The 57,671-nt window shown below is 57.0% G+C and carries 49 protein-coding genes (1 of these 49 running past the window's edge); 26 read left to right on the top strand and 23 right to left on the bottom strand.

The features are described from left to right. The 4 genes in view from ribH to trmB are tightly spaced (at most 18 nt apart) and all read right to left on the bottom strand, a layout consistent with a single transcriptional unit that may run on beyond the window. Positions 1–11, bottom strand: the 5' end (the start) of a protein-coding gene (gene ribH / locus ACZ46I_RS11200; RefSeq protein WP_226508946.1) for a 6,7-dimethyl-8-ribityllumazine synthase. It extends 457 nt beyond the left edge of the window; only the first 11 of its 468 coding nucleotides appear in the window; the start codon lies at positions 9–11; its stop codon lies beyond the left edge, outside the window. Positions 12–29: 18 nt separating this feature from the next. Continuing rightward, positions 30–1,805 (bottom strand): M3 family oligoendopeptidase, encoded by a 1,776-nt coding sequence (locus ACZ46I_RS11205; protein ID WP_464280834.1) that lies wholly within the window; start codon positions 1,803–1,805, stop codon positions 30–32. Beyond that, on the bottom strand, positions 1,789–1,989 hold the full coding sequence (locus ACZ46I_RS11210) for a hypothetical protein (protein ID WP_013505765.1): 201 nt from the start codon (positions 1,987–1,989) through the stop codon (positions 1,789–1,791). The genes ACZ46I_RS11205 and ACZ46I_RS11210 overlap by 17 nt, the downstream gene beginning before the upstream one ends. 3 nt (positions 1,990–1,992) lie before the next feature. Continuing rightward, a complete protein-coding gene (gene trmB / locus ACZ46I_RS11215) occupies positions 1,993–2,643 on the bottom strand; it encodes a tRNA (guanine(46)-N(7))-methyltransferase TrmB (RefSeq protein ID WP_464280835.1) in 651 nt (216 codons plus the stop codon). Between the two features lie 359 nt (positions 2,644–3,002). Between trmB and ACZ46I_RS11220 the strand changes: the two genes are divergently transcribed. Further along, positions 3,003–4,022, top strand: coding sequence for a gluconokinase (locus ACZ46I_RS11220; RefSeq protein ID WP_464280836.1), 1,020 nt, complete (start codon positions 3,003–3,005; stop codon positions 4,020–4,022). Beyond that, positions 4,019–4,564 (top strand): P-loop nucleotide/nucleoside kinase family protein, encoded by a 546-nt coding sequence (locus ACZ46I_RS11225; RefSeq protein ID WP_013505762.1) that lies wholly within the window; start codon positions 4,019–4,021, stop codon positions 4,562–4,564. The genes ACZ46I_RS11220 and ACZ46I_RS11225 overlap by 4 nt, the downstream gene beginning before the upstream one ends. On the opposite strand, the gene ACZ46I_RS11230 is transcribed toward ACZ46I_RS11225, so the two are convergent. From ACZ46I_RS11230 to ACZ46I_RS11250, 5 genes are all read right to left on the bottom strand, one after another. Next, complete coding sequence (locus tag ACZ46I_RS11230; protein ID WP_464280837.1) at positions 4,532–5,332, bottom strand: undecaprenyl-diphosphate phosphatase; 801 nt, start codon at positions 5,330–5,332, stop codon at positions 4,532–4,534. The genes ACZ46I_RS11225 and ACZ46I_RS11230 overlap by 33 nt on opposite strands. A 98-nt stretch (positions 5,333–5,430) precedes the next feature. Beyond that, positions 5,431–7,839 carry a PAS domain S-box protein gene (locus tag ACZ46I_RS11235; RefSeq protein ID WP_464280838.1) on the bottom strand — a complete coding sequence of 803 codons (2,409 nt, stop codon included), beginning with the start codon at positions 7,837–7,839 and terminating at the stop codon, positions 5,431–5,433. After that, the gene (locus tag ACZ46I_RS11240) at positions 7,836–8,591 is read right to left on the bottom strand and encodes a sensor histidine kinase (RefSeq protein ID WP_464280839.1); all 756 of its coding nucleotides are present in this window, start codon (positions 8,589–8,591) and stop codon (positions 7,836–7,838) included. Before ACZ46I_RS11240 ends, ACZ46I_RS11235 begins: the two co-directional genes overlap by 4 nt. Further along, positions 8,579–10,168 carry a PAS domain-containing protein gene (locus ACZ46I_RS11245; RefSeq protein WP_464280840.1) on the bottom strand — a complete coding sequence of 530 codons (1,590 nt, stop codon included), beginning with the start codon at positions 10,166–10,168 and terminating at the stop codon, positions 8,579–8,581. Before ACZ46I_RS11245 ends, ACZ46I_RS11240 begins: the two co-directional genes overlap by 13 nt. A gap of 106 nt (positions 10,169–10,274) precedes the next feature. After that, positions 10,275–13,601 carry a PAS domain S-box protein gene (locus ACZ46I_RS11250; RefSeq protein ID WP_464280841.1) on the bottom strand — a complete coding sequence of 1,109 codons (3,327 nt, stop codon included), beginning with the start codon at positions 13,599–13,601 and terminating at the stop codon, positions 10,275–10,277. A gap of 167 nt (positions 13,602–13,768) precedes the next feature. Between ACZ46I_RS11250 and ACZ46I_RS11255 the strand changes: the two genes are divergently transcribed. Continuing rightward, on the top strand, positions 13,769–14,185 hold the full coding sequence (locus tag ACZ46I_RS11255; protein WP_013505757.1) for a pentapeptide repeat-containing protein: 417 nt from the start codon (positions 13,769–13,771) through the stop codon (positions 14,183–14,185). Positions 14,186–14,192: 7 nt separating this feature from the next. Here ACZ46I_RS11255 and ACZ46I_RS11260 read toward each other — a convergent pair whose 3' ends face one another. Next, positions 14,193–14,753 carry a Pycsar system effector family protein gene (locus ACZ46I_RS11260; protein WP_013505756.1) on the bottom strand — a complete coding sequence of 187 codons (561 nt, stop codon included), beginning with the start codon at positions 14,751–14,753 and terminating at the stop codon, positions 14,193–14,195. 252 nt (positions 14,754–15,005) lie between these two features. Here ACZ46I_RS11260 and argJ point away from each other — a divergent pair, with 252 nt between their 5' ends. Genes argJ through ruvB form a run of 7 tightly spaced genes read left to right on the top strand, consistent with a single transcriptional unit; the run spans position 15,006 to position 20,468 of the window. Continuing rightward, positions 15,006–16,229, top strand: a complete 1,224-nt coding sequence (argJ, locus tag ACZ46I_RS11265; RefSeq protein ID WP_464280842.1) for a bifunctional glutamate N-acetyltransferase/amino-acid acetyltransferase ArgJ — start codon at positions 15,006–15,008, stop codon at positions 16,227–16,229. A gap of 8 nt (positions 16,230–16,237) precedes the next feature. Further along, entirely contained in the window at positions 16,238–17,179 is a 942-nt protein-coding gene (locus tag ACZ46I_RS11270) for a uroporphyrinogen-III synthase (RefSeq protein WP_464280843.1), read from the top strand. Positions 17,180–17,186: 7 nt separating this feature from the next. Further along, positions 17,187–17,549, top strand: coding sequence for a hypothetical protein (locus ACZ46I_RS11275; RefSeq protein ID WP_464280844.1), 363 nt, complete (start codon positions 17,187–17,189; stop codon positions 17,547–17,549). Positions 17,550–17,579: 30 nt separating this feature from the next. Further along, a complete protein-coding gene (locus ACZ46I_RS11280; RefSeq protein ID WP_013505752.1) occupies positions 17,580–18,329 on the top strand; it encodes a YebC/PmpR family DNA-binding transcriptional regulator in 750 nt (249 codons plus the stop codon). Further along, positions 18,326–18,841: a crossover junction endodeoxyribonuclease RuvC gene (gene ruvC, locus ACZ46I_RS11285; protein WP_464280845.1), complete on the top strand. Its 516-nt coding sequence runs from the start codon at positions 18,326–18,328 to the stop codon at positions 18,839–18,841. The genes ACZ46I_RS11280 and ruvC overlap by 4 nt, the downstream gene beginning before the upstream one ends. Beyond that, the gene (gene ruvA / locus ACZ46I_RS11290; protein ID WP_464280846.1) at positions 18,838–19,446 is read left to right on the top strand and encodes a Holliday junction branch migration protein RuvA; all 609 of its coding nucleotides are present in this window, start codon (positions 18,838–18,840) and stop codon (positions 19,444–19,446) included. The genes ruvC and ruvA overlap by 4 nt, the downstream gene beginning before the upstream one ends. Continuing rightward, positions 19,443–20,468 (top strand): Holliday junction branch migration DNA helicase RuvB, encoded by a 1,026-nt coding sequence (ruvB, locus tag ACZ46I_RS11295; RefSeq protein WP_464280847.1) that lies wholly within the window; start codon positions 19,443–19,445, stop codon positions 20,466–20,468. The genes ruvA and ruvB overlap by 4 nt, the downstream gene beginning before the upstream one ends. Positions 20,469–20,480: 12 nt before the next feature. On the opposite strand, the gene ACZ46I_RS11300 is transcribed toward ruvB, so the two are convergent. Continuing rightward, positions 20,481–20,684: a YgaP family membrane protein gene (locus ACZ46I_RS11300; protein WP_013505748.1), complete on the bottom strand. Its 204-nt coding sequence runs from the start codon at positions 20,682–20,684 to the stop codon at positions 20,481–20,483. A 142-nt stretch (positions 20,685–20,826) separates the two neighbouring features. On the opposite strand from ACZ46I_RS11300, the gene ACZ46I_RS11305 reads away from it, so the two are divergent. Beyond that, positions 20,827–22,368: a potassium/proton antiporter gene (locus tag ACZ46I_RS11305; protein WP_464280848.1), complete on the top strand. Its 1,542-nt coding sequence runs from the start codon at positions 20,827–20,829 to the stop codon at positions 22,366–22,368. A gap of 36 nt (positions 22,369–22,404) precedes the next feature. Here the strand turns inward: ACZ46I_RS11305 and ACZ46I_RS11310 are convergent, their stop codons facing one another. The 4 genes from ACZ46I_RS11310 to ACZ46I_RS11325 all read right to left on the bottom strand — a co-directional run bounded on the left by ACZ46I_RS11310 (position 22,405) and on the right by ACZ46I_RS11325 (position 25,848). Continuing rightward, positions 22,405–22,725 (bottom strand): P-II family nitrogen regulator, encoded by a 321-nt coding sequence (locus ACZ46I_RS11310; RefSeq protein WP_013505746.1) that lies wholly within the window; start codon positions 22,723–22,725, stop codon positions 22,405–22,407. A 67-nt stretch (positions 22,726–22,792) separates the two neighbouring features. Further along, complete coding sequence (locus tag ACZ46I_RS11315) at positions 22,793–24,322, bottom strand: ABC transporter ATP-binding protein (RefSeq protein ID WP_464281854.1); 1,530 nt, start codon at positions 24,320–24,322, stop codon at positions 22,793–22,795. A 70-nt stretch (positions 24,323–24,392) separates the two neighbouring features. Then, a complete protein-coding gene (locus ACZ46I_RS11320) occupies positions 24,393–25,424 on the bottom strand; it encodes an ABC transporter permease (RefSeq protein WP_464280849.1) in 1,032 nt (343 codons plus the stop codon). A gap of 1 nt (position 25,425) precedes the next feature. Further along, on the bottom strand, positions 25,426–25,848 hold the full coding sequence (locus ACZ46I_RS11325; protein WP_013505743.1) for a PaaI family thioesterase: 423 nt from the start codon (positions 25,846–25,848) through the stop codon (positions 25,426–25,428). A gap of 287 nt (positions 25,849–26,135) precedes the next feature. Between ACZ46I_RS11325 and ACZ46I_RS11330 the strand changes: the two genes are divergently transcribed. Together ACZ46I_RS11330 and ACZ46I_RS11335 are read left to right on the top strand one after the other, a co-directional pair. Then, on the top strand, positions 26,136–27,137 hold the full coding sequence (locus ACZ46I_RS11330) for a transposase (RefSeq protein ID WP_464280850.1): 1,002 nt from the start codon (positions 26,136–26,138) through the stop codon (positions 27,135–27,137). Positions 27,138–27,508: 371 nt separating this feature from the next. Then, positions 27,509–28,297: a hypothetical protein gene (locus ACZ46I_RS11335; protein ID WP_464280851.1), complete on the top strand. Its 789-nt coding sequence runs from the start codon at positions 27,509–27,511 to the stop codon at positions 28,295–28,297. On the opposite strand, the gene ACZ46I_RS11340 is transcribed toward ACZ46I_RS11335, so the two are convergent. Together ACZ46I_RS11340 and ACZ46I_RS11345 are read right to left on the bottom strand one after the other, a co-directional pair. Then, a complete protein-coding gene (locus ACZ46I_RS11340) occupies positions 28,258–29,058 on the bottom strand; it encodes a class I SAM-dependent methyltransferase (protein WP_464280852.1) in 801 nt (266 codons plus the stop codon). The two genes, ACZ46I_RS11335 and ACZ46I_RS11340, sit on opposite strands and share 40 nt — an antisense overlap. Positions 29,059–29,069: 11 nt before the next feature. Further along, positions 29,070–29,981, bottom strand: a complete 912-nt coding sequence (locus tag ACZ46I_RS11345; protein ID WP_464280853.1) for a tyrosine-type recombinase/integrase — start codon at positions 29,979–29,981, stop codon at positions 29,070–29,072. 757 nt (positions 29,982–30,738) lie between these two features. On the opposite strand from ACZ46I_RS11345, the gene ACZ46I_RS11350 reads away from it, so the two are divergent. After that, entirely contained in the window at positions 30,739–31,260 is a 522-nt protein-coding gene (locus tag ACZ46I_RS11350; protein WP_464280854.1) for a sugar ABC transporter, read from the top strand. A gap of 206 nt (positions 31,261–31,466) precedes the next feature. Next, positions 31,467–33,710, top strand: a complete 2,244-nt coding sequence (rnr, locus tag ACZ46I_RS11355; protein ID WP_464280855.1) for a ribonuclease R — start codon at positions 31,467–31,469, stop codon at positions 33,708–33,710. Positions 33,711–33,837: 127 nt separating this feature from the next. On the opposite strand, the gene ACZ46I_RS11360 is transcribed toward rnr, so the two are convergent. The 6 genes from ACZ46I_RS11360 to ACZ46I_RS11385 all read right to left on the bottom strand — a co-directional run bounded on the left by ACZ46I_RS11360 (position 33,838) and on the right by ACZ46I_RS11385 (position 43,727). After that, positions 33,838–34,581 carry an RCC1 domain-containing protein gene (locus tag ACZ46I_RS11360; RefSeq protein ID WP_464281855.1) on the bottom strand — a complete coding sequence of 248 codons (744 nt, stop codon included), beginning with the start codon at positions 34,579–34,581 and terminating at the stop codon, positions 33,838–33,840. Then, positions 34,517–35,917: an IS4 family transposase gene (locus ACZ46I_RS11365; RefSeq protein ID WP_464280369.1), complete on the bottom strand. Its 1,401-nt coding sequence runs from the start codon at positions 35,915–35,917 to the stop codon at positions 34,517–34,519. The genes ACZ46I_RS11360 and ACZ46I_RS11365 overlap by 65 nt, the downstream gene beginning before the upstream one ends. Before the next feature lie 107 nt (positions 35,918–36,024). Next, a complete protein-coding gene (locus ACZ46I_RS11370) occupies positions 36,025–37,200 on the bottom strand; it encodes an InlB B-repeat-containing protein (protein WP_464280856.1) in 1,176 nt (391 codons plus the stop codon). A 246-nt stretch (positions 37,201–37,446) separates the two neighbouring features. Then, a complete protein-coding gene (locus ACZ46I_RS11375) occupies positions 37,447–40,308 on the bottom strand; it encodes an RCC1 domain-containing protein (protein WP_464280857.1) in 2,862 nt (953 codons plus the stop codon). Positions 40,309–40,515: 207 nt separating this feature from the next. Beyond that, a complete protein-coding gene (locus ACZ46I_RS11380; protein WP_464280858.1) occupies positions 40,516–43,032 on the bottom strand; it encodes an ABC transporter permease in 2,517 nt (838 codons plus the stop codon). Next, the gene (locus ACZ46I_RS11385; protein WP_464280859.1) at positions 43,029–43,727 is read right to left on the bottom strand and encodes an ABC transporter ATP-binding protein; all 699 of its coding nucleotides are present in this window, start codon (positions 43,725–43,727) and stop codon (positions 43,029–43,031) included. Before ACZ46I_RS11385 ends, ACZ46I_RS11380 begins: the two co-directional genes overlap by 4 nt. Between ACZ46I_RS11385 and ACZ46I_RS11390 the strand changes: the two genes are divergently transcribed. The 11 genes from ACZ46I_RS11390 to ACZ46I_RS11440 all read left to right on the top strand — a co-directional run bounded on the left by ACZ46I_RS11390 (position 43,728) and on the right by ACZ46I_RS11440 (position 57,643). After that, complete coding sequence (locus ACZ46I_RS11390; protein ID WP_464280860.1) at positions 43,728–44,345, top strand: arylesterase; 618 nt, start codon at positions 43,728–43,730, stop codon at positions 44,343–44,345. 102 nt (positions 44,346–44,447) lie between these two features. Next, positions 44,448–47,351, top strand: a complete 2,904-nt coding sequence (locus ACZ46I_RS11395; RefSeq protein ID WP_464280861.1) for an anaerobic glycerol-3-phosphate dehydrogenase subunit C — start codon at positions 44,448–44,450, stop codon at positions 47,349–47,351. Then, a complete protein-coding gene (locus ACZ46I_RS11400) occupies positions 47,352–48,293 on the top strand; it encodes a radical SAM protein (RefSeq protein WP_464280862.1) in 942 nt (313 codons plus the stop codon). A gap of 56 nt (positions 48,294–48,349) precedes the next feature. After that, on the top strand, positions 48,350–48,784 hold the full coding sequence (locus ACZ46I_RS11405; RefSeq protein ID WP_464280863.1) for a hypothetical protein: 435 nt from the start codon (positions 48,350–48,352) through the stop codon (positions 48,782–48,784). After that, entirely contained in the window at positions 48,781–49,662 is an 882-nt protein-coding gene (locus ACZ46I_RS11410) for a hypothetical protein (RefSeq protein ID WP_464280864.1), read from the top strand. The genes ACZ46I_RS11405 and ACZ46I_RS11410 overlap by 4 nt, the downstream gene beginning before the upstream one ends. Positions 49,663–49,664: 2 nt before the next feature. Further along, positions 49,665–50,645, top strand: a complete 981-nt coding sequence (locus ACZ46I_RS11415) for a hypothetical protein (protein ID WP_464280865.1) — start codon at positions 49,665–49,667, stop codon at positions 50,643–50,645. A 105-nt stretch (positions 50,646–50,750) separates the two neighbouring features. Beyond that, the gene (gene tyrS / locus ACZ46I_RS11420) at positions 50,751–51,965 is read left to right on the top strand and encodes a tyrosine--tRNA ligase (protein WP_464280866.1); all 1,215 of its coding nucleotides are present in this window, start codon (positions 50,751–50,753) and stop codon (positions 51,963–51,965) included. Between the two features lie 13 nt (positions 51,966–51,978). Then, positions 51,979–53,256, top strand: a complete 1,278-nt coding sequence (locus ACZ46I_RS11425) for a dihydroorotase (protein WP_464280867.1) — start codon at positions 51,979–51,981, stop codon at positions 53,254–53,256. Next, a complete protein-coding gene (locus ACZ46I_RS11430; RefSeq protein ID WP_464280868.1) occupies positions 53,240–54,808 on the top strand; it encodes a tetratricopeptide repeat protein in 1,569 nt (522 codons plus the stop codon). Before ACZ46I_RS11425 ends, ACZ46I_RS11430 begins: the two co-directional genes overlap by 17 nt. A gap of 28 nt (positions 54,809–54,836) precedes the next feature. After that, complete coding sequence (locus ACZ46I_RS11435; protein ID WP_464280869.1) at positions 54,837–56,195, top strand: NAD-binding protein; 1,359 nt, start codon at positions 54,837–54,839, stop codon at positions 56,193–56,195. Further along, on the top strand, positions 56,195–57,643 hold the full coding sequence (locus tag ACZ46I_RS11440; RefSeq protein WP_464280870.1) for a TrkH family potassium uptake protein: 1,449 nt from the start codon (positions 56,195–56,197) through the stop codon (positions 57,641–57,643). Before ACZ46I_RS11435 ends, ACZ46I_RS11440 begins: the two co-directional genes overlap by 1 nt. Positions 57,644–57,671 lie beyond the last annotated feature (28 nt).

The following is a 57,671-nucleotide window of genomic DNA, read 5'->3' on the forward strand; positions in this document are numbered from 1 at the left end:
AGTACGTTCATGGTGTTACTCCCGGTAAATTACAGGTTCTTATATAACAGCTCCGCCTCATTGACAAGCTCTTCAATAGCGCCGAGACCGGAATTCCAGAACTCCGGACTGGTTATATCAACCCCCAGGGATGTCAGCGCCTCGGCAGGGGGAACCACACCTCCCTTACCCAGCAGTTCCATGTAGCGTTTCATATAGGCGTCCTTGTCATCCTGCTGCAGATACTGGCTGTAGAGGGAAAGTACCAGCAGTTCACCAAAGGCGTAAGAGTACACATAGCCCGGTGCGTTGATAAAGTGAGGAATATACGACCACCAGATGCTGTAGTTCTCCGTCAGTTCGACGCTGTCACCAAACATGTCCCGCTGGCTGCGCATCCACAGTTGCGAAATCTCCGCTGAACCCAGCTCTCCCTTCTCGCGACGGGTGGTGTGGTAGGCATCCTCAAAACGATTCATGGAAATCTGACGGAAAACCGTGGCGATGATCGATTCAATCTTGGCACAGAGCGCCGCCAGCTTCTGGCGGTTATCGCTGAGCTTGGCGTACTCACTGCGGAAGAGCACCATTTCCGCGAACACCGAAGCGGTTTCCGCCAGCACCAGCGGAGTGCTTGAGCCGAAATAGCCCTGCTGATGGGCCAGGTACTGGTGAATGCCGTGACCAAGCTCATGGGCCAGGGTCTCCATATCGCGAAAGTTCCCCGTGAAGTTGGTCATGATCACCGGGTGAGCGTCAGGTGTCACGGGATGGGCAAAGGCACCGCTGCGCTTGCCGGGACGGCAGACCGAATCGATCCACTTCTTTTCAAAGAACGTACGGGCGATATCGCCCATGGCCGGGCTGACCGTATCAAAAGCATCCAGCACCGCAGCGCAGGCGTACTCCCAGCTGTAAGTACGGTTGACCGTATCCAGCGGCGCGTAGCGGTCGTAATCATAGAGAGTCTCGACGCCAAGAATTTTCCGCTTCAGGTGGTAGAAACGCTGGGGAATATCGTAGCGGCTGACCACTGAACCCACCAGATTCTCTACAGCAGCATCAGAAAGCTCATTGGCCAGATTCATGGAACGAATCCAGTTGGGATAGCTGCGCAGGTCATCCACGATCATCTTTTCACTGATAACCGTATTATAGATATGGGTCAGAATATGGCCATACTCCCGCAGGCCAGCGGTAAAGTCCTCCTGGGCCTGCTTGCGCACAGCAGCGGAGACATCCCGCAGCTTTGACATGAGTTCTTCCTGTGATAGCCGGTCGGCACCGAAACTCATACGCGACATAACCTTGCTGAAAAGGCTGTTCATGGCGGAACCCGCCACCACGCTGTAACGGGAGATCACCCGCTCTTCGGGCTCGCTGAGCAGGTGGTCACGGTAGATGCGGCTTTTGCGCAGGAAATGGTGATACTGCGCCAGACTGGAATCCTGCATGTGGACTGCAGCCCTGACCTCATCCAGGTTGGCCCATTCGATGTCAAAGAAAGTCAGCTCAGCAGACAGGGCACTGGAGAGCTCCTTCATGGATTGAAAGAACGCCGACTTCTCCTCGTCAGCAGTGTCCACCGCAAAGAGCAGAAAGGCGTAGGCACCCAGCTTTCCCATCATCTGATTGATGGTTTCCAGCTTCTGCAGCAACACCGCCATCTCGGAGGGGAATATTTGGTCAATCTTGCCGCGAAAACGCTCCCGCAAAGCGGCAGCCTCGCTGCGCACCATGGCGCAATCCCGCTCAATGGCGTGGTCGTCCATACCGGTATAGATGGAACTGAGATTCCAGCGAATGCCCTCAGGGTGAGTGGTCATGGTTCTTCTCCTTTTTCTCTTCATAATACTGGCACGGCATGCCGGAGGAACGAAAGACTTCCAGGGAAGGCTGATGACGGCTTTTAAAGTTGAGGCGCCGACAGCCAAAGGGGAAGTGTGTATCCCAGGTGATGTAGTAATGTCGGCAGTGTCCACAGAGAACGCGTCGCGGTGCCTTCTTCACTGCTCAACCCACCTTGCGTGCCCGCAGCCAGCCAATGCGTTTGGGAACCTTATGCAGAAACATGCGCTCAAATTCGGTGATGATATTGCCGGCACTGTACGCTGAACCATGGAGATTCAGCGTATAGGCTTCCACCGCAAATCCACTGTCCAGAAGATTCTCCCTGGCACGCAGGAAGTATTCATGGTGGTCGGACTTGAATTCCACCACACCGCCGGGCTTAAGCAGGCTGTGGAAGATTTTCAGATTCTGCGGCGCCATGATGCGATTCTTGCGCTGCTTCAGCTTTGCCCAGGGATCGGGAAAGTTGATGATGAGGGTGTCTATGGAAGCGGGCGCGAAGTGTTCTGGCATCTTTTGGGCAAAACACTGCACCACATAGCCCTGCTGTTTTGCTTCAGCAAGCTTCTGAGCCGTGCGGTAGAGGCGTTTGTAGCGCAGCTCATAGCCAAAGTATTGACACCGGGGCATGCGCGTCAGGTACTGGACCATGTGGTTTCCACTGCCGGAACCAATCTCCACCACCACCGGCATATCAGAGCGCAGCTGGGGAAAAAAGGCGAAGCGGCCATCCTCACCGGGGACAAGAATGGTTTCGGGAAACTCATGGATTTTGCGCACGTACGGATTGACTTCAATGGTTGAACTCGACATACAGGATTCCTCTGAAACAGAATGATCAGTTGCTTAAGAGAGCAGTGCTTTTTCTGGTCGGCTTTTTCAGCAGCCGCTCACGGTTTGATCATAGTGATGATGCTCATGAAGATCAACCCGACGAGAAGAATGCGCAACACCCAGCGGAAGGGGTATTTTGTGGGATACAGTATCCAGACAGCCAGCAGAAGAACAATAAAAGCGTATTTCATGGGGGGTCTTTCGTTGAGAATTCAAAAATTATAGCGTATTTTAATCGGGGAAAAAACAGCGAATATCCGATGTGGATGCAAAGGCTGCGTTCCCCCAGCACAGATCGTGCCATGGTACCAGAGTTGAACGAAAAGCGGAGGTGTCCGGTGGAATTTGCACAGCTCAACTCCCTGCTCAGCCACAGCAGCCTGCTGGGACAGCAAGGCTTCATTAACAAACAGACCCATATCTCTTCCGTTTTTATCGGTCAGACACGGGTTATTAAGATAAAAAAGCCCGTCAACTTCGGCTTTGTCGATTACTCTACCCTGGAGATGCGTAAGAAGTACTGCGAGCTGGAAGTCACCCTGAATCGCCGCATGAGTGAAAACATCTACCTGGGCGCTTCATCCCTGCACCATTACAACGGCAACCTCTTCTTTGACCAGCAGACCAGTGAGGCCATCGAGTACGCCGTCATCATGAATCGCATTCCCGATGACATGCTCCTGGATCGGCTGATTTTCATGTCTGTTTCACCGGGAAACCTTCTGGACAAGATTCGTCAGCGCCTGGCCCAGTTCTACTCCCAGTCCCCCAATGACCATGGCATCCAGCGCTACGGCAGCCTGGCCGGCATTTCCCGCAAAACCGACGAGAACTTCAACGTCCTGCAAACCCAGATCGGCACCACCATTGAGCAGGATGAGTATGACACCCTTTCCATCATCACCGAAGCCATCTACAAGAAATACGGCGCCATTTTTGACGAGCGGGCCCAGCGCGGCAAGATCTATGATGGCCATGGTGACTTGCGCCTTGAGCATCTTTGCTTCAGCGAAGGCCATATCCACGCCATTGACTGTATCGAGTTCAACGAAAGCCTGCGTTGCTGTGACATTCTCAATGATATCGCCTTTCTGTTCATGGATATGGATTTTCACGGTTTCGACGAGTTCTCCCGCTACCTGGAGAAAATGCTGCTGAATGACTTCAGCGAAGGCAGTGATGGACCGGGGCTGGTGATTTTCTACAAGCTCTATCGCGCTCTGGTGCGAGCCAAGGTGGAGGGCCTGCTCATAGCCGATGAAGGGGTTGACCCCGTGCAGAAAGATGAGGCGTACCACCGGGCCCGCAAGTACGTGGAACTGGCCCTGGGCTACGCCGACGAACTCTCCCGCCTATGATTTACGCATTCTGCGGACTTTCGGGAACAGGGAAAAGCTATCTGGCCCATCTTTTTTCCGAGGCCACTGGATACCCCCATCTGCAGTCCGATGTCATCCGCAAGGAACTGGCGGGTATGGGACCTCTGGAACAGAGCGCTTCCCATCCCGGCAGCAATATCTATACCCCCGCGTTCAGCCGCCAGACCTACACCACCATGATTCAACGCGCCCTGGAGCATCCCCACGCCATCGTGGACGCTACCTTCACCTGCCAGTGGCAGCGCAACCTGCTGGCCGGCACCGGCGCACCTCACTGGTATATCCTCTGCCAGGCGCCCGAAGAGGTCATCCGCCAGCGAATCATTCAACGACAGCAGCGTGCCGACAACCCCTCCGAAGCGGATCTCGACATCTACCTGCTGCAGAAAAAGTCCTTTGAACCCTTCGCCTCCCATGAACGGGTGCTGCGGATCGACACCTACACCCAAAGCCCGTGGAAGGCTGTCAACGACATACTCCAGTCCATCTCACCAGAAGACGACCAGAAGCAGCACCCCTAAAACAATACGATAGGCCACAAACGGCTGCATGCCGATCTGCCGGATAAAAACGAGGAAGTAGTGAATGCAGAGATAGGCACTGATACCTGACAGCACGGCAGCCAACGCCAGAGAGCTCCAGTCCGTCGAACCCGCCGGCATCTGTACCAGCTCCAGAAGCTGCAGCCCCACCGCCAGAGTCGTAACCGGTATGGAGAGCAGAAAGGAGAACCGGCTGGCTCCTTCACGGCCAAGGCCCATAAAGAGGGCGGCGGTCATGGTGATGCCGGAACGGGACGTTCCCGGTATCAATGCCAGTGCCTGAGCACAACCCACCACCAGCACATCGGACCAGCGCAGATCGTATTCAGTGCGTTCGCCTTTGCGACGAAAGTCGGCGACACCCAGGGCAATGCCGAAGAGAATCAGGGAAAACGCGATCAGTAGCGGTGAACGAAACTCCGTCTCCACAATCCCCTTCATGGTTATCCCCGCCAGCCCCACGGGAACGGTTCCCCACAGAATAGCCCAGGCCAGGCGCGAATCGGCGCTTTTCTGTCCTGAAAGCAGACTTCTGGTCCAGGCACTGCCCATACCGGCAATCTGCACCCGGAAATACCACAAAACCGCTGCCAGTGAGCCGAGGTGCACCGCCAGATCAAAGGCCAGCCCCTGATCTTCCCAGGCGGTAAACACTGGCACCAGAATAAGATGCGCAGAGCTGGAAATGGGAAGAAACTCCGTCAGGCCTTGAACGACGGAGAGAATGAAAATCTGCAGGAAATCCACGGGAAACCTTTCATTGGAGATTCATCAGCCGATACGCATAGAGTTATAGCCGCCCAGCAGTTTGCGGCAGGTTGACGGCTGCGAAGCACTGCCTTTTCTCACAGGGAGCTCTTCCCCGCGCGAGGAAGCTGTATCAGGATTCGCGCCCCTTTCTCCCAGTTCGTGGCCTCAATGCTGCCACCCATATGGTCTTCGATGATCGTGCGCGACATGGAGAGCCCGATTCCCGTTCCCTGATCCCCCTTGGTGGTCATGTAGGGTTCAAAGATCTTCTCCAGCATCTGCGGGGGAATTCCCCCACCGGTATCGCTGATGGCGAGCTGCCAGTGTTCCGGCAACGGTTCTATGGCGATATCGATACTGTGCTCTCCTTGAAGTTGCTGGCCGTTGCTGCGCGCCTGCTCAATGGCATCACGGGCGTTGACCAATATATTGAGAATGACCTGTTTGAACTCATTGGGATATCCGTGGGCCAGCATCAGCTCCCCTGCCGTACTCTGGAAGCTGGTGTGGGGAGTGATTCCACTGAGCTGCAGTTGCGGCGCCAGAATATGCAGTATGGAGGCGACAGCAACATCCAGGGGGAAATTCACTTTTTCCTTCGAGGGCGTCAGGAAGTCGCGAAAGTCTTCAATCGTGTCTGCCATGAACCGGACCTGCTCCAGGATATTCTGCAGGGAGTCGGCAATGCGCTGGCGACTGTATTCACCAGGCTGCCCATCAAAGAGCAGAGAAATGGTCTGAGCCAGCAAGGCTATGCTGTTGAGTGGCTGCTTCCACTGGTGGGCTATGACCCCGATCATCTCCCCCATGTCCGCCATGCGCGACTGCTGAATCAGCATCTGCTCCTGGTAGCGGGCACGCTCTTCCATGGCGTGACGCCGTGTGATATCGGTAATGGTCAGCAGGCGATAGTCCTGTCCACTGCCATAGGCCAGGGGAGACAGACTGAACAGTACCCGCAGCTGAGCGCCATCATGGCGCTGTACCTTCCAGTGGTAGGGCCCCTGGACTTGGGAACGCGTCAGGGATCGGTTGAACATGCGTCTGGCACTGCGGCGACTGCGTCCGCGCAGACACTCTTCGAAGGGTTTTCCCGCGAGTTCATCGGTGCCCAGGCTGCAGATACGCCCGAAGGCACTGTTAGACTGCACAATGCTGCCGCCCTCATCCAGCACCACAATACCCACATGAATCGTTTCGAAAATAGTGTGTACCAGCTTTTCCCGTGTCTGCAACAGATCGTTGACCTGCTGAAGCTTGCTGGTGCGCTGCTGAACCTTAATCTCCAGATACGCATTAATATCCTGCAAAAGGCGATGGTATTCTTCCAGTTCGGTAATATCAGTAAAAGTGAGAACCATCTCGTCAATACCCGTGGGCATGATGCGAAAATCCAGCAGGAAATGACGATTCTCTCCGCGTCGCATATCATAGAGGAGCACGCGCGTCTCCTGAGCGCGCTGTCGATTCTCCATCAACCTGAGGAGCCACTGACCATCCCGGGCGCTGAGATAACCCTCCTCCTCCACAAAAACCTGCTCCAGCGACTGGTTACGTTGCAGGAATTCCTCCTTGGTCTCACAGTGGAAGAAGTCAAGAAAGGCTTTATTGCAGGTTTTCAGCCGAGACCCTTCCATGACCACAATGAGATTGGCCTGGAAATTCAGTATGTTGCGGATATAGGTTGTCTGCTCGCGGGTGTTTTCCTCAAGGCTTTTCAGGCGGGTGATATCCATGGATATTCCCACAATACCCACGGCCTGCCCCCCAGCGTCCAGCAGTGGAGCATGGGACGAGCGAAACCAGAACTCCTGACCATCACCGCCGCTCATACACCACTCAAAGACCTTCGGCGTCGCCTCCTGCAGCACCTCACGGTTGACTTGTTCGTGAATACGCGCCGTTTTGTGGGGAAATATCTGCCAGATGCTGCGAGCAAAAAAGTGCCCGGGGGAAAGCCGGGTTTCGGGGGCAAACCGGCCCATGACATTACCAAAGTACATGGTGCGGTCAAGGGTATAAAAAAAGACCATCTCCGCAAGGGCCTCCATAAGGGAGCCAACGGCATTCAGATCACGGGTGATCTCGCCATCGGCAAAGAGAGAAGCCCCTGATTCTGCTGGAACCGGCACAGCCGCCGGAGCCTCCTCCTGGGGTAGAAAGCTCCACAGCCAGGCTCCTTCGGGAAAACACTCATCATGGATCGCGGTGATGGCATGATGGATTTTTCGCCCGCACACCTGCCTGAGCTGGCCAGCAATTTCCTGTTGCCCGCTGCTGGAAAAGTATGACAGGACCGCTTCCACAAACGGCTCAGGAGATTCCAGCTGGCTGGCCATCAACTGGGTCAGCGAACTGATATCCAGGGCCGTATCGGGTGCCACCTGCCACAGGCGAGCTGCCATGGCGTTCACCAGAGCCACCCTGCCCTGACGATCCACGCAGATGGCTCCACAGGGCAGATGATTAAGAACAGACTGAGCGACGAGGGGCGAAATTTTCACACAGAAACCTGTGCAGGAACGTGAAACCGGATGGTGAAGCAGGCACCTTCATTGGTATTCTGCGCCGTCAGTTGGCCTCCCATATGGGTTTCGATAATGACCTTGGCCATATAGAGAGCAATTCCGGTGCCTTTGCCCACATCCTTGGTAGTGAAATAGGGGTCGAAAATGCGATCCATGATAGCAGCGTCAATCCCCATTCCAGTATCGGCGATCCGCACCACAATCTCCTGCTCGTTATGATCCAGGGATATGTCAATGAAGCCCTGCCCAGAACCCTTGAGACGACTGGCAATGGCGTCACGGGCATTGTTGATGATACTCAGCAGCACATGTTTGAACTCGTTGGGGTACCCCAGCACATTCACGGCAGGATAGTTGTTCTGATGCGGGTCTATGGGGCAGGTATCGGCCTGACTGACGGGAATCATCTGTCCGGTGGGCACAAAGGTCGCCTGAATGGTGATGCCACTGTCCTGCAACTGCTGCTGCACCAGCAGCAGGGTGTCCTGAATGGCGTGTACCAGACTGAACGGCTGCTTGTCACGGGACTCCTGGGAAAAGCTGGCGAAGCTGTCGATAACCTCTGACATTTTGCGGATCTGCTCCATGGACTGACGGGAGACATCCTCAATAAACTGGGAGTTGAGCTCGTTCATCTGGTGGGCTATCTGAATATTCTGAATCAGCAAGCCGATGATATTCAGAGGCTGCCGCCAGTGGTGAGCCACATAGCTCATCATTTCGGCCATGGCCCCCGGCGCGACTGCTGCAGCAAAAGCTGCTCCTGACGCCGCTGCTTTTCAATCCCCTCTTCAACCCGCCGCTGCAGTCCCTCGTTTAATTCCTGCAGGGTCTGGTTGGCAGCTTCAATTTCCCGCTGCATCTGCACCTGCTGGGTGATATCCCGGCCAATGGAAACAAAGTGGGTGATATGCCCACGGGTATCGCGAATAGGGGCAATGGACTTGTGCTCCTGGTAGAGGGTGCCATCCTTGCGCCGATTGACCAGTTCCCCTTCAAAGATGCTTCCGTTAAGGATCTGCTGCCACATGTCCCGGTAAAACTCCCTGGGCATGGAAGAGGAGTTCAGCACATTGGGATTACGGCCGATGACCTCTTCCCGGGTATAACCGGTAATCTGTTCGAAGGCAGGGTTAATGTATTCTATGGTGCCTTCGCGGTCCGTGATGATGACCGCGTTGGGAACCTGCTCCAACGCCCGGCTGAGCTTGCTGTTCTGCTGTTGAGCTTCGCGCTGGGCGGTGACATCCTGGGCCAGACCCACCATACGGGTGGGCGTACCATGCGCGTTGCGGTAGATTTCGGCTTCCATGTAAACCGTGCGCGGCCCGACGGGATCAGTGTGGAAGGTGAAAAAGTGACTGAAGGGAACATCGCCACGAAAGACCTGTTCCACAAGCGGCTGCTCCTCGGGGATAATCATGGCGAGAAAATCATTGAGGCTTCCGCCAAAGTCACCCGCGGAGACATTGAAAATGCGGTACATCTCATCGGACCACCAGAACTGCTCCGTCTCCAGATCCATTTCCCAGTTGCCCATGCTGACCCGCGACTGAACATCCAGCAGCATCTGCCGGGCCTGCTCCAGCTCCTCTTCTATTTTACGCTGTTCATCGATATCAGTCAGAAAGCCGATGATCCGCTCAGCCTTGCCATCGGGGCCGGGGAGAACCTGGCCACGGCAGAGCACCCACTTGAAGGTTCCACTCTTGCTGAGAATGCGGTGAACCACCTGGAAGACGCGGCCGGGGAACTGGGACAGGGATCGGATGCGTTCAATGGCGCGCTGATAGTCGTCGGGATGTATTACCTGGCGCCATGAAGCAAAGGAGTTCTCCAGCTCACCATCACTGTATCCGGCGATTTCCTTCCAGCGCGGAGAGAGATAGACCGTGCCGGACAGCAGTTCCCACTCCCAGAGCCCGTCGCCGGAAAAGTGCAGACACTGCTCGAAGCGCTGCAGAAAACGCTCGTCAATATGCAGCTTCATGAGAACATAGTCGGGGTGGGCCCGTGGGACATAGGCCGTCAGCTGCACCATCCCATCCTGCATGCTCTGCTTCGACCACAGATACTGGTATCGAGCGGGCTCAGTCGTGAATGATGAACTCTCCACATTGGTAAAAAGATCATGAACAAATGGCCAGGATGACGATGCATCAGATATGCCCAGAAGGTTTTGCAGAGCCGCATTGCCGTAACAAATCCGCTGCGTCTGACGATGAAAAAACAGAACCGGCTCATCGCAGGCATTCAGGAAGTCAGCCAGATCGGGAGTAATGGGGGGGGTACAGTTTTCTGGCAACGCTACATTCCTCTCCCGGAAAAAGATAGGTTCGATCGCCGATACAGGTTTATACAGGAAGGACGCACGCTTTGGCAAGTACGAGCCACCCGGATACCGCGGATGGCTACTCCTTCTGCAGCGTTGGAAAGGCCAGGCGGAAACAGGCGCCAGACGGTGTATTTGTAACGCTGATACTCCCCCCAAGGCTGTTTTCCATGATCATCCTGGAGAGATAGAGGCCAATTCCAGTCCCCTTGTCCGCCTTTGTGGTGAAGTACGGTTTGAAAATTCGCGGCAGAATCTCATCGGGAATACCACCGCCGTTGTCCTCAATAAGCAGGATGCGCTCCATGGGCGTGGTCTCCAGGCGCACGCGAATGATGCCATTATCATTGCGGTGCAGCAGGCCCTGTACCCGCGCCGCCGCTATGGCGTCAATGGCGTTATTGAGGATATTCAGGACAATCTGTTTCACCTCATTGGCAACGGTATAGATGGCACGATGCGCTTGGTTTTCTGAAGAGATTTCATAGAGCACACTGACGCTGTGCAGATGAAGCTGCTTCTGCAGAAGTTTCTCCACCTCCTCCACGGCCTCGATAATGTCAAAGAGCACACGGCTCTTGTCAGGGCGGAAGAAATCGCGGAAATCGTCGATGGTGCGGGACATGAAGTCAATATGATTGAGGGATCTTTCCACAGCTTCGCTGAAGACCGGTGGTGGCAGAATGCCCAGCTGATAATCCTCGCGGGCCTCCTGCAGTATGATGGAAAGGGCATTCAGGGGCTGTTTCCACTGGTGGGTAATCGCGCCGATCATCTCTCCCATGACCGCCATCTTTGACTGCTGGATCAACAGTTGTTCCTGGATGCGCTGGCGGCGAATGGCCACCTTGAGATCGCTGATATCCTTGACCATGGCGAGAATGGCCCTGGGATCTCCATTTTCATCATTCAGTGCCGAGGCAACTATCTGAACATCAAGCAGCCCGCCATCCCTGGTGAGATAGCGTATTTCAATCTGACACATGGCCGCAGAACCATCCATCAGGGATTCGAAGTGTTCGACCACCGTCAGGCGGTCATCGGGATGGAGAGAGTCCAATCCGACTTCGCGCAGCTCTTCAGGACAATACCCCAGCATCTGACAGTAGGTGGCGTTCGCCCTCAGCACCTGCCCCCTGCCATCAATGGCCACGATACCCACCGAGGAGTTCTCAAAAACGCCCTCCAGCAGGGTTTCCGTCTCCATACGCCGCTTCAGCTCTTCGGTCACCCGGCGCTCAAGGTTTTCATTAAGCTGCCGGATCTGCTCCTGGGCCTCATGACGCCGGGTCATGTCCGTGACCGTTGCCAGGGCAGCCGGACGGTTATTCCAGGTAATCAGGCTCGAATTTACGCGCACCGTGATCACCCGCCCATCGTGACAGAGAAGCCGCACGTCATATTCACTGGGAGCCTGCTGCCCCATCATGCGGCGTCGGTGGTAATCCATGGCCAGGGCCTGATCGTCAGGATGGATATAGGTCATGAATGGCGTTTCCGTGAGAGACTCCCGCCCGTATCCGACCATCTGCGCCATAGACTGGTTCAGGTAGCGCAGCAGGCCATCCTGGGTGATAATAACCCCGTCGTTGAGGCTCTCCATGAAACTGCGGTAGCGCTGCTCGCTGAGCAGCAGTTTTTCGCGCCACTCCTCCTTTTCCACCGCGATGGCCGCTATGGAGGCAAAACGCATGACCATAAGCTCCTCGTGGGGCTCGGGCCTGCGCTGATCACGGCAGTAAATGGCAAAGGTGCCCAGTACCTCTTCCGTCGAGGAGAGCACCGGCCAGGACCAGCAGGCATTCAGTCCGTGCTTGAGTGCCATCACGCGAAACGGGCCACTCCAGAAGGGGTCAGTGGCGATATCGCTGACGATCACTGGTTGCCTGCGATATGCTGCCGTGCCACAGGAACCGGAAGCCTCCCGCACCGGAACGCTGACGATGAGATCCACATACTCCGTTGGCAGATCAGTGTGAATGCAGCCCTGCAGCACCTTTCCCGAAGCGTCCAGCAGCATGAACGAACAGCGCGAATGGGGAATCTGCTCCTGTATGATAGCGCAGATAGTGCGCAGAATTTCCGATGAAGGCCGGGCCTGGGCGATGGCCTCCAGGACACCCCGCTCCCGCTCCAGCGTAATCTCCACCTGCCGACGACGGGTAATATCTTCTTTGACGGCAATATAGCTCATGATCCTGCCGCTCTGATTTAAGATAGGCGAAATGGCCACATGCTCCCAGTAGAGACTGCCATCCTTGCGACGATTCAGCAGTTCGCCCACCCATTCGCGGCCACTGAGCAGATCGCTCCACATGGCATCGTACACCTCAGCGGGCGTCTCCCCCGCGCTGAACAGACGCGGGTTGTTCCCCAGCAGTTCTGCCTGCGAGTAACCCGTCACCCGGCAGGTTTTCGGATTGGCGTACTCTATGAGACCATCAATATCGGTGATCAATACCGAGCAGGCGCTGTTTTCCAGGGCACGGCTCATGCGCCGCACCTCCTGCTGAGCCTGGCGTCGGCTGCGCATCTCAGGCACCAGTCGCTGACTGGACCGGTGCATGCGCATAAGCTGATGGAAAAGATACCAGGAGAGGCTGCCGGCGGCCACCGAGAACAGCGCGATAACCCAGACCCAGGAGTAGACCTGCGGGCCCCACTGACCCTGTGGTGCCATGGAGAAATACCACTCGGCGTCATGAAAGCGCAGGCGCGTGGTGACGGCATCATCACGGAAAGCCCTTTCATGGCCGGCAAATTCCCCTTCTGCCACAGGGCTCAGCGCCTTGCTGAGCCCCAGAAACATACCATCAAGGCGAAAGTCCACGCTTCCTGCTTTTTCCAGCATACTCGCCAGGTTAATCGCTGCCAGCAGTATGCCAGCGTCAGCATCTGCAGTGGCAGAAAGTGGTATCGCCATACAGACTTGAGCTTCATCCGGGGAGGGGAAAAGAGGGCCACGAAGGGTGGCGCTGGTGGAGCTATTCTGGGAAAGTCGGTGAATACTCTTCGACGTGAAACAGGGCACATTCTGCGCCAGTGAGGGAGGGTACACCGCGGCCAGCTCCTGGCGGGACACGAGCGCTATGGCAGAAATCGCATCCTGAGCCTGTAATACCCGGCTGCCGGTTGCCGCAAACCTCTCTTCTGACCATGGCGAGAGCTCAGCCACTTCCCGGGCTGTGGCATGCATCACGTGATAGCTGTCGAAGAGGGCATCTTCCAGTTGTTCACGCAGCTGCACAATGCGTTCCTGGCCTTCAGAGCGGGCCTGGCTGACACGCTGTTCCGTGCGGACCGATGCCAGTTGCAGCAGAAAAAGGGTTACCACCACGGCCACAGCCAGGGCCCCCGCCAGGGGGACAAACAAAAGCCTTTGTTCTTCTTTCGACAGAATACCCAAATTCCACCCCGTCAGCGATCAGGACTTACGCACCTACCAATCTAACAGGAAATGTTCTTCAGTGGAAACAAATTCTTATCTATCAAGTCTTTGCCGATTTTTACTGAATACCGGCAGATTCTGTGGCATCATATCCACCAATGAAGCCTTACTAAGGAGTCTTTCCCATGGCATATAAATACGTATATGGAGCACTTTTCCTGCTGCTCATATTCTCACTGAACGCCTCTGGGCGCACAGTCGGCAACTGTCAGCTGCGTCCGGGAACCCAGTGCCCCGGAGAAAACCTGATGGGAGCCAACCTGCGCAGCGCCAACCTGGCTGAGGGCAACTTCGAGGGCGCGCGCATGGAGGCCGCCAACCTCATGCACGCCAACTTCCAGGGCGCCAATCTGCGCGGCGTGAACTTTCAGTCTGCCGAACTGCGCAGTACCGACTTTCGCAACGCCGCCCTCAACGGAGCCAACTTCCGCTGGAGCCGTAACATCGAAAGCGCCCAATTTGACGGGGCAAATCTTGAGGAGGCCATCTGGGTCAACGGACAGGTCTGCGCTGAAGGCTCCATCGGCCAATGCCGCTATTGACAGACCCTCAGTGTCCAAGCACCTTTGAAAGCAGTATCATCAACGACAACTCCTGATTGGCGATCAGCGTCAGTACTCCCGCCGCAATCAACCCGGCCAGCAGAGCGAATTTTCCTCGCATCAGGTTGCGGTATTTCTTTTTCAGCCGATAGGTCCCCAGATAGTAGATATCCCGCAGGTAGGCATCGTACATCTTCTCCCGGTCCTTAATCAGCTCCTTGAACAGGCTCAGGTACTCCTCCTCGGAGATCTTGGAAAAGCTCTGATAGTGGTAGGGATCGATAAAATTGTGATCATACACCTTGGGCACAATGGTAAGCAGGCTGTAATAAATGCTGATGACACTGGTCACCAGCAGAACTTCCGGTACCAGAAACACCATGTTGGCGTACTGGGCAAGAGTGATGGTGATGACCACCGTGGCAATGGTCACCAGGGCACTGGCCTTCTGATCAGCCATCTTATTGTAATCCATATGTTTAGTGAGATTGGCCTGCAGCGCGCTTGCAGCCAGCAGACGCGGCAGCACCGGCTCTTCGACATTATTGTTCTGTACCGGTTCCGACATGATTCACCCCTTGCAAACAGTAGCTTGAATTCAGCACTTCATGATAAATTACCTGACAGGCGGACGCAATGAAAGTTACCTTCAGCACCCCAGGGGCCCGGCGAAATACCAAAAACATGCAGGCAACTGAAAGAATCCCGCGTACCGTGCGCTGCGGAACACGGATCAGACCACAGACGGGGTTTTCACCGTCCGCTGCAATCGACGGCACCGAGCACAACCTGTCAGTGATTCGACCATCAGGAGAGAACCATGAGCGTAAATGAAGCAGTTATCTGGGACCAGCATGCCGTACCCAGAGGTTTTCTGGGCACAGCGGGCCGGGTGCCCGTCAAGCCGAAAAACACCAGTCGCGATGACATGGCGATTATCTACTCTCCCACCCCGTGTACCGGCGCGGCGGTCTTCACCACCAACCGCGTCTACGCCGCTCCCATTGACATCTGTCGCCAGTCGCTGCAGGACAGCCGCGTGCGGGCCATTATCGTCAACAGCGGCAACGCCAACGCCTCCACCGGCCCACAGGGGGAAAAGGATGCCCGCGCCATGGCCGACACTGTCGCCAGATCTCTGCAGATCGGCACCGACGAAGTTCTGGTGGCCAGTACTGGCGTTATCGGCGTCCCCCTGCCCATGGATCGCATCGCCCCGGCTATCACGGCCATTGCCGGCAACCTGTCGCCCTATCGGCCACAGCCCCTTGCCATGGCCATCAAAACCACCGATCTCTTTGAAAAGTTCGATGGCGTACGTCTGCCCCGTGGTGACCGGGAAATCGTCATCAGCGCCATCTGCAAGGGAGCCGGCATGATCTGCCCCAACATGGCAACCATGCTGTGCTTTGTGCAGACCGACGCCAACCTGACCCCTGCTGCAGCCCAGAAGGCCCTGCGTCACGCAGTGGACCTCACCTTCAACCGCATCCTGGTGGATGGCGACATGTCCACCAACGATATGGTCAGCCTGCTGGCCAACGGCGAATCCCATACACCTGCCATGGAAGTGGATACTCCCGAGTGGGAGTTCTTCCGGGATGTGCTCACGGAACTGCTGCTCAAACTGGCCAAACAGATCGTCCGCGATGGCGAAGGTTCCACCAAGACCGTCCATATTGTCGTCAGGGGGGCCGCCAGCGACGAAGATGCCCGCACCGCCGCCCGCTCCATCGCCGACTCAAACCTCTGCAAAACAGCCTTTTTCGGCAGCGATCCCAACTGGGGCCGCATCGCCGCCGCCGTGGGCTATTCCGGCGCGGCCATCAATCGCTACGGGTACGACCTCTTCTTCGACCGCGAACAGATGGTCGCCGACGGAATCGGTCTGGGCGATGAGGCGGAAAAGCGCTGCGCCGAGGTGCTGGCCCAGCCGGAATTCACCGTTACCTTTGACCTGAAGCTCGGCTCCGGCACCCACGACTACTGGTGCTCTGACCTGGGCTACGAATACGTGCGGGTCAATGCCGACTACCGGACCTGACAGCGGCCATGGAGCACATCACCATCCCTGCCAGCTGCCGCCATGTCAGACTCGTCGACCACAACCAGCAGAACATCGGATTCGGCAGCTATGAGGCGTATCTCCAGTACATCACCCTGGCACCGCAGCAGCACCACCTCGACTACAGCGAATCCGGTGACATTCTGGTAGATTGCGAAAACCCGGTACTCGGCAAAACGGATGGCCCCATCGTCATCAATACCCGGCCAGTGAGCCAGTCATTCACCTTCACCCGGCGGCTGCTGGAAGAAGGTTTTCGGGTGCTGGTGGCTCCTGCCAGCCGCACCGCGCCTCTCTCTGCAGAACATCAACTTCCTGCTGCCCTGCAGTGCCTGGGCAACTACTCCCATATTCTGCTGACATCCCGCGAGGGAGTGGAACATCTGGCGCGCATGCTCGCCATGGCTAACATGGACGCAGCTTCTGCTCCACCGGTTCTGGCCATCGGACAGGGAACCCGGCAGACCTGCGAAGCCCGCAACCTGCGCGTTGAGTACGTGGCAGATACCTCGGAAGCCGCCGCCTTCGCCCGGGAACTCTGCCAGCACTACAAACCGTCCAACTCCAGATTTCTGCTGGCCCGCGGCGCCGGTGGCCGCGAGATTCTGCCCGACACCCTGAGGCATCACGGCTTTGCCGTCGAGGAACTGCACCTCTACCACAGTGAAGGCATCGCCCACCCCGGAGAGTTTCTCCAGCGCACAGTGGACAGAAAACCTGATTTTGTGGTATTTACTTCAAGTTTTGCGGCAGGCTACTTTCTGGACAGGGTCCGGGACAGCGGCATCCTGTGGCAGGTTCCCATCATCACTATCGGACCTCCCACCACAGCGACCGTAAAGCAGCGCGGATATCAGATTCTGGCCCAGGCCGCAACCTTTGACACCGACGGCCTGCTCAGCACCCTTCACGAATACACAGCAAAGTGAGTTGCCCATGAAAAAATTCACCATCTCCCTTGCCCTGCTTCTGATCGCCCTGATCACCCTTACCGCCATGGGACCATCCATTTCCGGCCCCACCGCCACTGTCACCGACACCTCCGGCAAAAGCGTGCGGGTGGAGGGACTCACCTACAATCACGCCCCCTTCATTCAGGGCAAACTTGGTTCCGCCGATATCCGCATTGAACTGCCAAAAATCCGCCAGATCGACATAGAACAGGACGAAATGGTCATCCAGACTGGCAGCGATACGCTGCGTATTCTGCACGGCCATGGCACCTTCTCCGGTAAGACCGGTTTTGGCAGCTACACCATTGCCGCCTCTCAGGTGCGGCAGATCACTATAGAACGCTAATCATACGTCATTTTTATACTCGGAGGATTTATGGCAGGTCATTCCAAATGGGCCAACATCAGACATCGCAAAGGCGCACAGGACGCCAAACGTGGCAAAATTTTCACCAAGGTCGCCAAGGAGATTGCCATCGCGGCACGCAACGGCGCTGACCCGGATATGAACCCCGCCCTGCGACTGGCCCTGCAGAAAGCCAAAGGCGTCAACATGCCCAATGACAACGTGCAGCGCGCCATCAAGCGCGGTATCGGCGGCATGGATGGCGACAACTATGAATCCATTACCTACGAAGGCTACGCCCCTGGCGGCATCGCCGTTATGGTGGAGTCCCTGACCGATAACAAGAACCGCACCGTCGCCGAAGTTCGGCACATCTTCAGCAAGCGCGGCGGCTCCCTCGGCGAGTCGGGTTGCGTGGGCTACCTGTTCAGCCGCAAGGGTGTCATCACCGTCAACGCCGAGTCTGCCAGCGAGGACGATGTCATGCTGGTGGCCCTGGATGCCGGTGCCGAAGATGTGAAAAGTGGCGATGGCATGTTTGAGATCATCGCGGCGGCTGAAGACTTCATGGCCGTGCGCGACGCCATGGAAGAGGCAGGTATTCCCATTGAAACCGCAGAGATGAACATGGTACCCGCCACCACCATCACGGTGGAGGATGAGAAAATCGCCACCCAGGTGCTCAGCCTCATGGAAGCCCTGGAAGACTGCGATGATGTGCAGAATGTCTATATGAACTTTGACATTGACGACGCGCTGATGGAACAGCTGAACCCGTGATCCTGCTGGGAATTGATCCGGGAACCCGTATAACTGGGTACGGGATAGTGGAAGCACGGGGCAATCAGCTTCTGCACCGTGCCCACGGCGCCATACGCCCACCCGTCGATCTCCCCTTTCCCCAGCGTATGCTCCACCTGCAGCAGGGTCTGGACGAAGTACTGCGGGAGCACTCACCGGCCCACGTCTGTATTGAGGAAGTCTTTCTGGCCCAGAATCCTCAGTCGGCCCTGAAACTGGGCCACGCCCGGGGAGTCCTGATGATCACCTGCCTCAGCCGAGGCCTGGATGTGGTGGAACTGAGCGCCCTGCAGATCAAGCAGAGTGTCACCGGTTACGGCAAGGCACCCAAGGAGCAGGTGGGCCGCATGGTGCAGATGCTCCTGAGCCTCGCCACACTGCCGAAACCCGAAGATGCCGCGGACGCGCTGGCAGCTGCCATCGCCCTCTCCCAGCACATTGCCCACCAGCAGGCCATTGGCCGCACCAACCTTCGCGGAGCACACCGATGATTTCCCTCGTCAGCGGCACGGTACACAGTCTCACCCAGGATCGCGCCACCATACTGACCTCCGGTGGAGTCGGCTACGAACTCTCCATCCCCGCCTCCCTGGCTACCTCGCTGAAGGTGGATCAGACGGTGAGCATTCAGACCTGGATGGGCGTCAAAGAAGATGCCATCACCCTGTATGGATTCAGCAGCAGTGAAGAGAAAGCCCTCTTCCTGCTCCTCATGAAAGTCTCCGGCATCGGAGCGAAGATTGCCCTGGCCGCAGTGGGCACCCTGAACACGCAGCAGCTGGGCAACGCCATCGCCATGGGCGACATCGCCACGATTCAGCGTATTCCCGGTGTGGGCAAGAAAGTGGCTGAAAAGATCGCCCTGGAACTCAAGGACAAGGTCACTCCCGCTGCCGCCACCAGCAGCGCGCCCCAGCCCTTTACCGGCACCACTTCCGGGACACCATCGGTCTTTGCCGATGCGGTACAGGGCCTGATCGCCCTGGGACTGCGCCGCGAAGAAGCCGACAGCGCCGCGCGCCGCGCCATGGCAGCCGGAGCCGACAGTGAAACCTCTATTATCCGTGAAGTACTCAGACAGCGGGGCCATCAATGAGCGAAGAACGCCTGATCAGCGGACAGCTACACGAAGAAGACCAGCAGGAACTGCGCCTGCGACCGGAGAACCTGTCCCAGTATATCGGCCAGCAGCGCCTCAAGGACAACCTCTCCGTCTTTCTCCAGGCAGCCAAAGGCCGTGGAGAGCCAGTGGACCATATCCTCTTTTCCGGCCCGCCGGGACTGGGCAAGACCACCATCGCCCATATCATCGCCAATGAGATGGGCGTCAATATCCGCTCCACCTCCGGCCCGGTCATCGAAAAATCCGCCGACCTGGCCGCCATCCTCACCAACCTGCAGTCAGGCGACGTACTCTTCATCGATGAAATTCACCGTCTGAATACCTCCGTCGAAGAGATCCTCTACCCCGCCATGGAGGACTTCCAGCTGGATATCATCATCGGACAGGGGCCAGCGGCGCGCAGCATCAAAATCGACCTGCCGCCCTTTACCCTGATCGGTGCCACCACCAGGGCCGGACTCCTGAGTTCGCCACTGCGCGACCGCTTTGGCGTCCACAGCCGCCTGGAATTCTACGAAGTGGACGACCTGCTGGCCATCATCACCCGGTCCGCCAGCATCCTCGGTATAGCCATTGAAGGCGATGGCGCGCGGGAGCTGGCCCGCCGCTCCAGGGGAACTCCCCGCATCGCCAACCGGCTGCTGCGGCGCGTGCGCGACTTCGCCCAGATCAAGGGCCACGGCAGCATCGACCACGCCATCGCCCGTTACGCCCTGGAACAGCTGGAAGTGGACGAAGCCGGCCTCGACTACCTGGACCGCAAGGTACTGCTGGCCATTATTGAAAAGTTCAGTGGCGGTCCCGTCGGCCTGGACACCCTGGCCGCCTGTACCGCCGAAGAGCGCGGCACCCTGGAAGATGTCTGCGAGCCTTACCTCATTCAGCAGGGCCTGCTGCAGCGCACCCCACGCGGACGCATCATCACGGAAAACGGCTACCGCCACTTCGGGCTGAACTCTCCGCGCGCTGCGGAACCCCAGGGCCTGTTCGACTGATCAGCACCAGCCTCAGGAAAACGCCTGTCCCGGTTTTACCCCAAGCTTTTTGAGAATAACCGCCAATGGACAGAAACCCGTAAAGGCCGCCTGCAGCATGTTCAGCCCCACAAATGCCGTGAGCAGCAGCCACCAGGGGCTGATGGCATAGGTCAGCAGCACGCTGAGCAGGATAACCGTTCCGGCGAAGGCAAAGACAACGCGATCGATATTCATGGAACACCTCACAAAAAATACAAATACCATACAACTATATAGTTAATCGGAGCCATTGACAAGGAAACTTCTTGTTCCCGACTCACACTTTCTCCTATGATGACATCATCACGAAAACCCGATTCAAAAGGGAAGCACAACCATGATCGCGGATTTTTTCTCCTCGGGAATACCTGAACTGTTCTACACCAACTACTACCTGGTTCTCTTTGCCCTGCTGGCCATTATAAGCATCTTCGCTACCCGTTTTGCCACGCGATTCGGTGTACCAGCACTGGTGCTCTTCCTGGGCTTTGGCATGCTGGCGGGCAGTGACGGACTGGGGCTTATTGACTTTTCTGACGCCTACCTGGCGCAGTTTTTCGGCACTATCGCCCTGGTCATCATCCTCTTTGACGGTGGTATGCAGACCAGGTGGTCTTCGGTGCGTCCAGTTCTGGCACCTGCGCTCAGCCTGGCAACCATTGGCGTCGTCTTCACCGCCCTGAGCGTAGCCGTGGCCGCCAAGCTTATTCTTCCCATCAGCTGGCTTGAGGCACTGCTCCTGGGCTCCATTGTGGGTTCCACCGATGCCGCTGCGGTTTTCTCTGTTTTCAGTGGAAAAGCTATCAAAGAAAGACTGGCACGCACTCTGGAGGCGGAATCAGGCAGCAACGACCCCATGGCAGTCTTCCTCACCATCTCTTTTATCCAGATGATCCAGTACGAAGACACCAATATGCTGACCCTTATTCCCCAGTTTTTCTGGCAGATGGGAATGGGTCTGCTTATGGGATATACTCTGGGACGCGCGGCTGTATGGATACTGAACCGCATACGCCTTGACTCTGGTGGACTCTACCCACTCCTGGCACTCAGTCTGGCATTCCTTGCCTTCAGCGCCAGCGCGCTGGTCAATGCCAGCGGGTTCCTGGCCGTCTATGTACTGGCGATTATCGTGGGGAACGCCGATGTCCCTTACCGACACTCCATCTTTCGCTTTAACGAGGGCTTCGCCTGGATGATGCAGATCCTCATGTTTATTGTCCTTGGCCTGCTGGTATTCCCTGGCGAAGTGCTCAGCGAATTCCTTATTGTCGGCCTGATTCTCTCTGGCGTGCTGATGTTCATCGCTCGTCCCCTGGGAGTTGCCACCAGCCTGCTACCCTTTATCCGTATGTCCAATTTCCGTTATAGCGTGCGGGAGTATATATTCATCTCATGGTCGGGGCTGAAGGGTGCCGTTCCAGTCATTCTGGCCACTTATCCCCTACTGGCAGGCATAGAGCACAGTCAGAGCTTCTTTAACGTCGTCTTCTTTATCGTCCTCACCTCAACACTCATCCAGGGAGCGACCATCTCGCCCCTGGCAAAGCTGCTGAGCCTGGAAAGCAAGCGGGGGAAAGCGCAGAAATATACCATTGAACTGGTATCACTGGGGAAAGCCAACGCCGACATAATTGAATATTGTGTGAATCTTGAAGATGCTATTGTGGACAAGGAAATACGCGACCTGCTCCTGCCCAAGGGTACGTTGATCAACGCCATCATACGCGACGACCAGATCATCACTCCCACTGGACATACGAAAATCCTGGCCAATGACCACCTTTTCATACTGGTTGCCAAAGAAAATATCAGTCGCCTGAAACGGGTACTGACAAAGCAACGACTGGATATGGAGGGAGAGGAAGTCAAAACCTGACATGGTTGTTGCAACCGAAGATAGACAAGCGGCAGATCAGCCGAAAAGGACTCCGGCCGCTGCTTCCACGTTCACAATAAAGCTGATGCCATTGCCCGGCTCATTCAGCTGGCCTACTTCACAGGCAGTCTGCATCACCTGAACCGCGTGGGTATCGGGAACAATAGTGTAGATGACCTCTTTCATGGGCTCAAGGCGCATGCCAAAAACCTTCAACTGGCTGCGTGAACTGGCACCACGGCCACGCACAATAGACCAGCCTGCGGCACCTGCTTTTTCCAAAGCGGTAATCACCTCTTCAGTATGCTCGGCTCGCACAATACTGATAACCAGCTTGAGATCCTTATTGAACTCCATGGATGCACCTCCTGATACATAACGGCTATACTACACAAAATACGCTCGCGACACAAGGAGCGCCAGTTCAGACAGTCAATGCCGACTGCATCAGCTGTCTGGTGTAGGGGTGGCGCGGTTCCGCGAAGATGGCTTCCGTGGAACCCTGCTCCACCGCTCGCCCATCCTTCATAACCAGCACCTGGTGGCTGATGGAGCGGATCAGACCAAGGTCGTGGCTGATAAACAGGTAGGTCAGCCCGTACTTTGCCTGCAGCTGGCGCAGCAGGGCCATGACCTGGGCCTGGGTGCTCTGATCCAGAGCCGAAGTGGGCTCATCCAGCACCAGCAGGCGGGGTTTGAGCACCAGGGCGCGGGCGATGGCAATGCGCTGGCGCTGCCCACCGGAAAACTCGTGGGGATAGCGCTCCAGCATGGCGCCATCCAGGCCCACTTCCTGCAGCGCCCATTGCACCAGCTCCCGGCGCTCGCTGACACTGAACCCATGCACCAGCAGCCCTTCTTCAAGGATCTGGGCCACATTCATTCGCGGGCTCAGACTGCCGTAGGGGTCCTGCAGCACCACCTGAACAGCGCGGCGCAGCGGGCGCATGGCCTTGTGTTTTAACGCGTGCAGGGCGTGGCCATCAAAGTGGATCTCGCCACTGGCGGGCAGCAGCCGCAGCAGTGCCAGGCCCAGGGTCGTCTTGCCCGATCCGCTTTCGCCGACAATCCCCAGGGTTTCGCCCCTGGCCACACGCAGACTGACCCCGTCCACGGCGCGCACATGATCCACCGTACGCCGCCAGATACCCTTTTTGATGGGGAACCATACCCGCAGATCCTCCACCCGCAGAAGCTCCGGCGCGCCAGCCACCACCGGTACCGGCGGATGGTGACGTTCGGCATCCAGCAGCATGCGGGTGCAGCAATGGCGCGGCGACGTGAATATTTCCGTGCACGTGCCCTGCTCCACGATCCGGCCCGTCTGCATCACCGCGATCTGGTGCGCGTAACGGCGCACGATACCCAGGTTATGGGTAATCAGGAGTATGGCCATGTGACGCTTGTGCTGCAGGCGTTTCAGCAGCTCAAGGATCTGGCTGGCCACCGTAACATCCAGGGCGGTGGTGGGCTCATCGGCGATCAGCAACGCGGGATCGTTGGCCAGGGCCATGGCGATCATCACCCGCTGCCGCTGCCCTCCCGAAAGCTCATGGGGGAAAGCACCCATGCGTCTGGCAGCATTGTCGATACCCACCTCTTCCAGCAGGGCCAGCACCTGTTCACGAAGCGCCCGGCCACTGACGCCACGGTGCAGTTGCAGGGTTTCGCCGATCTGCTTTTCGATGGTGTGCAGAGGGTTCAGGGAAGTCATGGGTTCCTGAAAGATCATACCCACGGAACCGCCCCGCAGCTGACGCAGCTGACGGGGAGTCAGAGACAGCACTGGCTGGCCGCTGACCACAATGGAACTCCCCGGATCAACGGAGGCTCCTTGAGGCAGAAGTCGCAACAGCGACAGCGCGGTCACCGATTTGCCGGAACCGCTCTCCCCCACCAGGGCCAGGGTCTGCCCCCGCTGCAATCGCAGGCTGACCCCCTGTACCACTTCCATCGCGCCAAAGGATATACGCAGATTCCTGACATCGAGAATCTCCCCTTCAGCCAGGTTTACAGAGTCTTTTTCAGTGTCTTCGTGGGTCAAAGGCGTCACGGGTACCCTCTCCGAGAAAAACCAGCAGTGTCAGCAGCGTTGCCAGGGAAAAAAAAGCCGTGATCCCCAGCCAGGGAGCATGGAGATTATTCTTGGCCTGGGCCACCAGCTCCCCCAGCGAAGGCGAACCCGGCGGCAGTCCGAAACCCAGAAAATCCAGCGCCGTCAGCGTCGTCACGGCGCCAGTGAAGAGAAAAGGCGCGAAGGTCATGGTCGCCACCATGGCGTTGGGCAGCACATGGCGACGCATAATAGCCACGTCACTCACCCCCAGGGCGCGCGCCGCCCGCACATACTCCAGATTGCGCCCACGCAGAAACTCCGCCCGCACCACATCCACCAGGGCCGTCCAGCTGAAGAGCACCATAATGCCCAGCAGCCACCAGAAACCCGGCTGCACAATACTGGAGAGAATGATCAGCACAAACAGCACCGGCAACCCGGACCATATTTCAATAAAACGCTGACCCAACAGATCAATGGCACCACCAAAGTACCCCTGCACCGCCCCCGCAGCCACCCCGATCAGGCAGCTGGCGACAGTCAGGGCAAAGGCAAAGAGAAATGAGACGCGGAAGCCGTAAATCAGCCGCGCCAGCACATCACGCCCCTGATCATCGGTCCCCAGCCAGTTTTCACGGGAAGGCGGAGCCGGATGGGGATGAGCGCTGGCGTAATTGATGGAGCGATAGTGATAGCGCAGGGGAGCCCAGATCAGGAAACCATTCGCCTCGATAAGTTCCCGCAGGAAAGGATCGCGGTAGTCGGCACTGATCGGCAGATCGCCACCAAAAACCGTCTCGTCGTACTCCTTCACCAACGGCACATACCAGGTGCCCTCGAAACGCACCAGCAAGGGCCGCTCGTTGGCAATCAGCTCAGCACCCAGACTCAGCACAAAAAGGCCCAGCAGAATCCACAGAGAGTACCAGGCGCGGCGGTTACTGCGGAACTGCTGCCAGCGACGCCGGTTCAGGGAAAGGGGAACACAGGTCGGGGCCATGCTACTTCCCGACGGCCATAAACACCGCCTGGGATCGGGCCAGGCACTCATTGTCGCGCTCGCGCAGCACCTCAGCCTCAACATGCATGATCGTGCGGCCCATTTTAACCGGAAACGCGCGGCCAATCAGCGTATCACCCGGCATAGCCGGCTTCAGATAGCGCATCGTCAACTCCACCGTCACCGTCGCCTTGCCATCACCCAGGTGGAACAGACACAGGTGAGCCATAGCCTCATCGGCCAGCGTCGCCAGAATACCCCCACCCACCAGACCGGCACCCTGGGCCAGATCGCCAGAACTGCGCAGACAGAACTGCACCTCCTGGGGACCCATCTTCACAGGCTCAATCTGCAGGAAATCCATCAGGGGATTGGCACCCGGCTGGCGGTCGGCAATCCGGCTCAGATAAGGGGCAGTATCCATATACAAACTCCAGAAACAGCGTTGGATTGAAGCAATCAACTTAGCACAGAGCATGAAGAAAATTGAAGCACTACCGTGCGAAGAGGAAGCACCAACGAAAGACTCGGAAAAGCAGCTGGCAGAATGCCATACGTACGGACTTCCCCCACGCCAGGGCAGGTGCCAAGGACAAAATTCAAATGCTAATACTGGACACGATTCTTAATAAAGGACACCCACTTTGTACTTGATGATTCCGCCATATATTCGCTACACTCAACCAACAAACTCCCAGCAGGAGGTGCCACATGACCATTGCCAGAAGTCAGATTATTGCCCTGGATTCCACGCCCTACTATCACTGCGTCAGTCGTTGTGTGCGGAGGGCCTTTCTGTGTGGCATCGACAGCGTAACGGGGCAGAGTTTTGATCATCGCAAGCAGTGGATTCTGGATCGGCTGGGGATGCTGACTGAGGTCTTTGCCATCGATATCTGCGCCTACGCTCTGATGAGCAACCACTACCATCTGGTGCTGCGGGTTGACCGGGAGCGGGTGGAGGCGATGTCTGACCATGAGGTACTCGGGCGCTGGAATATGCTTTTTTCCGGTAATCCACTGATCAGGATGTTCCTGGCGGGGCAGAGGCTCAGTTTACCTCAGGAACAGATGCTAGCGGCTTTGATTCGGGATATTCGACCCCGCCTGTATGATATTTCCTGGTTTATGCGCAGTCTCAATGAGTGGATTGCCAGGCAGGCCAACAAGGAAGATGGCTGCAAGGGGCGTTTCTGGGAGGGGCGATTTCGCACCCAGGCGCTGTTGGATGAATACGGCCTGCTGACGTGCATGGCCTATGTGGATCTGAATGCCATACGGGCGGGGATTGCCGATTCACCGGAGCATTCTGACTTTTCTTCCATTCAGGCGCGCATACGGGCCTGGGGTCAATCTGCAGGGGAAGAAGCGGCGGCTCAGTGTCCGCCTTTACTGGGTTTTAACGACAGTGGAACTGATGACGCTCTGCTGCCTTTTACCACCCTGGATTATATGGAACTGGTGGACTGGACGGCGCGCAATGTGCGGGCTGACAAGGCCTGCGCCATGGATGAGGACGCGCCACCGATTCTGGTGCGCATGGGTATCGACAGTGAGCGCTTTGCCAAGCAGATGCGGGGTGAGGGCGGCAGTTTCCCCACCTTCATGGGAGCCTACCATTGCCTGCGTGATGCGGCCCAAGAGCGGGGGCTGCACTATGTGCGGGGCAGCGGCACGGCCAGGCGGTTGTTCTGCGGCGACAGGGCGTCGTAGCAGACTCCATGCTCCCATAGTCCCCGAGCAATTCAACCAGACAGGATTCTCAAAATGCCCACGGAAGTTTTATCATTCTGGTTTCAGGAGGTTGAGCCAAAACAGTGGTTTGCTTCTGATGCGGTCCCTGCTTCGCTGAGCAGCTTGATTCTGACATCGCAAGAAAACACATTCACCTCGTCTTTTCCGCAACTATTTCTGTGTCTTTGATCGCAACAAGGCTCACGTTGTACTTTGAACCCCACACTGAGTCGGCTCGGCAATGGATTGTTATTGACCAGGAACTGCTCATGTAATAACTTCTTATCTCATCCACTGAGACACACAAAACAAGCACAACAATCAAAACGAAAGATAACTAGGAATTATCGATGCAGTTTTTTGATAGAAAAAATACCGCTGTAGACGTATGGCTTCCGATAATTGGTGGTCCAATACTGAGTTTAGTCTTATTCTTGGGTATTTGGTGGTTAGATCCGTTTAGCCTCAGTCAACTATCCGGGATTCCAGCATTCTTCCTGTCAGTAATTGCTTTATCGATCACCCAATGGCTTGTGACTGTCCGAGAAATACAAAAAACAGCTGCAATCTCTGATAAAATTCATGATGCTGTCAAAAATTACCTGCATGTAACTCCAGTAGGCCTTCCCGAGGACGCGCTACGCTATATTATCGGCAGATTGCCCGCTGTAAGAGAGGTAATGAATACTTCCTTTACACTTGAGGTTGAATCAGAACGAAGTGATGAAAAGCTTTACCAGACAGAGACCTATAGCGAATTCTCACAGGCAATTGCAAATAACACAAAGCACCTTCTTTGGAAAGATATAGGTGATCACTTAGCTTTGAGACGGCTACGAACCATTCATGCTCTCTGTAATTGTTCTGTTGTACCGAAACATAATTTGCCACGGTATAAATATAAAGTCATCAACCACAGTGAACCCCAAATGAATTTTATTCTTTTAGAATATCAAGATGGAGGAGGGCGCGAGGTGTTGTTTAATTGGGACTTCCGTGGAAATGGGCAAGATCCAACTGTTTTGATTTCACGGGACAACTACATTGTCGAGATGTTCACTATCCACTTCAATTTGCTTTGGCGGCGGGCATCAGAAGATCATGACAACCAAGCAACCATTTCCGACTCGACACAGTAAGACGAAACACCAGAATTATCTGATTGAATATTTTTGAACCAGCGTACTAGCTCCTTCTGAGCATCTTCACTGACCAGATCATGTATCCACTGAATAGAATTATAAAAATATTCTAAGAACTCTTGAGGGTATGGCGAAACTCGATGAAAAGTATCAAAGCTAATAGTTTTGTTTTTGAATGAAGAATTGTTGATTGTTTCAAAAACCCTATCCATATCGTAATGTCGAAACTGAGTACTGCCTAGCACTGAAGCCTGCAAAGCAGAGTCAATTATTAATCGAGTCCTCTGATCCATTGGACCTAACCTCAGTAATGCACCATCATATTGGCGAACAATAAGGGCTCCTCCTATGGTTAACTTCTTTCTTATGGCCTCAAGTAGCTCATCAATGCGCCTCACATAAGGAAATACGTTAAAAGCCAGATAGACATCGGCTTCTGGTAAATCCTTGGCATGAGAATCGAGATTGATGCAAGAAAAGTGCATTTTTTGTGGCCACCGCATGCAACGCTCTTGAGCAATACTGAGGGCCTTTTCATCTGCGTCAATGCCATAGAGTTCGCACGATAAATCTGCATGCTGACTAATTAGGTCTATCCAAATACCCGGCCCGCAGCCGAGATCGACAATCCGACCTGGATTCATGCTGATTATGTCCTTAATGAACTGAGTCCGCTCAGGAAGCTTTGCTGCGTGATGCGCTTCGAGCCATGACAATGAACTCAAGGGCTTACCAGAATCATTACGCCAACTGGCCATACATATAATTCCTAGTTATCTCCTCTCCCCCTGTCAACCTGCAAGAGAGCTTTTCGCAATCCCTGGTCAGAAACATGTGTGTAAATCTCTGTGGTCGATATACTGTGATGACCCAGCAGTTTTTGAACATAGCGAATGTCCAATCCATTTTCCAGCCATCGTGTAGCACAGGTATGTCGCAACATGTGTGGCGTCACATGCGTTTCGATGCCGGCTTGTATTGTGATCCTCAGCAATGCCTTGCGCACCATGGAAGGAGTCATGACCCGTCCATTTTGAGTGATGAATAGGTGTTCACATTTTGAGATAATTTGCCTGCGCCTGAGCAGGTAACCTTCGACTGCTGCATAGGCAGAGGGTGACAGCAGATAGGCATAACGTTGTCGATTGCCCTTACCTTGGATTCTTATGCATTTATCGGCAAGCGAAACATCACTAAGCCGGATACTGGCAAGTTCACCAACCCGAATGCCTGTTTCAAGAAGTAAGCACACGGCCGTTTTTTCACATAGTATGTCATACTTTTCTCGTCCTTCCACGGGAACCACAGCATTCCTGAGGCGGGCATCATCGCCGCTGTCTATAGCGCGCGGAAGCCTTTTCGGGAGGCGGATGCGTTCGTTCAGTGAGTCAAATGGATTTGCTGCAAGCATCCCTTCCCGCCTGGCCCATTGAAATAGCAGTTTCAGGCAAGCCACACGGCGCTTGATTGTGGTTTCCTTCAGCTTTCTGCACTCACGGGAATGTAAAATGTATTCGCGCAGGGTTTCTTTATTAATGCCTGATAGTTTACTGTGACTATCAAGAAATCGAAGGAAGTCATTCAAGTCACCGGTATAAGCACGTAGTGTATGCTGTGATAGATTGATGGCCGACTGGCAGTGAATGAGAAACTGTTCGCAGGATTGTTTAAGTGTCGTCATGATGGTCTCCTGATGGGTGGCATAATTGAACGTACTTCCATTCAACCTCACCCTTTATTTCATTGCAGTTAAACTATGCATCAACAACATATGCAGAGAGAGCAGAGTCTTTCCCCTGCACACAACACCGTTGCTAAAAAACGCGCAGATCGAAAAGCAGAAATTCTCAACACATGTATGTTGCTCTGTCAAGAGGGTAGCTGATAATTCGTGTTCGGTTATTACAATATAATCATCTCCAGACACCCACTTTATACGTTTTTTAAACAGTACAGGAATCAACCTGATGGCCTGTATCATCCAAGTGAGCAGAACTTACATAAGGTGGTCTACCTGCTTCGCTGAGCAGCTTGAACTGAATACCATTCCGGAATATAATGAACTTGGCATCCCGACAATGGTCTCTCCTGGGAGTGCAGAGTGCATTGTCCTGCCATCAGCCCGGGAGTAGACGCCAAGGAGTCTTCCCCACGTGATCAATGCGATGCGACGGCTATACATCTGGCACGGCCAGAGCAGGGCATCTGTGGTCAGTAGCTGGGGAAATCGGCACGTGGAGATTGATGCTGGAGTGATCGACGTGACAGCGATCAATGGTGGAACCCACAAGGCTTGTTCATGCTTGCGTATACGTCGTCAGTTTTGCGAGCAGAGAAAATGCGGTGAAGTAAACTGCGCTCATAACACAGGACAGCAGAACGCAGCGATCATTCCACTCTGAAAGAGAATTGACAGCATATTACAGGGAGAGCCTCTTATGATTTACTCTGTTGAATGCACGTTTTCCGATCCTGTTGAAGAGGCAGGATGGAATGATTTCTATAGCTCAGAAAAGCTGCCAGCCCTGATATCCGTAATTGGCTTCCGCACATCACAGCGTTTTAAAGCGTTAACCAGCGGCTGCCCAGTCTATTTAGCGCTACACACCATAACCAGTAGCGATGTTTTAAACAGCAAGGATTATAAAGAACATGGCGGTGGTAATTTCGCACGCTGGCAATGCTTTATCACGGACTGGCACCGCAACGTATATGAGGGTCTTGATGCAGCTCCCCGTGTTGATGAAGCCTGTTATTTGCTCCTATGCAGCTCAGGCCCAGAACCACTGCGCAGACTGGGCACGAATCCCCATGCCATACGAGCAACCGCATTGGACAAAAACCCCGAATTTCGCTGGCTGTCAGTAGCCATCGAGGCTGAAATCGCCCACATTCTGCCAAACATGCCAAGTGATCTCCACCTCTACACGCCCATGGGCAAACAACTCACCAGTGACTAACAGCTGACCGCAGACAGATATCAGGGCACAGCATTCCCTGTTTCTCACGTACTGCAATTGCATTTCCCCTTCGTTTTTCATGTTGCGCGTGTTGTTCGCGACCCCCCTGTTTACAGCCCATTACCCGATGGTCTGGTGTTTTCACGGGCTTTCTGTGCTACTATCCCCACGTTATTCCCAGTAATTCTGCGCCCCAAGGAGGCTCCATGCCGCAACGTGACGAGAAGTCTCTCGCCGAAGAGATCCTGGCCCTGCTCGATACCTATGGCGAACCGGTGCCTCTGCGCCATCTGCGTGGAGCCCTGGGGCTTTCCAAATCCGATACTTCCATCCTGCAGCGGGTGCTGCTTTCGCTGTGCAAGGAGGGGCGCGCAGGGCGCGATACCTCCGATCGTTATTTCTCTGCCAGTTCTGCCCTCAAGGGGCGGGTGCAGGTGACGCAGACTCCGGGAACGGCTTTTGTGACTGACGAGACTACTTCCCATGAGTACCGGCTGCTTTCTGCCGATGCCGATACGCTGATGAGTGGCGACATCATCACCTTCCGCATTCTGCCCAACGGCCGCGCGACGATCAAGGAGATCGTACAGCGCGCTGTGGAGCGTATGGCAGGCGTGGTGGTGGTGGAGGGCAAACAGACACTGCTCAACCCCTATCGCAAGGGGATACCCTGGATTCGCCTCAATCGCACCAGTGCCGCGGCGGTCAGCGAAGGGCAGGGGGTGGTGGTCAGAATCACCAGCTATCCCGGTCGCAACACCCTGCCCGAAGGCGAAGTGGTGGAGGTGGTGGGCGATGCCAGCGACGCCATGGTGGAGCGCACCCTGGTGCTGGAAGCCTATGGTCTGCAGCTGCACTTCCCCCCCGAAGTGGAGCGCGAAGCCCAGGCGGTCTCGCGGGTGGTCAAGACATCAACCAGCCGCGCTGATTACCGCAAGCTGCTTACCTGTACCATCGACGGAGCCACGGCGCGGGATTTTGATGACGCCATCAGCATCGAAACAGAGCAGGGGAACTTCCGTCTCTACGTCCATATCGCCGATGTGTCCCACTATGTCACCGAAGGCAGCGCCCTTGACCTGGAGGCCCAGAACCGGGCCACATCGGTCTATTTTCCCGCCTACTGCATTCCCATGCTGCCGGAAGCGCTCTCCAACGATATCTGCTCCCTTATGCCCAAGGTGAACCGCTACGCCATGACCTGCGTCATGGATATCGACCGCCAGGGCAATGTGACGGGTTATCATATCACGCCATCCATCATCCGTTCTGACCGCCGTTTTACCTATGAAGAGGTGCAGGAAATCCTGGATGGCAATGTCCACGACCGGGCCTTCACGGCTGCGCTGGAACAGATGGCCAAGCTGGCGAAGATTCTGCGCCGAAAGCGCTTCACCAAAGGAAGCATTGACTTTGATCGCCCCGAACGGGAGGTGATTGTCGACGAGAAGGGGATGGTGCTGGACGTGCGCCGGGCGGAGCGGCTCTTTGCCCACCGGCTCATCGAGGAGTTCATGCTGATCGCCAATGTCACCGTGGCCCGTCACCTGGACAGCCATGGCTATCCAGGCATCTTCCGCATTCACGAGGAGCCGGATCAGCAGCGAATGGAAGAGTTCGCCCGCATTGCCTGGAACTTCGGCTACCCTCTCAAGGGCCGCAGCTACCACTCGTCCCAGCTGAACACCATCCTGGAGCAGAGCCGGGGCAAGCCCGAAGAAGACCTCATCAGCACCCTCATGCTGCGCAGCATGAAGCGCGCCGTCTACAGTCCGGAATCCGGCCTGCATTATGGGCTCGGCTTCACCCACTACTGCCACTTCACCAGCCCCATACGCCGCTACCCCGACCTGATCGTCCACCGCAGCCTGCGGGCATCCCTGGACACTACCAAGCGCGCCCGCCGCCACAAACGGCTGGAAGCCAGCGCCCCCCACCTGGCCCAGCACAGCAGCAGCCAGGAGCGCAAGGCCGCCGATGCTTCCACCCAGATGGAGCTGCTGAAAAGCGTCCAGTTCATGCGCGCCTTTGTGGGCGAAGAGTTCTCCGCCATCATCAGCGGCGTCACCAGCTGGGGCATTTTCGTACAGCTTCAGACCTGCTACGTGGAGGGCCTGGTGCACGTCTCCACCCTGGACAAGGATTACTACCTCTACCAGGAAGAGACCCATGAACTGGTGGGACGACGCACCCGCCAGCGCTTCTTCCTGGGTATGCCGGTGACCGTGCAGCTGGTCAGAGCCGACGTGGAAAAGCGCGAGCTGGACTTCATCCTGGTCAGCAGCGGCAGCCAGCCGGAACATGCAGACACAAAAAAAACTTCACGCAGCAAAGCCCCCAGGGCGCGGACAAAAAAAGCCAAATTGCCCTCGGCAGCAGCCGCGCCCCTGCCCCACAAACGCAAAGGGGAAAGTCGCCGCACACGCGGCGGAGGTACTCAGAAGCGCTGAGCCCATGGCGAAATGCAGAGGCAATGGAGCGGCTGCATACGAAAATGTCCTCCCCACTGCATTCAGGGGAGGACCTTACTCAATCATCATGACCTCATGCGGGCATGTTCCCGAGTATATCAGGGAATCACCACAGGGCGTCACTTTCCACCTGCACTGGCGTGTGGTGGTCGTCGGTGTTCCCCAGGCCGAGCTGGCCAAAATAATTCCTCCCCCAGGCCCAGAGGGTGCCATCGGACTTGATACCCAGAGTATAATGGTAGCCAGCGCTCACCGCCTGCCAATCACTCTCACTGCCCACCTGCACCGGCTGGTAGCGGTCGTCGGCGCCGCCCAGGCCAAGCTGACCATGCCAGTTATACCCCCAGGCCCAGAGGGTACCATCGGACTTGACGGCCAGGGTATGGTCAGTGCCCGCGCTCACCGATTCCCATGCAGATGTGCTGAAAACCGGCACCGGTGCATTGCGGTTCGTAGTGTCCCACAGGCCAAGCTGACCATAACGATTGTGTCCCCATGCCCAGAGGGTGCCATTAAACTTGATGGCCAGGGTATGGTCACGACCCGCGCTCACCGACTGCCAATCACTCTCACCGCCCACCTGCACTGGCGCGTGGCGCTCGACGATGTTCCCCAGGCCGAGCTGACCAAACCAATTATCCCCCCAGGCCCAGAGGGTACCATCGGTTTTGATGGCCAGAGTATGGTAGAAGCCAGCGCTCACCGATTGCCAATCACTCTCACTGCCCACCTGCACTGGCGCGTCTTGGTTGTCAGTGTTCCCCAGGCCGAGCTGACCATTATTCTCAAGTTTCGCACCCTTGAAAGAGCATGCTGACGACGCAGTCTTTGATTCTCTGCTGGAATGCAGCGATTTGTTCTACAAAGACAGCAGTGCTTGACTTCAATATCTCGCCGCAGAGCTCATAGACGAACTCAATGTACTGATCGAGATTAAAAAGCACACTGAGTGTTTGCAGCTCGCACTCGGTTTTCTCGAATAGGGTTCCTTTGTAGCGATAGTCTTCTTCTTGTCGCTGCATGATGGTGAACACGATGCTCCTGATCATGCTGATGGTTAAAAAGCAGATATTTGACTCAAAGTTGCGGCACTGGCTTTTGCCAAAGTCCCAGGTGTGCTTGAGCTCCTTAAAAAGCGTTTCTATGGACCAGCGATTGGCATAGGTATCTATAACTTCCTGCTCGCTGTGGTGGGTCAGGGTGCTCAGCAGGATAATAGGCTTGTAGTGGCTGCGCTTGTCTACAGGACGGCAGAACACCAGCTTTACCGGAGTATTGCCGAAGTCTGCTCTTATGGAGCGAACTTCCACCTCCACATTGCGCACGGTGATGACTTTTGCGCGCAGGCTGGGAACAACCGTATTCCAAAGCTGCTGTGTTGCGTAAGGTTTCCCTTGGCAGGTCACCATGATCGTCCTTGTCGCTTTGAGCTGAGCGCAGACGTTGTAGCCGATCTCGTGGTAAATCTTGCCCACCAGTTTGGGATAGCAATACCAGCTGTCAAAGAGTACCGCATCGGCCTCAACTCCCTGGTTCCGGGCTCTTCTCAGCATTTCCAGCACCAGGTCGGTTTTCTTCATTCCCACTTCCATGCGACGTCTTGCTGCATACGAGCGCCCATCAAGATCAGCAGGTTCCAAATGCTCACTGACCCGGTTCGCTGAAGACTTGATGGCAAAGTCCATGGGGATAGTGGAAGTTCCATCGGTGTAGCTCAGGCACGGTATTTCGAAACCCATGGTTGAGCGCTTCTTGCTCTTGTCGAATATCCAGCTCAGGTACTCAATACGCTTGCCGGTCTTTTCCAGCTGGGAGTCGTCAATAGTCAGGTAGCGTCCACTATCCGGATAGTATTTACCCAGGATGCCAACAGCGCGCATGGCAACACACAAAAGCAGTTTGCGCCAGTGAATGCACTGGCGCTGTGCATAGCGGTAGGCAGTGTCCTTCTTCAGGCTGAATACGGAGCCCTGTGCTTTACGCACAAACCTGGCTATCGTGCTGGAGGTAAATACTGCCATAAACAGGGAGACAAAGACCTTCACCCCATCTTCGCCCTGCTGCTTGTTCATGCCACACTTCCTGGCCAAACGCTGAAAGTCCAGCATGCGCAAAACCCGTAATACTTCGAACTGTTCAAGAAGACGCGCTTGCAGTTTTTCATCACTCAGGGTAACTTTTGCCATTGATGACCTCCTGTGGCTTGGATACTCGTTTTGTGTTAACTCAAGTATACCAAATTGCGGGGGTCATCGCTAGTTAAATGCTAGCTTTTAAAGACCTTGCGCTAGAATCAAAGGATGCGAAACTTCAGATTATTGTTATACCCCCAGGCCCAGAGGGTACCATCGGCTTTGATGGCCAGAGTCTGCTCACGACCCGCGCTCACCGCCTGCCAATCACTCTCACTGCCCACCTGCACTGGCGCGTCTTGGTTGTCAGTGTTCCCCAGGCCGAGCTGACCATTATTGTTATACCCCCAGGCCCAGAGGGTACCATCGGACTTGACGGCCAGGGTATGGTCAGTGCCCGTGACCACCGATTGCCAATGGTTCTCACTGCCCACCTGCACTGGCTCGTGGCGGCTCATGCTGTCACCCAGGCCGAGCTGACCAGACCCGTTCCCCCCCCAGGCCCAGAGAGTACCGTCGGCTTTGATGGCCAGGGTGTGGTCAGTGCCTGCACTGATAATGGGAAACGATACGCAGGTAATGTCCACATCCATGACGGCCCCAGCTCCCATGACACCGCTGGCATTGGCCACGCTGCAGTGGTGCTGCGGCGGCTGGGCAGTCAGACTTACCGTATACGCATCGCCATAATCCACGGGCTCGGTAAAGATGTACGGCGAGCCGTTGGCGCTGTGATCGAGGGTGAGGTCATTGCCACCGTTCACCTGCAGGCTGATGGTTCTGCCCTCGGCCAATCCCGAGAGGGTGCCACCGAGAGCATAGCTGTTCGGACTGAATGTGAGCACTACCGTGCAGTCACCGGTGATGACGCCCGTCGTATAGGTGTCGCCTTCAAGGCTGCCATCGCAGCCACTTGCCGCAGAGACATGGTGACCCTCAGGCGGTATCACCGTGAAGTTCGTGGTGGCGCCATGCTCCACAGCTTCGAAATTCAGTGGGCCATCATAATTTCCCCAGGTAACAGTGTACACATTGATGGTGTACTGGGCTGTGATAGTGGTATCAGCAGTGATATTGCTGAAATCGGAAGGGCTCCAGCCAGTAAAAGAATAGCCTGGGCGCTCCGGGTCTGCTGGAGGAACAGCGGCACCACCATGTTCCACATCTTCGGTTTGCAATACGATCCCATCGTGGTCGAGAAACATGACGACATAGATGTTGGTTGTGCCCGATCCTCCACTTGAGCTGCCACAGCCGGATAAGAAAACGAGCGCAAGACACACTATCACCAGTGTGGCAAACGCCCGCATGAAGACTTGACGAACGGTCAACGGCATAAGAACCTCCCTGCAGTACTGTTCCGCAACCGTACCATCTGGGGTAACCACTGACAACAAAAGACTTAAAAACCAAGAAAACTAACCGAAAACGCTATATACCGGCAACAACAACATTTACCAATCAGCCCATGCAACAGATGGCACCGAACCTTCGTTGCTCAGGAAGAGTACAGCAGAGGAGCAGTATCCGCAGCGCAGAGGAACTGAGCTGCGGGTGCTGTGGAGCTTCCCCCCAGCCGGCAGTTACTGCAGCAATACCTCCTGAGGTTCGTCGAAATAAGCGGTGCGCCTGCCGAGCTGGCCTCGTCCGTTATTGCCCCAGGCCCAGAGGGTGCCATCGCTCCTGATGGCAAGGGTATGGTCAGAGCCAGCACTCACCGTCTGCCAATTGCTATCACTGCCCACCTGCGCCGGCGCGTCTTGGTCGTCAGTGTTCCCCAGGCCAAGTTGGCCAGACCCGTTATTCCCCCAGGCCCAGAGAGTGCCGTCGCTCCTGATGGCCAGGGTATGGCCAGAGCCCGCGCCCACCGCCTGCCAATTGCTCTCACCGCCCACCTGTACTGGCTCGTGGTGGCTCGTGGTGTCGCCCAGGCCGAGCTGACCAGACCAGTTATACCCCCAGGCCCAGAGGGTGCCGTCGGCTTTGATGGCCAGGGTATGGTTGCCACCCGCATTCACCGACTGCCATTCACTCTCACTGCCCACCTTCGTCGGTGCCTGGCGGTTCGTGGTGTCACCCAGGCCAAGCTGGCCATTATGATTCCACCCCCAGGCCCAGAGGGTGCCATCGCTCCTGATGGCCAGGGTGTGGTTGTTGCCCGCGCTCACTGACTGCCAATCACTCTCACTGCCCACCTGCACTGGCGCGTGGCGGTGGGCGGTGTCGCCCAGGCCAAGTTGGCCAGACCCGTTATTCCCCCAGGCCCAGAGAGTGCCGTCGCTCCTGATGGCCAGAGTATGGTAGAAGCCAGCGCTCACCGATTGCCAATCACTCTCACTGCCCACCGGCTCCGGCTGGTGGTGGTCGTCGGTGTCACCCAGGCCGAGCTGACCATCCCAGTTCCACCCCCAGGCCCAGAGGGTACCATCGGACTTGACGGCCAGGGTATGGTCAGTACCCGTGACCACCGATTGCCAATCACTCTCACTGCCCACCGGCTCCGGCTGGTGGTGGTCGTCGGTGTCACCCAGGCCGAGCTGACCATCCCCGTTCCTCCCCCAGGCCCAGAGGGTGTCGTCGGCTTTGATGGCCAGGGTATGGTTGCCACCCGCGCTCACCGATTGCCAGGTTCCTGCCACCGTCTGTTCTGGAACGGGAATATCCCCAAAAAGCCCCAAGCCCAGTTGACCATTCATAATAGAACCCCAGGCCCAGAGGGTGCCGTCGCTCCTGATGGCCAGGGTGTGGTTGCCACCCGCGCTCACCGACACCCAAGTGCTATAACTGTCCACTTGCACTGGCTCGTCTTGGTCGTCAGTGTTCCCCAGGCCAAGTTGGCCAGACCCGTTATTCCCCCAGGCCCAGAGAGTGCCGTCGCTCCTGATGGCCAGGGTATGGCCAGAGCCCGCGCCCACCGCCTGCCAATTGCTCTCACCGCCCACCTGTACTGGCTCGTGGTGGCTCGTGGTGTCGCCCAGGCCGAGCTGACCAAACAAGTTATACCCCCAGGCCCAGAGGGTGCCGTCGGCTTTGATGGCCAGGGTATGGTTGCCACCCGCATTCACCGACTGCCATTCACTCTCACTGCCCACCTTCGTCGGTGCGTCGTGGTCTTCGGTGTTCCCCAGGCCGAGCTGACCATTATTATTCCTCCCCCAAGCCCAGAGGGTGCCATCGCTCCTGATGGCCAGGGTGTGGTTGTTGCCCGCGACCACCGCCTGCCAATCACTCTCACTGCCCACCTGCACTGGCGCGTCGTGGTCGTCGGTGTCGCCCAGGCCAAGCTGACCATTATTACTCCTCCCCCAGGCCCAGAGGGTGCCGTCAGTCCTGATGGCCAGGGTGTGGTTGGAACCCGCGCTCACCGATTGCCAATCACTCTCACTGCCCACCTGCACTGGCGCGTCTTGGTTGTCAGTGTTCCCCAGGCCGAGCTGGCCATTATGATTCCACCCCCAGGCCCAGAGGGTGCCGTCGGCTTTGATGGCCAGGGTGTGGCCAAAGCCCGCGACCACCGATTGCCAATCACTCTCACTGCCCACCTGCGTCGGCGCGTCGTGGTCTTCGGTGTCACCCAGGCCGAGCTGACCATCCCCGTTCCTCCCCCAGGCCCAGAGGGTGCCATCGGCTTTGATGGCCAGGGTGTGGTCAGTGCCTGCACTGATAATGGGAAACGATACGCAGGTGATATCCACATCCATGACGGCCCCAGCTCCCATGACACCGCTGGCATTGGCCACGCTGCAGTGGTGCTGCGGCGGCTGGGCAGTCAGACTTACCGTATACGCATCGCCATAATCCACGGGCTCGGTAAAGATGTACGGCGAGCCGTTGGCGCTGTGATCGAGGGTGAGGTCATTGCCACCGTTCACCTGCAGGCTGATGGTTCTGCCCTCGGCCAATCCCGAGAGGGTGCCACCGAGAGCATAGCTGTTCGGACTGAATGTGAGCACTATCGTGCAGTCACCGGTGATGACGCCCGTCGTATAGGTGTCGCCTTCAAGACTGCCATCGCAGCCACTTGCCGCAGAGACATGGTGACCCTCAGGCGGCATCACCGGGAAGTTCGTGGTGGCGCCATGCTCCACAGCTTCGAAATTCAGTGAGCCATCATAATTTTCCCAGGTAACAGTGTACACATTGATGGCGTACTGGGCAGTGATAGTGGTGTCAGCAGTGATATTGCTGAAATCGGAAGGGCTCCAGCCAGTAAAAGAATAGCCTGGGCGCTCCGGGTCTGCTGGAGGAACAGCGGCACCACCATGTTCCACATCTTCGGTTTGCAATACGATCCCATCGTGGTCGAGAAACATGACAACATAGATGTTGGTTGTGCCCGATCCTCCACTTGAGCTGCCACAGCCGGATAAGAAAACGAGCGCAAGACACACTATCACCAGTGCGGCAAACGCCCGCATGAAGACTTGACGAACGGTCAACGGCATAAGAACCTCCCTGCAGTACTGTTCCGCAACCGTACCATCTGGGGTAACCACTGACAACAAAAGACTTAAAAACCAAGAAAACTAACCGAAAACGCTATACCATGGCAGCAAAGGCACTTACTGGCAAGCCCATGCAACAGATGGCACCGAACCTTCACAATTCAGATAACCTGTTCTTTCTCAAGCGCATCGCCATTTTCCGGGCATTCAGTCATCGCGATTTTCCCGCAGCAGGTCCACCGGGCTCTGCTGGACGACGGAGCGCGAGGCCCAGAGCCCGGCACAGCCCACCAGGATCATAGCTCCCAAGGGCAATGTGCCCCAGAGCAGCCATTGGGCGTCCAGCGGCAGGTCAAAGACCTGTCGGTAGAGAATCCAGGCCAGTCCATGGGTAATCAGGGTCGCCAGGATTCCCGAGAGCAGCCCCAGAAAGGTGAATTCCGCCAGGGTATTGGAACGCAGAAACGCTGTGGACGCGCCAAAGGTGCGTAACAGTGAGCTTTCGTGCAGCCGCAGACCAATGGTACTCTGTACGATGGTAAAGAGGAGCACGAAGCCGGAGATCAGCACAAACAGCAGGACGTATTCCACGCTGCGGCTGACCTGACTGATGATGCCCTGCACCTGGCCCAGGATGCGATCCACTTCCAGGACGGTCACGGAGGGGAACTGCTGCACCAATTGCCGGATAAAGCCTTTCTGCTCCGGCGGCAGGTAAAAGCTGGTCATGGAGGTGGCCCACTGCTCCGGCAACTGCCCCGGCGCGAATATCACATAGAAGTTCGGCTGAAAGGAGTTCCAGTCCACCTGCCGCACACTGGTTACCCTGGCCGCGCGGCTCTGGCCCGCAAAGGAGAAAGTCAGTTCATCGCCTTGCTGCAGGCCAAGGCGTCTGGCCATTCCCTGTTCGATGGAGATAACCGCTTCGCCTTCCGCGCGGTGGTCTTCCCACCACTGCCCCTCCACCAGCACATTGTGGCGGGGCACTTCTGCGCTCCAGGTGATATTGAGTTCGCGGTGCAGGATGTTGTCGTCCCGCGCGCTCTCGGGCACCACCTCCAGGGCGGAGCGCCCGTTTATGTGGGTCAGTCGGCCCCGCACCATGGGATAGAGTGAGGCGCGTCTGATGTCGTGTTCGTCCATGAAGGCCGCCACACGGGCAGCGTCGTGGGGCTGAATATTGATGGCGAAGTGATTGGGGGCATCGGGAGGAACCTGCTGCTGCCAGGAGCGCAGCAGATCGGTGCGCAAGAGCACCACGATCGCGATGGCGCACAGTCCGGCAGAGAAAGCCACCATCTGGAGCAGGGCAGTTCCGCGACGGCGCAGCAGGCCCTGGATTCCCATGCGCAGGGAAAAGGGCAGCCAGGGCAGCACCGTGCCCACTGTCCGCAGCAGGGTCCAGGCAATGAGCGCCGAAAGCAGCATAAAGGCGAGCAGGCCACCGACAAATATCCCGGCCAGCCGGAAGTCTTCGGCGAAGTACCCCACAAAGAGCAGCACGCTGCCGAGGGCTGCGGCAAAGACCAGCCAGGCGGCGGGCGGCAGAGGGGAGAGGTCGCTTTGCAGCAGGCGCAGGGCGCTGACCCGCTGCAACTGCAGCAGTGGTGGCAGGGCAAATCCCAGCAGCAGAACCACGCCGGCCCCATAGCCAAGCAGCGCCGGTGCCATTCCCGCCGGAGGGATAAAGGGGGGCAGCAGTTCCCGCAAGGCCATGATCAGCAGCTCACAGAAGAGCAGCCCCAACAGGGAACCCAGGGTACTGGCCAGTACCCCTGCCATGAGCACCTGGGACGTGTAGAGTGCCCCCAGGGTTTTGCCGGAGGCTCCCAGGCAGCGCAGCAGCGCGCTGGTGTGGAAGTGGCGGCGGGCATAGAGGCGTGCGGCCATGGAGATGGAAACGCCGGAAAGCACCACGGTGGCAATGGTCGCCAGCCCCAGAAACTGCCCGGCCCGCTCCAGAGCTGAGGCCACGGCGGGCTGATCCTCACTGACACTGATAATCCGGTAGTGGGCACCCAGTTGAGGCTGCAACCACTGTTGAAAATCCGCGATGTCATCACCGGCTCCCGAAAAGAGGGTGCGCCAGGTGACGCGGCTGCCGGGAACCACCAGGCCGGTAGCGGCAATGTCATCAAGGTGCACCATCAGGCGAGGGTTCATGGAAAAGAGGCCGCTGACGGTGCGGTCGGGTTCCTGGTCAAGAATACGGCTGACCGGCAGCAGGCTGCTGCCCACTTCGATTTCGGCGCCGATACCGACACCCAGCTCCTCCAGCAGTCGCGCCTCTGCCCATATCTCACCGGGTTGTGGCCCCTGCTGTACGTCCACCATGGGTTCCTGTTCCGCAAGGCGTACGCCAAGGCTGCCCCGGTGGGGGTAGCCTTCACTCACCGCCTTGATGGCGGAAAGAACCAGCGCATCGCCGTGGGCCACCATGGAGGTGAACTCCAGCAGAACACTGACGCGCAGATCCATGGAGGCTGCTGTGGCAAGCCACTGCTCATCGACGGGCTGAGAGCCGGAAACCACCAGGTCGGCACCAATGAGATCCTGGGCCTGATGGTGCATGGCCAGGTTGAGGCGCTGGGTAAAATAGGCGACGGTGGTGGTGGCTCCCACGGCTACGGTCACCGCCAGAAAGAGCGCCGGCAGCCCACCGCCACGCCAGTCGCGGCGGAAAAACTTCAGAAACAGGCGCAGCAGAGTGACCGGGCGGTTCATGACCGCTCCCGCAGGCGCAGATGACCGTTTTCCATGGTGTAGACATCCTGACAGCGTCCTGCCAGCTGCATATCGTGGGTCACCAGCACCAGGGTCGTGCCGCGCTCGCGGTTCATGGTGAAGAGCAGATCAGCGATTCTGGCGCTGTTATGCATGTCCAGGTTCCCCGTGGGTTCATCGGCGAAGAGAATGTCGGGGCTGGTGGCAAAGGCCCGCGCTATGGCGACCCGCTGCTGTTCTCCGCCGGAGAGGTGCTTGGGCAGGTGTTTAACGCGATGTTCCAGCCCCACCCGCTGCAGCAGCCCGGTGGCAATGCCGTGGGCGTCGCGCTCGCCAGCCAGTTCCAGGGGCAGCATGACGTTCTCCAGGGCGCTCAGATGGGGGAGCAGGTGAAAGGATTGAAACACAAAACCCACCCGCTGCTGGCGCACTGCGGCGCGGCCATCCTCGTCAAGGTCGCTGATGCGCTGCCCGTCGAGACAGATGGAGCCCGAAGAGGGAGTGTCCAGCCCGGCCAGCAGGCTCAGCAGGGTGGTCTTGCCGGAGCCGGAAACACCGGTGATGGCCACTGTCCGGCCCTTCTTGATTTCAAGGCTGACTGACGTTAGGATGGTCAGCTCACCATCGGAAGTGGGTACGGTTTTCTGCAGTTCGTGAACCTGAAGAATGGTCTCTGAAGAAAAGGAGTCTGACATATGCGTTGTATCCTTCTGACAGCTTTGATGGTGATGGGAATCCTGTTTGCCGTGGCGTCAGCCCAGCCGACACCGAAAATCCTCATCGTGGGTGACAGTATCGCGGCGGGCTACGGCGTCGCCGAATCGGAAGCCTGGGTTAACTTACTACAGGAACGGTTGCGCGAACAAGGATTCCCCCACCAAATCATCAATGCCGCCATCAGCGGTGATACCAGCGCTTCTGGCGCCAGCCGCATTGACGACCTGCTGCAGCGCCACCAGCCCCAGGTCGTGGTGATTGAACTGGGGGGCAACGATGGCCTGCGCGGCATGCCCCTGGACCATATCCGCCAGAATCTCGTCACCATGATTGAGCGCTCGCGGAATGCAGGTGCCCGCGTGGTGCTGGTGGGCATGCAGATTCCACCCAACTACGGCCCCCGCTATGCCGATGCCTTCGCCCGGCTCTTTCCTGATCTGGCTGCTGAGTATGATACCGCCCTGGTGGAACGTTTTCTGGAAGAGGTGGGGCAGAATCCCGCCCTGATGCAGTCCGACGGCATCCATCCCGCTACGGCTGCGCAGCCGCTCCTGATGGAGAGGATCTGGCCCGTCCTGCGGTCCCAGCTGCCCTGAAGGCAGGCCCATGGCACCGAATCGCCCTTTCTTGCAGTTCAACAGGGAAATCGGTATACTCGGCGTTTATCTGCTTTGAACATCTTCCCCCAGGAGTGTTTCTTGGATACGAACACCATAGCGCAAGAGCTTCGCGACATCATCCAGGGTGATGTATATTTTGATCTGCCTACCCGTTACCTCTTCTCCACCGACGCCTCTATCTACCAGGTTCTGCCCCTCGGGGCCGTTTCCCCCAAAGACGAGGTTGATGTCCAGAAAATTCTGGCCTTTGCCAGCCAGCGCGGCATCCAGGTACACGCCCGCGGCGCGGGCAGCGCCATTGGCGGCCAGGCACTGGGGCAGGGTATCGTGGTGGACTTCACCAAATACCGTCATAAAATTCACGAGATCAACCGCGAAGGCCAGTATGTCTGGACTGACCCCGGAGTGCGCTACGCCGACCTCAACCGGGCTGCCAAGCCCTATGGTCTGTTCTTCCCCCCCGATCCCTCCAGCGGCAACTACTGCACCGTCGGCGGCATGACCGCCAACAACACCAGCGGCGCCCATTCGGTAAAATACGGCATCACAGGCGAATATATCGAGGAGCTGCAGGTCGTGCTCTCCAATGGCGAGAAGATCCACGTCAAGCCTTACGAGGTCGACTCACCACAGTTCCAGGCCATTCTCAGCCGCGACACCATGGAGTCCGCCGTCTACCGGAATATCATGGCCTGCATTGACGAGAACCGCACCCAGATCGCTTCCGGCTACCCGGATATCCGGTACAACGTCAGTGGCTACAACTTGCGTGGCGTCTACGAAAACGGCCTGATCAACCTGGTGCCGCTCTTTGTGGGCAGCGAAGGCACCCTGGGGCTGATTACCCGCATCAAAATCCGCCTGCTGCCCATTCCCCGCCACGAAGTCCTGGGCATGGCCATGTTCAAGGATATCGAAAGCAGTGGCCGCGCCACCATCATTGCCGTCGACCACGGCGCCGCAGCGGTGGAACTTATGGATAACTCCCTGGTCAGCAAGGCCCGGGAAGTGGATGAGGCCCTGGACAAGTCCCTGCCCAAAGAGCTGGACAATGTCCTGATGATTGAATTTGACGGCGACGATCTGGCAGAGTGCACCGCTTCCCTGGAAAAGGTACGCGCCGCCATCTGCGACGAACAGCCCCTGGCCTTTGAGTTCATCAGCGCCACCACCACGGCCGACAAGGAGAAGCTGTGGGGTATCCGCAAGGCTGCCGTTCCCCTGGCCAACAAGATCAAGGGCGACGCCAAGGCCATCGGCTTTGTGGAAGACGCCGCTGTGCCCCTGGAGCATCTTGTGGAGTACTACGAGGAGGTCTACGCCTGCTCGCGCCGCCACAAGGTCACCTTCAATGTCTACGGCCACGCGGGCAAAGGCCTGCTGCACGTGCGTCCGATCCTCAGCATGAAAAACCCCGACGATATCGAGAAGTTCCGCAAGATTTCCCGGGAGCTCTTCGAGGTGGTTGAACGCCTCAAGGGCACGCCCTGCGGCGAGCACGGCGACGGCAGGGTACGCAGCAAGTATATTCAGTGCGTCTATCCAGATCTCTTCCCCGTCTTCCTCAGGGTCAAAGGGATATTCGACCCCAAGGGCCTGCTGAACCCCGATGTCAAGACCAACGCATCAGAAAGCGCTGACACGGAAAACCTGCGTTACGGCGCTGACTACCGGGTTGTGGTCGATACCCGCAGGACCATTTTCCACTGGGGCCAGGGGAACCAGGAGTACCAGGAGCAGATTGAGATGTGCCACGGCTGCTCCACCTGCACCACGGTCAGCAAGGTGGTGAACATGTGCCCCGTCTACAAGGTGACCCGCGACGAGAAGGCGGCGCCCAAGGCCAAGGCCAACATTCTGCGTCACCTGATCCAGGGGAATCTGGACACCCGCAAGTTCCCCTACAGCCCGGAATTCAAGGAGATTCTCGATCAGTGCATCTCCTGCCAGAGCTGCCATCTGGAGTGCGTTTCCAATGTGGACATTCCCAAGCTGGTACTGGAAGCCAAGGCGCGCTACGTCCTGCGCAACGGCCAGACCTTCCAGAACCGGGTAGTCACCCAGGTGGAACGCATCGCGCGCCTGAACTCAGCCATGGCGCCCTTTGTCAACCCGGTCATGCGCACTTCCCTGGTGCGCAAGATCATGGAAAAGACGGTGGGCATCAGCAGCAAACGCGAACCCATGCGCTTTCACCAGGAGACGGCGGTGGACTACGCCTCACGTCGCCAGAAGCTGAAGAACCCCGACCGCAAGGTCGTCTACTTCACCGGCTGCGCCGCCAACTACATGCAGACTGATGTGGCGAAATCCCTTATCAACGTGCTGGAGCACCACAACATTCAGGTCGAGGTACCGGAGCAGCACTGCTGCGGACTGCCGAAACTCTCCAACGGCCACGTCAAGGAAGCCCGCTATGATGTCATCTCCAACGCGGGTCTTTTCTCCTACTATGTCAAAAAGGGCTACGACATCATCACCGGCTGCACCTCCTGCGCCCTGAGCCTGAAGGAGGAGTGGCTCTTTACGGTGGATAACGACGACACGCACCTGGTCTCCCGCAATACCTACCACCTGGGCGAATACCTGCTGATGCTGCAGAAGGACGGCAAGCTGCGCCAGGATTTCAATTTCACCATGCCTGAGCGCGTCAATGAGTACGCCTACCACAGCCCCTGCCACCTGCGCGTGCAGTCCGGTGCCAACGCCACCCTCAAGGTGCTGCAGCAGGTTCCGGGACTGAACATCAAGGCGTCCCAGGCCGGTTGCTGCGGAATGAGCGGCAGCTGGGGCATGAAGAAGCAGAACTATGATCTCTCCATTGCCATCGGCGAAGATCTGGGGAAAGTCATGTCCCAGGAGGGCGTAGACGGTGTCACGGACTGCCCCACCTGCCGCATGCAGATACAGCATCTGGCAAAGGGCAAGGACGGCCTGCATCCGGCGATTCTGCTGGCCCGCGCCTACGGGCTCAAGGTCTGAATGGTGCGCTGTCAGTACCTCTTCGGTCCCGTCCGCTCACGGCGTCTGGGCATGAGCCTGGGCATCGACCTGCTGCCCCACAAGACCTGCAGCGAGGACTGTATTTACTGCGAATGCGGTGCCACCACGCGCCTGACCACCACCCGCCAGGAGTTTGTCCCCATGGAGGCGGTGCTGCATGAGCTGCGTCACCTGCTTGCAACCAAACCGCAGCTCGATGTCATCACCTTTGCCGGTTCCGGCGAACCTCTGCTCTTCCGTCGCTTCGGCGAGCTGGTGGCCGCTATCAAAGCTGAGTTCCCCCAATACCGCCTGTGCCTGCTCACCAACGGCACTCCCCTGACTGATCGCGCCCTCTGGCAGGAGTGCCAGCAGCTGGACATCGTCGTCCCCTCCCTGGATGCCGCCACCCAGGAGATTTTCACCCGCATCAACCGGCCCCATCACACCATTGACGTACAAGAGGTTATCACCGCCCTCAGCGATTTCTCGCGCGAATTCTGCGGGGAAATCTGGCTGGAGATCCTCATCCTGCCCGGCATCAACGACGAACCCGCCCACCTGGAGGCCCTGGCAGCAGCCTGCCGCTCCATAGACCACACCAGAATCCAACTGGGCACCATGGATCGTCCCGGGACACAGTCCGGCCTTGTCAAGGCGTCGGCGGAGTACCTGCACTCCCTGGCAGCGCGCTTCTTTCCCGGCGCCGATGTGGTCACCCGCCCGGATACACCTGCCCCCGGCACTCCTCCTGCACCTCAGGCAGAGGAAGATATCGCGGCCGCCATCTGCCGCGTCCTGCAGGTGCGCCCCAGCACCGCCCAAGACCTGTACACCACCATCAGCTCCGGTAACACCACGGCCATTGACAAAGCCCTCAGTGAGCTGCTGGAGAAAAAACTCATCACCCGGGATGAAGATTTCTATCGCTGGTGCCGATAAGAGCTACAGCAGACGTCCATGGATGGACGACCGATTTTTCTTCAAGGTGGTGCTTCATGGAAGAAGTACGATGGAAATACCGGCTCCTGACATGGGGAGCGCTGGCGCTGATGGCCCTGGCGGGCTGTGGCGTCACGGAAACCGACACACCGTCGGGCAGCTCCGGCAAGATCAGCGCGGCGGCCAACCACAGCCATGTGGGTTCTGCCATAGCCGGCGCCAGCGGGCAACGCATTGATATCCGCAACACCGCTGATATCCGGACTGACGGTGGCTGGACATCCACGGGGCACGCGCGCATTGACGCCACCCGCCATTACGAGTACAGCCTGACCATAGACGACGGAAAGATCTATGGAGTGGCCGTCTACCATGAGAATGCCCTGCGCCACCCCTACAACCATATCATTTTCCATGGGAATCCCGACCGTGATGTGGTGGTGTGCGTGGCGGGCACCAACAACCCTCTGTGTGGCGGGGGTGCCAAATGAAGAAGAACAGGCTGCTCCTCCTGGCTCTGCTGCTGCTCTGCGTGCTGAGCGCCGGATTTATTGTCGTTGATTACTACAATATCGTCGAATACACCTCGGAAGACAGCTTCGTCATACAGTCCGTCTACTTCACTGCAGGCGAAGTGGATGACGCCCGCAAGCTGCAGGAACAGGGACTGCTGCAGATCGACGGTTACCGTTTCGCCGACACCTCCCGTCAGACCAGGGTCAAACCGACCTACACCTGGAACCCCCAGGAAAACCTTTTTGTCCTGAGCCACCTGCAGGTCATGGAGGCTCCCTCGAACGTCCATGAGATGTGGAGGGGCGATCCACGCTTTGAAATCGCCCTGGAGAACACCTTCGAGATGACCACCAGGACCGCCGACTCCCTGTATTTCGCCAGTGTGGAAAAGGAGCGCATCGACACGCCGGAGAACTATCCGATCTTCTACCCCAACCCCATCTACCGCTACGAGCACGGGTTCATGAAGATTACCATCGGCTTCCAGACCCACGACCGCATTATGGGCTCGGTCAAAAGCTCCTTCGAGGATCAGTACGCCAGTCGCAATATTTCAGCCACTTTCGGCACTCCCAACGTCGAGTACATCGGCCACCCCGACAAGTACGCTATGCTGGAGATGTGGGGCCGGGAAAATGTCTTTGACCCCCAGAGCGGGCTGGTTTACCACGACGACTACCGTCGCACGGCCCTGATCTACCCCAAGGCCGCCCATTCTAATAAACACAAGCGCTACACCTACTTCGTCATCGATTTCTACGGCCAGAATGAGTACCCGCTGGTGGGCAATTCGGAGCTGGCGGCCATTGCCGATATCGTTATCTCGACCTTTACACCGACCGTGGAGGAGTAGCCATGATCCGCGTCGCCACACCACTGCTGCTGTGTCTGCTGCTCTTCAGCAACGCCTTCAGCCTGCAGCTGAACTATCCCAGTCACCATACGATTTTCGCCTTTACCAGCGGCCTGATCGCCATTAACAGCATCGGCATCGAACTGGCGGATCTGACCATTGAAGCCGACGAACCCGAAGCGGTTCCGGGAGGCTATGAGCGAACCGTCACCCTCTTTTTTGAATTCGAGGGTGTCACCTATGAAATTCTGAGTTACCGCGAAGACCTGCCCGTCAATGTCAACCCGCAAACCGGCGCCATCACCCTGATCGAGCCCCTGCCACAACCCGACCCGAACGACTATGTCACCTTTCCCATCAGGAATACCGCCGATGGCAAAAGCTTCAATATCCTGCTGCGTCGCCAGGCCGACAGCCTGAACCTGGAGATCATTGAAATGGCCCTGGAGCCATACAAGGATCCCGATGCCTTCCGGCCCACCTCGCCACCGGTGACACCCCCCTTCTGGTATGATGATCAGAGTCCTTTTGAACAGGTACGCGATATCAACACTCCCCAGCTCTTTCACTTCCGAAATGGCGAGGATCATGTCATCATCCGCTTCAGCCGCTACCGCATTCACCGCACCGACCCTGTTGTCGGCGGGAACTTCGCCTCGGTACGCCAGGTGGTCACCGAACGCTACCGCGGCATCAGCGATGGCTTCAATGATCCCCAGGAGTTCACGCGCCCCGTCTCCGAAGCGTGTCTCAACCGCAAGAATCCCCTGGAAATCTACACCTATTACGCCGTCAAGGAGAACGGAAGCCGCGTGCGCACCGACCTGATGTGGATTCCCTACAATCTCAAGTACGGCACCGGCTTCTACCTGGAGGCCACCGCCGAGGGCCCCGGCGTCACCATGTACAGTACTCCCTCGGAAGCGGACAGCTTTCTGCGCAGCATCAGCCCGCGCTGCCGCTACTTCGGCCCCGGCGAGTAACACCGCTCCAGAGCACCCGGACTTCGCGACAAGTCCGGGTGATTTCGTATTCCCCACCACTCCCCTTACATGGTATAGTGTCGCCAATTGAATTGGGGAGGATGCATGAACGCACATTCCGTCGACGAGCAGATTGCGCTGATCAAGCGTGGTTGCGTCGAGCTCATTGAAGAAGAAGAACTCAGAAAAAAACTTTCCCGGGGCAAACCCCTGATTATCAAGGCCGGTTTCGACCCTACCGCGCCGGACCTGCATCTCGGCCATACGGTTCTGATGCAGAAGCTGCGCCACTTCCAGCTTCTGGGCCACGAAATACACTTTCTCATCGGCGACTTCACCGCCATGATCGGCGACCCCTCCGGAAAAAGTGAAACCCGCAGGATGCTGACCCGCGAGGATGTCCTGGCCAACGCGGAAACCTACAAGGCCCAGGTCTTCAAAATTCTCGACCCCGAAAAGACCCGCGTGGTCTTCAACTCCCACTGGCTCTATGAGTTGGATATCCGCGCCATGATGGAACTGGCCGCCAAGACCACCGTCGCGCGCATGCTGGAGCGCGATGACTTCCAGAACCGCTACCGCAGCGGTGGGGAGATCAGCCTGGTGGAATTCTTCTACCCCCTCTTCCAGGGATACGACTCCGTCGCCATGAAAGCCGATGTGGAGCTGGGTGGCACCGACCAGAAGTTCAACCTGCTCATGGGCAGAACGCTGCAGCGTCGCTACGGTCAGGAAGAGCAGATCGTCATCACCATGCCGATCCTCGAAGGGACCGACGGTGTCAACAAGATGTCCAAATCCCTGGGCAACTACATCGGAGTCACGGAGCCGGCCAACGAAATGTTCGGCAAGGTGATGTCCATTTCCGACGATCTGATGTTCCGCTACTTCGAGCTGCTCAGCGATCGCAGCCTGGCGGACATTGAAGCGCTGCGACAGGGTATTGCCAGCGGTTCCCTCCACCCCAAAGAGGTCAAAGTCACCCTTGGTCGCGAAATCGTCGACCGCTTCCACGGCGCAGGTGCCGGCGAAGAGGCGGCGCGCCACTTCGAGCAGGTATTTGCCAGGGGAGAAAATCCCGAGGAGATGCCGGTGTTTGAGGTGTCCCTCGGCGCCACTGCCGACAAGCGGATCAGTACTCTTATCGCCTCTGTGGGCTTTGCCAAAAGCAATGGCGAGGCGCGGCGGCTGATGGAACAGGGGGGAGTTTCCCTTGACGGCAGCGCCATATGCGACTCCCACGCTGAATTTCAGGTTCCCGGCGAATGCGTGCTGAAAGTCGGCAAGCGTCGCTTTGCAAAAATCATTGTCAAACCCTAACAAGGACAGTGCCATGAAAATCATACGCAACGGGTGGCTGGTCAACCCTGCCACCGCCACCGATGAAGTCTGCGATATTCTCATCAACGGTGAAGGGCGCATTCAGGAAGTCGGCAAGAACCTGCAGCATGAAGGCGCGGATATCATTGATGCCAGCGGCAGGCACGTTTTCCCCGGACTGATCGATCTGCACGTGCACTTCCGCGATCCCGGCCAGGAGTGGAAAGAGGACGTGCACACAGGCAGTGACGCCGCGGCCAAGGGCGGCTTTACCACCGTCTGCTGCATGGCCAACACTACACCGGTCAACGACTCGAAAACGGTCACGGAATATATCGTCAACAAGGCCCGCGCCTACGGGAAGTGCGATGTGCTGCCCTTTGGCACCATCACCGGCGGCATGAAGGGTGAAACCATTTCGGCCATGGCGGAAATGATCGAAGCCGGCGCCATTGGCTTCAGCGATGATGGACGCAACGTCAACAACAGCGAAGTCATGCGCATTGCGCTGGAATACGCCTCCATGTTCGGCGCCATCATGGCCAGCCACTCCGAAGACCCCCATGTGGGCCATGGCGGCGTGGTGCACGAAGGCCGCTATTCTTCCCAGACCGGCCTCAAGGGCATTCCCGATATCACGGAATCCCTGATCGTGGCCCGCGATATCGAACTGGCCCGCTACACCGGCGCCCCGGTTCACTTCTGTCATGTCTCCGCCGGTCGCAGTATCGCGCTGATCCGCCAGGCCAAGGCCCAGGGTATTCCCGTAACGGCGGAGGTCACACCGCACCATCTCTTTCTGAACGACAGTGCCATCACGACCTTCGATACCAACTTCAAGATGAATCCGCCCCTGCGCTCGGAAGAGGACCGTCAGGCGTGCGTTGAAGGTCTGCTGGATGGAACCCTCGATATTATCGCCACCGATCATGCCCCCCATGCCATCACTGACAAGGAAAAGGATTTTGACCATGCCGCCTTTGGCGTCATCGGCCTTGAAACAGCCCTGCCCATCGTCCTGCGCCTCTACCAGCAGCAGAAGCTCAGCCTCAGCGCGCTGATTGAACGGCTGACCTGGAAGCCGGCGCAGATTCTGCGCCGGGACCACGAAATCGGCGATCTCTCCGCCGGCAAGTGGGCTGACCTTGTTATCGTTGACCTTGAGCGCTCCACAACTATCAGCACTGAGTATTTTGCATCAAAGTCCAAAAACTCTCCCTTCATCGGCCAAACGGTCAAGGGACTGCCGGTGGCGACCTACTTCAGGGGGAACTGTGTCTATTCTGTCTAGATGTATCTGTATATTTTTTCTGTCTTTCATCCTGGCTGCACCTTCATTGGCGCAGAGCACCGTCGAAGATCTGCAGGTTGCCCGCAAACTCCTTGAGGACGGCTTTGCCGCCGAAGCCCGCACCCTCCTGCGCGATTATGTGGAGGAGAACACCGAGGACTACTACGCGCTGCATATGCTGGGCATCTCCGAGTACCAGCAGGGCGACCACAAGGAAGCCCTGCGCTGGTTTCTCATTTCCGACTCCAAGGATCACGGCGGCAGCATCCGCGTCATCAACTACCAGTACATGGCCCAGTGCTATGAGATCCTCGGCGACCTCGTCAACGCGCTGCAGTTTTATCAGCGCTATATAGAATCCGCACCTGAAGATTTCGCCACCTGGCATACCATGGGCAGCATTGCCGTCGACCTGGGTGAGTACGTCGAGGCGCTGGAATACCTGCACAGGATCCCTGCCGACTACACTCTGCATGATCTGGTACTGCTGGATCTGGTCAAGGCCCACTACCACCTGGAAGATTACGACCAGGCCCTTGTGCGCGCCGATCGCCTCAGAACGGAAAAGCTCCACGAAGAGGACCGTATCACCTTTTTCTACTATCTCATCAACGCGGCCATCATCACCGAGGACTTTGAGTACGCCTTCGGCATCATTGAGGAACTGGAGCGCCTTAAAAGCGAACCTTCCCGCGAAGTCATGTCCCAGTACATCATGCTGGCCCTGAACACCGGCCATCAGGATGCCGGCCTGCGCAAGGGCCTGGAGTACTGTGAGCTCTTCGCGCCGGACACAATCACCTATCCACTGCTCTCCCAGTACCTGGAGGCCAATTTCCGCCAGGTTTCCCTGCAGTACTTCATGGATTTTGCCCGCCACTCCGAGGAATTTACCCGGCTCTACCTGCGTAAACTCTACGCTGAGAACAAATTTAAAACCTATATCAGCGAATATGAAAAACTCCAGCAGACCGATGCTTACCTGCACCTGCTCTACGTGCGCTCCCTGAAAAAAAGCGGCAGGACAAACGAAGCGCTGGAGGAGATATCCCGCGCTCTGGAACTCTACATGGAGCCCCAGGATCAGTATCCTTTCCACGCCATCGAGTATGCCATACGCCACCAGCGGGGCATGCCGGTACTGCATATCTCCCAGTTTATCTTTGAAAACTTCCCCTCCCCCGAGGCGTACTTCAACTATGTAACTGACCTCTACAACGCCCAGGAATTTGAGGAGCTGATCCGCGTCCTGGAAACCTATGGTTCGGAAGGCAAGGAGCGGCCATTTATCCTTTATATGGCGGGAAACAGTGCCATAGAGCTCGGGGAGTACGAGCGGGCAATCGCCTACTACCTCCAGGTGGGCAGCGGCAACCAAAGCCTGGAACTGAACACCATTCATCGCATAGCCTATGCCTATGACATGCTGGAGGACAACGCCAATGCCCTTGACTACTACCGTCAGGCACTGAAACTGGCGGGAGACAATCAGCGCATCAGGCGCAACATCGAACAACGCATAGCTGCCCTGGAGCTGCTGCAACAACCGTAATCCATGCGGTGATGCGAGGAATTCCCCCATGAACATACTCATAATCGGCGCGGGTCGCGTGGGCCGCGAGCTGGCCAAGGTCTTTTCCGCCCATAACGATGTCACCATCGTCGATAATGACACGGACCGCCTGAGTAAGGTAGCCGAGGACCTTGATATCCTGCCTGTCCTTGGTGACGCCGTGGAACCGGGAACCTATGAGGCGTTCCGGGAAAAGGATACCGCCTTTGATGTGGCCATCGCGGTCACCAATGCCGATGAGGTCAATATTGTCGCCTGCATGCTCATCTGTGATCTGATGAGTGTGGCGCGTCGCATTGCCCGTATCAACCATGAATCCCTTGACTATGAAGCGATGCGGGCGCGTACCGGCATTGACATGTTTATCTCACCCCACCACCAGGCGGCCATGTCGGTCATCGATCTGGTGGAACACTCCTGGGCGCGGGATATCATCCACTTCCGCTTTGACTGCGTCAAAGCCCTGGCGCTGCAGATTGACGACGAAAACCTTGATGGAATAAGTGTCTACGAGCTCATGAAAAATTTTCGCGGACGGACTATTGTCTGCGCCATCGAGCGCTACAACGGCGAACACGGCGGCGAACTGGTCATCCCCCGCGGCAACACCCGCATTCACCTGCGCGACTATATCTACTTCCTGGGAACTGAAAGCGACCTGCACACCTTTGCCGAAACCTCAAAAATCCCCCTGCCGAAATTCCCCAAGCGCTGCGTAGTGCTTGGAGCCAATAATATCGGCATCAAGGTCGCCCAGAAGCTCATTGAGAAGGGCGCTTCGGTGAAGCTCCTGGATCGCGACGAAAAGGAATGCGAAAGGGCGGCCATGATCCTCCAGGATCAGGCGCTGGTCATCAACGACCGTCACTCCACCCAGGGCATCTTCTATCAGGAAAGCCTCTACCTGGCCGACCTGCTGATCTCCGCCACCATGGATGATGAATACAACCTCATCATGGGCATCAGCGCCCTGCGCACCGGCATCAAGCGGGCCATCTGCCTGAACTCCAACGCGGACTACTACGAAACCGCCCACAGTATGGGCATCGACGTGGCCGTTGGGCCCAAGCTGGCCACGGTAACGGGCATCGTCCAACGCCTCTCCAGTGAGAAAATCGTCTCTGAAAGCTCTTTCCTGGGAGGTCGGGGTATGGTGCTGCACTGGGTCGTCCACGAAAAATCCAGTGTCATCGGCAAGCGCATTTCCGAAATTGCGTTCCCTGAAGGCGCGCTGGCCGTGGCGGCTATTCGCAATGGCACCGCCATTATCGTCACCGGTGACTTTGAGCCCCAGGAAGGGGATACCATTATCATTTTCTGCAAGCACGAGAGCCTTGCCAGTGTGAAAAAACAGATCGCGAGGTAATGGTGACTCTCAAAAACCTGCTCAAATCCCTCAGCGTCATCACCTTTGTCATGGGCTGTTCCATGATCTTCCCGGTCATCACCGGCATCGTCTACGACGAGCCTTTTCTGCCCTTTCTGCTGCTGATGCTGAGTGTCCTGGCTGTCTGCGGCGCCATCCTGTGGGGGCTGCGCCACCATAACGCCAACCTGAATGTCCGCGAAGGAGCCTTTGTGGTGACCTCCATCTGGCTGATACTCGGGGTCGTGGGCGCCCTTCCTTTTGCTTTCTACGGTGCAACCCCTTCGTTCAGCGATGCTGTCTTCGAAACCATCAGTGGGTTTACCACCACAGGGGCATCCATCATGAGCGATATCGAAGCCCTGCCGAAGATGCTGCTCATGTGGCGTTCCGCCATGCACTGGTTCGGCGGCATGGGGATCATCGTCTTCAGCATCGCGGTACTCCCCATGGTAGGCAACGGCGCCCTGCAGCTCATCAAGGCCGAAGGCATCATGGATGAAAAGCTCACGCCCCACATCCGCGATACCGCCATGGCCCTGTGGAAGGTCTACCTGGCCTTTACCATCGCCAACGCCCTGCTGCTGTACTGGGCGGGGATGCTTCCCTTTGATGCCATCAACCACGCCTTTTCCACCATCGCCACCGGCGGGTTTTCCACCAAGAACGACTCCTTTGGCCACTATGCCCACAACGACGCCATCATGTGGATCACCATCTTCTTCATGGTGATTTCCGGCATCAACTACCTGGCCCACTTCAAACTGCTGAAGAAGGACTTCAGCGGCTACCGCACCAGCGAGCCGCGCCTCTACCTGCAGCTCTTTTTTGCCATTTCCCTGCTGGCGGGTCTGATGATCTTCCTGCATCAACCCCAGCAGCTCGGCTTCTATGAGTCCATGAAGCACTCCTTTTTCACCATCGCCTCCATCATGACCACCACCGGTTTTGCCAGTATCGACTATGTGGACTGGACCAACGCCTTCCTCATCTTCACCATACTGGTGATGGTCATCGGCGGCTGCGCCGGCTCCACGGCTGGTGGCGTCAAGGTTATCCGCTACGTGGTTCTCTTCAAGGCGCTGGCGGTGGAGATCAAGCGCATGGTGCATCCACGGGGGGTATACGTGATGCTGATGGACAACCGCAAAATCACGTCGGGAATCCTGACCGCCATGCTGGGCTTCTTCGCCCTCTACTTCTGCACCAACGCCGCTCTGACCATCTATCTTTCCATGCGCGGCCTGGATCTGACCACAGCGCTGAGCGCCTCCCTGGCCATGGTGGGCAATGTGGGTCCGGGACTTGGCCTGGTCGGCCCCATGGACAACTACAGCTTCATGGCGTGGTACGATAAGCTGATCCTCAGCCTGGCCATGGTCATCGGCCGTCTGGAGTGCTATACCTTCTTCCTGCTCCTGAGCCGCTCATTCTGGAAACGTTTCTGAACCTGTGACTCCTCCTGAAAAGGGAAAG

Source organism: Desulfurispirillum alkaliphilum (genome assembly GCF_055378285.1).

Excerpts from the sequence above, each read along its gene's own strand:
- ACZ46I_RS11340 (WP_464280852.1), bottom strand. The coding sequence starts at position 29,058 with ATGGCCAGTTGGCGTAATGATTCTGGTAAGCCCTTGAGTTCATTGTCA.
- ACZ46I_RS11415 (WP_464280865.1), top strand. The coding sequence starts at position 49,665 with ATGATCCGCGTCGCCACACCACTGCTGCTGTGTCTGCTGCTCTTCAGC.
- ACZ46I_RS11410 (WP_464280864.1), top strand. The coding sequence starts at position 48,781 with ATGAAGAAGAACAGGCTGCTCCTCCTGGCTCTGCTGCTGCTCTGCGTG.
- ACZ46I_RS11310 (WP_013505746.1), bottom strand. The coding sequence starts at position 22,725 with ATGGAGTTCAATAAGGATCTCAAGCTGGTTATCAGTATTGTGCGAGCC.
- ACZ46I_RS11330 (WP_464280850.1), top strand. The coding sequence starts at position 26,136 with ATGACCATTGCCAGAAGTCAGATTATTGCCCTGGATTCCACGCCCTAC.
- ruvA (WP_464280846.1), top strand. The coding sequence starts at position 18,838 with ATGATTTCCCTCGTCAGCGGCACGGTACACAGTCTCACCCAGGATCGC.
- ACZ46I_RS11335 (WP_464280851.1), top strand. The coding sequence starts at position 27,509 with ATGCAGTTTTTTGATAGAAAAAATACCGCTGTAGACGTATGGCTTCCG.
- ACZ46I_RS11400 (WP_464280862.1), top strand. The coding sequence starts at position 47,352 with ATGGTGCGCTGTCAGTACCTCTTCGGTCCCGTCCGCTCACGGCGTCTG.
- tyrS (WP_464280866.1), top strand. The coding sequence starts at position 50,751 with ATGAACGCACATTCCGTCGACGAGCAGATTGCGCTGATCAAGCGTGGT.
- ACZ46I_RS11305 (WP_464280848.1), top strand. The coding sequence starts at position 20,827 with ATGATCGCGGATTTTTTCTCCTCGGGAATACCTGAACTGTTCTACACC.
- ACZ46I_RS11350 (WP_464280854.1), top strand. The coding sequence starts at position 30,739 with ATGATTTACTCTGTTGAATGCACGTTTTCCGATCCTGTTGAAGAGGCA.
- ACZ46I_RS11345 (WP_464280853.1), bottom strand. The coding sequence starts at position 29,981 with ATGACGACACTTAAACAATCCTGCGAACAGTTTCTCATTCACTGCCAG.
- ACZ46I_RS11240 (WP_464280839.1), bottom strand. The coding sequence starts at position 8,591 with ATGGCCGAAATGATGAGCTATGTGGCTCACCACTGGCGGCAGCCTCTG.
- argJ (WP_464280842.1), top strand. The coding sequence starts at position 15,006 with ATGAGCGTAAATGAAGCAGTTATCTGGGACCAGCATGCCGTACCCAGA.
- ACZ46I_RS11270 (WP_464280843.1), top strand. The coding sequence starts at position 16,238 with ATGGAGCACATCACCATCCCTGCCAGCTGCCGCCATGTCAGACTCGTC.
- ACZ46I_RS11385 (WP_464280859.1), bottom strand. The coding sequence starts at position 43,727 with ATGTCAGACTCCTTTTCTTCAGAGACCATTCTTCAGGTTCACGAACTG.
- ACZ46I_RS11320 (WP_464280849.1), bottom strand. The coding sequence starts at position 25,424 with ATGGCCCCGACCTGTGTTCCCCTTTCCCTGAACCGGCGTCGCTGGCAG.
- ACZ46I_RS11405 (WP_464280863.1), top strand. The coding sequence starts at position 48,350 with ATGGAAGAAGTACGATGGAAATACCGGCTCCTGACATGGGGAGCGCTG.
- ACZ46I_RS11225 (WP_013505762.1), top strand. The coding sequence starts at position 4,019 with ATGATTTACGCATTCTGCGGACTTTCGGGAACAGGGAAAAGCTATCTG.
- ACZ46I_RS11435 (WP_464280869.1), top strand. The coding sequence starts at position 54,837 with ATGAACATACTCATAATCGGCGCGGGTCGCGTGGGCCGCGAGCTGGCC.
- ACZ46I_RS11325 (WP_013505743.1), bottom strand. The coding sequence starts at position 25,848 with ATGGATACTGCCCCTTATCTGAGCCGGATTGCCGACCGCCAGCCGGGT.
- ACZ46I_RS11255 (WP_013505757.1), top strand. The coding sequence starts at position 13,769 with ATGGCATATAAATACGTATATGGAGCACTTTTCCTGCTGCTCATATTC.
- rnr (WP_464280855.1), top strand. The coding sequence starts at position 31,467 with ATGCCGCAACGTGACGAGAAGTCTCTCGCCGAAGAGATCCTGGCCCTG.
- trmB (WP_464280835.1), bottom strand. The coding sequence starts at position 2,643 with ATGTCGAGTTCAACCATTGAAGTCAATCCGTACGTGCGCAAAATCCAT.
- ACZ46I_RS11425 (WP_464280867.1), top strand. The coding sequence starts at position 51,979 with ATGAAAATCATACGCAACGGGTGGCTGGTCAACCCTGCCACCGCCACC.
- ACZ46I_RS11300 (WP_013505748.1), bottom strand. The coding sequence starts at position 20,684 with ATGAATATCGATCGCGTTGTCTTTGCCTTCGCCGGAACGGTTATCCTG.
- ACZ46I_RS11390 (WP_464280860.1), top strand. The coding sequence starts at position 43,728 with ATGCGTTGTATCCTTCTGACAGCTTTGATGGTGATGGGAATCCTGTTT.
- ACZ46I_RS11380 (WP_464280858.1), bottom strand. The coding sequence starts at position 43,032 with ATGAACCGCCCGGTCACTCTGCTGCGCCTGTTTCTGAAGTTTTTCCGC.
- ruvB (WP_464280847.1), top strand. The coding sequence starts at position 19,443 with ATGAGCGAAGAACGCCTGATCAGCGGACAGCTACACGAAGAAGACCAG.
- ACZ46I_RS11275 (WP_464280844.1), top strand. The coding sequence starts at position 17,187 with ATGAAAAAATTCACCATCTCCCTTGCCCTGCTTCTGATCGCCCTGATC.
- ACZ46I_RS11370 (WP_464280856.1), bottom strand. The coding sequence starts at position 37,200 with ATGCCGTTGACCGTTCGTCAAGTCTTCATGCGGGCGTTTGCCACACTG.
- ACZ46I_RS11365 (WP_464280369.1), bottom strand. The coding sequence starts at position 35,917 with ATGGCAAAAGTTACCCTGAGTGATGAAAAACTGCAAGCGCGTCTTCTT.
- ACZ46I_RS11440 (WP_464280870.1), top strand. The coding sequence starts at position 56,195 with ATGGTGACTCTCAAAAACCTGCTCAAATCCCTCAGCGTCATCACCTTT.
- ACZ46I_RS11375 (WP_464280857.1), bottom strand. The coding sequence starts at position 40,308 with ATGCCGTTGACCGTTCGTCAAGTCTTCATGCGGGCGTTTGCCGCACTG.
- ACZ46I_RS11280 (WP_013505752.1), top strand. The coding sequence starts at position 17,580 with ATGGCAGGTCATTCCAAATGGGCCAACATCAGACATCGCAAAGGCGCA.
- ACZ46I_RS11315 (WP_464281854.1), bottom strand. The coding sequence starts at position 24,322 with ATGGAAGTGGTACAGGGGGTCAGCCTGCGATTGCAGCGGGGGCAGACC.
- ACZ46I_RS11260 (WP_013505756.1), bottom strand. The coding sequence starts at position 14,753 with ATGTCGGAACCGGTACAGAACAATAATGTCGAAGAGCCGGTGCTGCCG.
- ACZ46I_RS11205 (WP_464280834.1), bottom strand. The coding sequence starts at position 1,805 with ATGACCACTCACCCTGAGGGCATTCGCTGGAATCTCAGTTCCATCTAT.